Below are 55,099 nucleotides of genomic sequence, written 5' to 3' on the forward strand. Positions count from 1 at the left end.
GCTGCTGGTGATGTACAGCGCGCCGCTGAACCTGCCCGACGCCCCCATCAGCACCACCGCGACGGCCGCCGGGCACCCGGACGCGGCCGAGATCGTCGAGCGGTACGCCGCGCGCTCGGGGCGCGACGTGTCCGCGGTCTCCTGGTACACGGCGTTCGCGTGGTTCAAGCTCGCCGTGATCCTGGAGGGCATCCACTACCGCTACACCCTCGGCCAGACGGTCGGCGCGGGCTTCGACCGCATCGGCGACCTGGTTCCCGTCTTCATCGAGCACGGCCTGACCACCCTTCAGGAAGGCTGACCCGTCATGGACTTCGCATTCGACGCGCGCACCGAAGAGCTGCGCGGCAAACTGCTCGCCTTCATGGACGAGTACGTGTACCCGGCGGAGGCCGTCGCCGAGGAGCAGCGCGCACGGCTGGCCTCGCCGTGGGACACCCCCGCCGTCGTCGGCGAACTGAAGGCCGAGGCGCGGCGCCGGGGGCTGTGGAACCTCTTCCTGCCGGACTCCGAGTACGGTGCCGGGCTCACCAACCTGCAGTACGCGCCGCTCGCCGAGATCACCGGCCGCAGCCCCCATCTGGCGCCCACCGCGCTGAACTGCGCGGCCCCGGACACCGGCAACATGGAGGTGCTGACCCAGTTCGGCGACGAGGCGCAGAAGAAGCAGTGGCTGGAGCCGCTGCTCGCCGGTGAGATCCGTTCGGCGTTCGCGATGACCGAGCCCGAGGTGGCGTCCTCCGACGCCACGAACATCACGACGCTGATCGAGCGGGACGGTGGGGGCACCTCCCGCTCGAGCGGAGCCGAGGGTGGGGGAGACTACGTCATCACCGGGCGCAAGTGGTACATCTCCGGGGCGATGAACCCGGACTGCAAGATCTTCATCGTGATGGGCAAGACGGACCCCGAGGGCTCCGACATCCGGCGTCAGCAGTCCATGGTGCTCGTCCCGCGCGACACCCCGGGCGTCGAGATCCGGCGGGCCATGCAGGTGTACGGCTACGAGGACCACTCGCACGGCGGGCACGCGGAGGTCGTCTTCGACCACGCGCGCGTGCCGGTGTCGAACCTGGTCGGCGAGGAGGGCGGCGGCTTCGCCATCGCCCAGGCGCGGCTCGGTCCGGGGCGCATCCACCACTGCATGCGGCTGATCGGCATGGCCGAGCGGGCGATCGAGCTGATGTGCCGCAGGGCGGTGGCCCGCAGCGCCTTCGGCAAGCCGCTCGCCCAGCAGGGCGTGGTGCAGAACTGGATCGCCGACGCCCGGGTGTCCGTCGAGCAGCTGCGTCTGCTCGTCCTGAAGACGGCCTGGATGATGGACACCGTGGGCAACAAGGGGGCCCACACCGAGATCCAGGCCATCAAGATCGCCACCCCGCGCACGGTCGTGGACATCCTGGACAAGGCGGTGCAGCTGCACGGCGCCGGCGGGGTGAGCCAGGACTTCCCGCTGGCCGAGCTGTGGGCGAGCGCGCGGACGCTGAAGCTCGCGGACGGGCCGGACGAGGTCCACCAGCGGTCGCTGGCGCGACGGGAGATCAAGAAGTACGGGTGACCGGCCGGGAGCCCTGGGGGTGGGGCGGCGGGGGCGTGGGTCTTGCCCCCGCCGCCCTGCCCGTCCCGGCTCGGGGCTGCGCCCCGGACCCCGCTCAGCGAACGCCGGAGGGGCTGGATTCCCCTCAGGGGCGCAGTGCCCTCAGCAGCATGTCGGCCAGTTGGTCGGCGAGCTGCTGGGGGGTCAGGGGGCCGTCGGGGCGGTACCACGTCGACAGGTGGTGGATCGACCCGAAGTGGTAGTCGACGACCAGGTCGGCGGGGGTGGCCGTGGAGAAGACGCCCTCCTTCTGGCCCTCTTCGATGAGCGCGCGGAAACGCTCGTGGTAGCGGCGGCGCTCGGCGCGTACCTGCTTGTTCTTCTCCGGGCTCAGATGGTGCATGGAGCGGAAGAAGATCGACGCGTCGTCGAGGTTGTCGATGGTGGTCACCACGACGTCGGCCGCGGCGCCCCGCAGCCGCTCCTCGACGGGCGCGTCCGCGTCCGCGAAGGCGTCGAGCCGCTCCTGCTGGACGCGCAGCACGCGCGCGTAGACCTCGTGCAGGAGGTCGTCCTTGGAGCCGAAGTAGTGGTAGAGGGCGCCTTTGGTGACGCCCGCCGCCTCCACGATCTCCTGCACCGAGGTCCGGTCGTAGCCCCGCTCCGCGAAGAGCCGGGTGGCGGCGGCGAGCAGCCGCTGTGGAACAGGAGGGCCGTCCCCGTCCGTCGTCCTGGGCACTGCCGCCACCTGCCTTCCGTATCGCTGTACCTGTTGTGGTGCGTCGTCCGCTGCTACGCGTTGTCCGCCTGCGACGTGCTGTCCCGGCGGGAACGCAGTTCCCGTCGGAGGATCTTCCCACTCGCCGTCTTCGGCAGCTCCGGCAGGATCTCGACCCGGCGCGGGTATTTGTACGCGGCCAGCCGCTCCTTGCAGTACGCGGCGAGCGCGTCGGGGGCCGCGTCGCTGCCGGGGCGCAGGCTGATGTACGCCTTGACGGTCTCTCCGCGGTAGCCGTCGGGGATGCCGACGACGGCCGCCTCGCGGACCGCGGGATGGGTGTAGAGGACGTCCTCCACCTCGCGCGGCCACACCTTGAAGCCGGACGCGTTGATCATGTCCTTCTTGCGGTCCACCACGTAGAGCCAGCCGTCGGCGTCCATGAAGCCGATGTCGCCGGTGCGCAGCTCGCCGTCGGGGAAGGTCTCGGCGGTGGCCTCGGGGCGGCGCCAGTAGCCGGGGACGACCTGCGGGCCGCGGACGAGGATCTCGCCCTGCTCCCCGAAGGGCACTTCCCGGCCGAGGTCGTCGACGACGCGTACGACCGTGTCGGGGCCCGGCACGCCCACGGCCAGGGTGCCCGACACCGGGTCGACCGGGGCCTCGCGGCCGGGCGGCACGGAGGCGCAGGGCGCGCTGCACTCGGTCAGGCCGTAGCCGTTGTGGAGGTACGGGCCGAAGCCGGCCCGGAACTTCTCCACCAGGGCGGGCGGCAGCGGCGCCCCGCCGGAGGAGATCATCCGGAACGACGCGAAGTGGTCGCGGGTGACGGCCGGGTGCGCGGCGAGCGCCATGAACGCCGTCGAGGGGCCCACGGTGTAGAGGGGGCGGTGCTCCGCGAAGGCGTCGAGGACGACGCCCGCCTCGAAGCGGTACGCGAGGACGAGCGTCCCCGCGCTGTTGAGGCACCCGGCGAGCTGGGCCACCATCCCGGTGATGTGGAACAGGGGGGCCAGGGCGAAGTACACCGGCGCTTCGGGCAGGTCGAGTCCGGTGCGCTGACGTTCGGCGTTGTGCATCAGGTTGCCGTGGGTGTTGGTGGCGCCCTTGGGGGCGCCGCTCGTGCCCGAGGTGTAGCTGATGAGCGCGATGTCGGCCGGGGCCGCGTCGCGGCCCCCGGGCGCCGGGTGGCCCCGGCGGGCCACGGTCAGGAGGTCGTCGGCGTCCGCGGCGGCGGGGAGCCGCTCGAAGCCGAGCACGCGCGGGTCGTCGCGGGTTTGCAGGTCCAGCTCGCAGGCCGTGAGGACGAGGCGTACGGGTGAGTCGGCGGCCGTCTCGCGCAGATACGACTCCCAGGCGCGGTCGGCGCAGACGAGGGCGCTGACCTCGGCGTCCTGGAGGACGTGCCGGACCTCGCCCGACTTGTACATGGGGTTGACGGGTACGACGATCGCGCCCGCCTTCCACGCGCCGAGCAGCGCGAGCACGAAGTGCGGGGAGTTCTGCAGCAGGATCGCCACGCGGTCGCCGCGTTCGATGCCGCGGGCGGCCAGGTGCCCGGCGACGGAGTCGCTCAGCTCGTCGACCTCGCGGTAGGCGAGCCGCCCGTCGAAGTAGGCGAGGGCGGCCCGGTCCGGGGTGGCCGCCGCGGCTCTGCGCAGGGCGTGCACGAGGGAGTCGAGGGGGTCGACCGGGGCCCGCTGCGCCTCGTTGAGCTGGGCCAGCCAGGGCCTGGCCGCGTAGCGGGAGGCCGTCACTGGGACGCCTCCCATTTCTGCTGGAGGTGGTTCATGCCGGTCAGCCAGCGGTCGGGGTGCGCGGCCCGTGCCTCGTAGTACCCGGCGACCTCGGGGTGCGGGAGGATGAGGAACCGGTCCTCCGCCATGCCGTCGAACAGGGCGGACGCGACGTCGTCCGGCTCGATCGCCGTCGGCAGGAGCACCAGGTCGCCGGCGCTGCCGGCGGCCGTGAGCATGTCCGTGCGGACGCCCTGCGGGCAGATCGCGTGGACCTTCACTCCGCGGTGGCGGTAGGTCAGCGAGAGCCACTCGGCGAAGGCGTACGCCGCGTGCTTGGTGACGCTGTACGGCGCGGCGCCCACCATGGTGAGCAGTCCGGCGGCCGAGACCGTGGAGACGAAACGGCCGCTGCCGCGCTCCAGCCAGCCCGGGATCAGCTCGTGGGCCGCACGGACGTGGGCCATCACGTTGACGTCCCAGGCGAGCGCCCAGACCTTCTCGTCGGCCGCCTCGGTGCCGCCGGAGGCGAGGCCCGCGTTGGCGCAGTACACGTCGATGGTGCCGCCGAGTGCCTCGCGCGCCTCGGCGACGATCGTGGACGCGTCGCCCGGGACCGCGGTCCCGCCGATCTCGTCGGCCACGGCCCTCGCCTTGTCGGCGTCGAGGTCGTTGACCACGACCCGGGCGCCCTCGGCGGCGAAGCGACGGGCCAGCGCGGCCCCGATGCCGCCCCCCGCTCCGGTGACGACCACTCCCGCATCCTGCACGGCTTCCACCATCGGTCTCCTTCGGCGCGACGCGAATCGGCTCCTGCTGCGCGTCAGACTAACCAGTCGGTATGTAGTGGCGGAAGGGGTGGCCCCGACGAGGCCGGTCCGCTTCGTTCCGTGGCGCCGCGGTGACCGCTAGCGTGCGTGACCATGACAGTTCCGTCGATCACGGAGGTCACCGCATGAAGCTGTCCAGACGAGGCCTGCTCGCCGCCACCTCGGCCGCGGTCGCGGCGTCCGCGACGCCGGCCGCCGCCCACGGAAGCGGCCGGCGGCTGCGCACCGGCTTCGAGCGCCTGGCCGCGGACGGTTACGCGCTGCTCGACGGCCGGCGGGTCGGCGTCGTCACCAACCCGACCGGCATCACCCGCGACGTGCGCCACATCGTGGACGTGATGCACGCCGACGACCGGGTGGACCTGACGGCCGTCTTCGGTCCCGAGCACGGCTTCCGCGGCACCGCCCAGGCGGGCGGCTCCGAGGGCCGCTACGACGACCCGGCGACCGGACTCCCGGTCTACGACACGTACTTGAAGAGCGGCCGTCCGCTGGCCGACGTCTTCACCGCCTCCGGTGTCGACACCGTCGTCTTCGACATCCAGGACGTGGGCGCGCGTTTCTACACGTACATCTGGACGCTGTACGACTGCATGGAGGCCGCACAGCTCGCGGGCAAGCGCTTCGTGGTGCTCGACCGGCCGAACCCGGTGACCGGGCGCGCGGCTCTCGGGCCCGTCCTGCACAAGGAGTTCGCGACCTTCGTCGGACGGCAGCCCGTCGCGCAGGCGCACGGCATGACGGTGGCGGAGCTGGCCCGGCTGTTCAACGGCGAGTTCCTGACGACGCCGGTGCCGCTGGAGACCGTGCTCATGACCGGGTGGCGGCGGTCGCAGTTCTACGACGCGTCGGGGCTGCCCTGGGTGCCGCCGAGCCCGAACATGCCCACTCCCGACACCGCGCTCGTATACCCCGGCACCTGCCTCTTCGAGGGGACGAACCTGTCGGAGGGGCGGGGCACGACCCGGCCGTTCGAACTGCTCGGGGCGGAGGGGCTCGACGGGCGCTGGGCCGAGGCCGCCGAACGCCTGGAGCTGCCCGGGGTGCACTTCAGGGAGGCGTACTTCACGCCCACCTTCTCCAAGTTCCAGGGCAAGACGGTCGGCGGGGTGCAGATCCACGTCCACGACCGGGCCGCGTACGACCCCGTCCGCGCCGGCATCGCGCTCCTGGTGACCGCGAAGCAGGTCTGGAGCGGGTTCGCATGGCGCCCGGACAACTGGATCGACAAGCTGACGGGCTCCGCGCTGGTGCGCACGACGATCGACGCGGGAGCGACGGCCGACGAGGTCGTGGCGGCCTGGCAGGACGAACTGGCGGCGTTCCGGCGCGTGCGCGCGGAGTACCTCCTCTACCGGTAGCCGCCGGGGATGCCCCAGGGCTCCCCGGCGGGCCCGTGCGGCGGCGGGCCATGTCGGTTCGGCCCGCCGCCGTACGGAAGGGGTGCGTCGCCCGGGCTCACCGGTGCGACGTGAACTCCACCACCTGCTGGTAGGTCGGCCGGTTCTGCCAGCCGATGCCGCCGTGCTTGATGCCGCCGAGCGTCCGGTGCACGATCGAGTCGGCGCACCACTGGTCGCCCGCCGAGCACTGGTCGTCACCCGGGTAGACCTGGGACGCGGTCTTTCCCGCCGCCTCCTTCAGCGTGCTGATCAGGATGTCCCGGCAGGCGCCGAGGCTGCCGCCGCCGCAGTACTTCTTGGCCGGGCCGCCCCGCACCGGCTCGCCGAGGACCGCCCGGATGTCCTTGTGGACATAGCTCCACCAGCCGTACTGGAAGGCGCTTCCGGCGTGTGCCCCGGTCGGCCCGTGCGCGGCGGACGGCGACTCGTCGACGGGCAGGTTGTTCGTGAAGGCGGTGTACAGCTCGGCGCCGAGGCCCGGTTCGAACTCGGCCTTCACCAGCAGCGGCCACCAGGCGTCCATGATCCGGATCGCGTCGGCGTGCGCATAGGTCTTCGAGCCGGCCGCGGTCTCGGCCCGCCGTCCGCCGGCGCTCGCCCAGGCGGACAGCTTGCCGGCGGCCGCGGCGGCGGTGGCGTCCGTGACGGGCTCGCCGTTCACCACGTTCAGCAGCTTCGGCAGCACGTCCTCGGCCCGCAGGTCGGCGAGGGCCGCGTCGGCCATCGCCTTCACCAGCGCGGCCCTGGTGACACCGCCCGCGGTCACCAGTTTCCCGACCCGGTCCTCCAGGAGATTGCCGCGGTGCACGGACCCGTCGCCCCAGGACGCCGTCGAGTAGTCCTTGGCCTGCTTGTTGTTCCAGGAGATGTAGTAGTCCTGGTCGACGGAGTGGGGGTGGGCGGACGGCGGGGTGTAGTCGGCGGTGTTGTTCTCCGGTTTCCAGTTCCGCCACTCGTAGGCCGCCTGCGCCCGGACCGGGTAGTCGGGGTCGACACCGGTGGCGCGGACGGGGTTGTCACCGCTGTTGTGGTAGGCGGTGTGCTCGGAGTCGGCGTAGAACCAGTTGAAGGTGTAGTTGATGTGCTGGACCGCGCTCTGGAAGGTCGCCGCGTCCTTCACGTGATCGGGGTCGTTGAGCATCTGGAAGCCGATGATCGAGTCGGCCTCGTGCAGGAACGAGGAGCGCAGGGTGGTGTAGGCGACCTTCTTGCCGCCCACCGTCGCGCGGTACTCCACCGGTCCGTACTTGGTGCGGTAGACCTGCATGCGGTACGAGCCCGCCGGGGTCGAGTCGGCGACGGTCGGCTTCCACGCGTTGGTCCGCTCGACCTTCTCCATGGCCGTGCAGGTGCCGTGGTACAGGTAGTGGTGGTCGTCCTGGCAGAGCTCCACCGCGTACGTGTCGATGATGTCCTGGCCGGAGGTGGTGGCGCTCCACGCGTAGTCCCGGCCGCGCCCCAGTTCGACGTACATGCTGAGGCCCGCGAAGGAGGCGCCGCGGGCGCTGAGACCCGGTCCCTGGATCTCCTGGAGCATGAGCAGCTGGGGTGCGAAGTACCCGGTCTGCGGGCCGAAGACGGCGACGGGATGGCCGCTCGCGGTGTGCTTGCCGCTCACCACCAGGGCGTTGGACATGCCGCGCCTGGCCGAGCCGAGGGCGGCTGCGGCCGTGGCCGAGGCGGCGGTGGCACCGGACTTGGCCGCGCTCCCCGTGCGGTCGTAGACCAGGGGCTCCCGGGTCACCGAGCCCGCGTCGGGCAGGGCCCGGCCCTGCGGGTCCGCGGGCTTGGAGGCGTACGGGAAGCTCTCGCCGTTGTGGACGGTCAGCACCGCCTCGGGGTCGTTGCGCTCGCGGAAGGACTCCCAGACCTCGGTGCCCTCGGCCACGCCGTACCTGGACTGGGCGGCCAGCAGCGAGAGGGCGTTGCCGACCTCGCCGCCGCCTCCCGAGCCGAAGAGCGCGCCGATGACGGAGGCCAGCGCGACCAGGTCGGTGAGCTTGAAGTGGTCGATGGTGCCGGCGTTGGTGATGGAGTCCTTGTGGCCGGTGAGGACGTACTCCCCGGGGAAGTAGCGGCCCTTGTCGGAGGTGTCGATGTAGGCGTTGACACCGTCGAGGTAGGCCTTGGCGTCGGCGAGGGCCTGCTGCCCGCGGGGGCCGTTGTTCGCGGTGGCGTCGTCGATCTGGGCCTGTAGGTCGGCCTCGGTGTAGGGCGCGTTGCGCCAGAACTCCTGCTCCAGACCCTGGTTCGAGGGCGCTCCGCCCGCGAAGGAGGTCAGTTGGCCGCGTCCGACGTGCCGGAAGACGTCCATCAGCCACAGCCGGTCCTGGGCGGCGGCGTACCCGGCGCCGAACTCGGTGCCGTAGCGGGTGGTGCCCGTGATGTGCGGGACGCCGGTCTTCTTGTCCCGGACGATCGTCACGTCGCCGCGGCCGGCGGGCTTGACGGTCGAGGCGACCTGATCGGAGGGGACGCCGAAGGACGCGTCGTTGAAGAAGTCGTTGATCTTGGTGTCGGTGAGCGCGGAGTACCCCGAGGGGAGTTTGGCGTAGGGCGCGAGCTGGTCCTCGGCGTGGCCGGGCTGGGTGCCGAACGCCTGGTTGAGCAGGATCTCGGCGAGGGTGGCGTTGCCGTTCTCACCGGGCGGAAGGATGTCCGAACACCGGCCTCCGCAGTGGTCCTCGGCCGCGGTGACGGTCACCGGTTCGGCGGCCGCTTGGGTAATGGGGGACAAAAGACCGGCAATGAGGACGCATATGGATGCGCTCTTGAGGAACTTGGGGAATCTGCGAGGAGTTCTCAGTCTGTCGAGGGTGGTGCGTGGGGTGTGCCGTGGCATGGCAGCTCCTCCCGACGGGGTGGTGCCGGACGTTACCGCCGGTATCCCCGCGCCGGAAGGTGAACATGCGTCACTTTCTCGGGACGACGGCTCCGCGCGGAGCGGTCCGGGCCGAGTGGCCTTGTCCGCTGCGGACTTCGGCAGGCGGTTGACAACGGCGGGAGGCCCGTCGTGAAGGGATCGGTGGACGGATGGTGGCGGTCGTCGGACATCGGATGGAGCCGAATCGCGTGTCGATACGTCTATTCGGCGACGTCCGCAGGACGACGACGCCGAAGTGACCGAAGTTCAGGTGCAGATGTGACGGAGGTGCAGGGCGATGGCCGGTTTCCGGAGTCTGGCGAGACAAGTGCGCGACCCGCGGTGCGATCTGGCACTGCGGCGCTATTCACTGCGCAAGTGCCTTGAGAGGTTCGCCCCGTACGGGCATCGGGCGACCTGGGACCACTTGTGCTCCAGGGCCGGCTTCGGCCCCGAGGACCGATCCCCCGACCCGGCGCGGCTCGTGGCCGCGCTGGACGAACTGGAAGAGGCCCGCAAGGTCTGGCTCGCCTACGAGGTCGCGTTCGCGCAGCGCCGCAAGAAGGAGAAGCACGACGGACTGCGCAGGCCGGGCACCGTGGACGACTGGCACCGGCTGACCTGGGGCGGCTTCGGGGTGGCCTGGTGCGACGACCCGGAGGTCCACCCGCACGGACCGCTCGCGGAGGTGCTGCGGCGGCTGATCGCCGCGCTGGAGCGCGAGCCGGGCACGGTCTGCCCGGTGTGCGCGGAGGACCGCCTCGTCTGGAAGTACGACCTGGCCCACGAACCGTCGTCGGGGCCGGTGTGCACGGGCTGCGGCATCGTCGTGCCGCGGCCCGTTCTGACACCCGAGGCCCTGGCGGAGACGCGGCGCGGACGGCTGCTGCTCATGTCGGCGTGAGGGCGGCGGGGGTGTGGCGCGTGGGGACGCACCCCCGTGCGGGCGGCCTACGGCGTCCGCACGTCCGTGTGGATGGCGAGCTTGAACTCGGCGAGCGTGATCCGGGTGGCGATCCTCGCGTCCCCCGCTCCGCGCGCCGAGATCTTCAGACCGACCGGGGTCCCGGGATGCACGAACATCTGCCACAGATAGGTGCGGAACTGGCCGCCCCGGGTCAGCATCGTGTCGTTCGTGGCCGTCGAGTCGTATCCCGTGGACGAGTTCAGCGGGTCCCGCACGAAACGCGCCCGGTACTCCAGGGCGCGTGTGTCCGCCTCCCAGAACACCATGGCGGACAGCACGCCCCAGCCGTCGTGGCTCGGCCAGATCAGCCCGGAGCGGGCGTCGGGGAACGCGGAGGGCTCGGAGCCTCCGTGCGCCGGGTCGTGCATCCGCCACGGGTCGTAGGACTCCTCGGCCGCCCCGTAGGGGAAGCGGACGAGGTGATAGCCGTCCTCGTCGTACGTGATCCGCTGGGCCCCCGAGCGCGCGGCCTCCCATTTCAGCGAGCTGATGACGACACTCATCGTGTTCCTCCTCCGCTGCGCCGGGTTCCGCGCGGATCCGGCGGTTGTCAGTGGCGTCGGGCACCATCGGGGGCATGATGCAGGTCTGTCTGAACGGAGCCCGCGGGGCCGAGGCCGGCGCGGTCGTGCCGATGTCGCCGGGAGCGCTGGCCGACTCCGCCGCCGGGGCCGTGGCGGCCGGGGCGGTGGACATCCACGTCCATCCCAAGTCTCCCTGTGGACAGGACACATTGTCCGCGCAGGCGGTTGCGGCCGTGCTCGAAGCGATACGTTCACAGGTTCGCGTCCCGGTCGGCGTGACCACGGGCGCGTGGGCCGAGCCGGATCCCGCGGCCCGGGTGGCCCGGATCCGCGCCTGGACGGTGCTGCCCGACCACGCCTCGGTCAACTGGCACGAGCCGGGCGCCGAGGAGGTCGCCGCCGCGCTGCTCGACCGGGGAGTGGGCGTCGAGGCGGGCATCTGGTCCGGTACGGAGGGCGCCGCGCGGTTCGCGGCGTCGCCGCTGGCCGGGCGGGTGCTGCGCGTCCTGGCGGAGGTGACCGACCCCTCCCCCGCGACGGCCCCCGAGGCGGCTCGGGCCTTGCTCCGCGACCTCGGCGCCGCGCACGGCAGGCCCGTGCTGCTGCACGGCGAGGAGGGCGGCGCCTGGCCGGTGCTGCGCCTGGCCGGGCGGCTGGGGCTCGCGACCCGGATCGGTCTCGAGGACACATTGGTTCTGCCGGACGGCCGGCGAGCGGAGTCCAACGCCCGGTTGGTGACGGCGGCACTGCGGCTCCACGGCGGAAGCCACCGCCTCGACGCGGCACGGAGCCCGGGCCCAGGACGGTAGCAACCCCGAAATCGCTGGCTCCACCCCTTTTGCGTGCGGACAGTTGGGCGCGATGAGGCACGGCTGAGGAACCGAGGAGCCCACGATGTCGACGCTGCGCGTCACCGCCGAAGTGCTGACCGTCCACGAGCATCCGAACGCGGACGCGCTCGAACTGGCCCAGGTGGGTCTGTACCGGGCCGTCGTCGCCAAGGGCGCCTACCGCACCGGCGAGAGCGCCGTCTACATCCCGGAGCAGTCGGTGCTGCCGGCCGCCCTGATCGAGGAGCTGGGACTGACCGGGCGCCTGGCGGGCAGCGGTGCGGACCGGGTCAAGGCCGTACGGCTGCGCGGCGAGCTGTCCCAGGGCATCGTGTGCCGCCCGCGGGCCCTCGCGGACGTCGACCTGGCGAGGGCCGCCGCGGAGGGGACCGACTTCGCCGGGCGGCTCGGCATCGTCAAGTGGGTGCCGCCCGTCCCGCCCACGATGAACGGCGACATCGAGCCGGCGCCCGGCCTCCTGCCCTGGGTCGACATCGAGAACATCCGGCGCCACCCGGACATCTTCACTCCCGGCGAGCCGGTCGTCCTGACCGAGAAGCTGCACGGCTCGGCCTGTCTGCTCACGTACACGGCCGCCGAGGGCCGCGTCCAGGTCTCCTCCAAGGGCTTCGGCGCCAAGTCGCTGGCACTGAAGGAGGATCCGCGCAACGTGTACTGGCGCGCGGTCCGCGGCCACCGGGTAGCCGAGGCGGCGGCGCGGCTCGCCGAGCGGCTGGGCGCGGCCCGCGTCGGCATCTTCGGCGAGGTGTACGGCGCGGGCGTGCAGGACCTGTCGTACGGTGCCGACGGCCGCCGGGAGACCCTCGGTTACGCCGTCTTCGACGTGTCCGCGGAGATCGACGGGCAGGTCCGCTGGCTGGACGCGGCGGAGCTGCTCGACGGCGAACTGCCGCTGGTCCCGCGGCTGTACGCGGGTCCGTACGACGTCGAGCGCGTTCTGGAGGCCGCCTCGGGCCGGGAGACCGTGTCCGGACGCGCGCTGCATCTGCGCGAGGGTGTCGTGATCCGTCCGGCCACCGAGCGCCACAGCCCGGTGACGGGGGGCCGGGCCATCGCCAAGGCGGTCAGCCCGGCGTACCTGACGCGCAGGGGCGGCACGGAGTACGAGTAGGGGCGGGCGGGGGCTGTCGCTCAGCGGCAGCCCTCGGACTCCCGCGGGTTCTGCCGCCGGGCGGTCGCGGCCGGTTCGACCATGAGGCGGGAGCCGGCCCGGCGTTCGCCGAAGACGTCGTCGGGGTTGGAGAGCACGCAGTTCTCCAGCGACAGGCAGCCGCAGCCGATGCAGTCCGTCAGGTGGTCGCGGAGCCGGCCCAGCTGCGTGATGCGGTCGTCCAGCTCCGACCGCCAGGCCTCGGAGAGGCGGGCCCAGTCCTCCCGCGTCGGCGTGCGCTCCTCGGGCAGTTCGGCGAGCGCCTCGCGGATGGTGGCGAGCGGGATGCCGACGCGCTGCGCGGCCCGCACGAAGGCGACACGGCGCAGCGTGTCGCGGTGGTACCGGCGCTGGTTGCCCGGGGTGCGGCGGCTGCTGATCAGGCCCTTGGACTCGTAGAAGTGCAGGGCCGAGACGGCGGCGCCGCTGCGGGCCGACAGCTGGCCGACCGTGAGTTCGTGGATCTTGTCGGAAATCTGGGGCACCCCTGGAACCCTACCCACCCCGTCACCCGGCCGGTCCGTTGACATGAGCCCCGAGCCGGACCATGCTAAGCAGTCGCTTAGACATTGACGCGTGGGAGGCCAGGGACATGGCAGAGCCGAGGATCTTCACATCCGCCGACGAGCTGAAGGCGGCCGTGGGCGAGCAGTTGGGGCACAGCGACTGGCTGGAGATCGACCAGAAGCGGATCGACCTGTTCGCGGACGCCACGGGCGACCACCAGTGGATCCACGTGGACCCCGAGAAGGCCGCCGCGGGCCCGTTCGGCACGACCATCGCGCACGGCTATCTGACGCTGTCGCTGCTGCCCGCCCTGGTGCCGCAGGTGCTGCGGGTCGAGGGCATGAAAATGGGCGTCAACTACGGCTCCAACAAGGTGCGTTTCCCGGCGCCGGTACCGGTGGGCTCGCGCCTGCGCGCCACCGCGGTCCTGACGGAGGTCACCGACGCGGGCGGCGGCGTCCAGGTCACGGCGGCGGTGACGGTCGAGCGCGAGGGCGGCGACAAGCCGGTGTGCGTCGCGGAGTCGGTCTCCCGCTACTACTTCTGACCCGGGGCGGACCGGAGCCGACGCCGGCCGCGGGTCACTTCCTCGCCCCCACCATCCGCAGGACGAGGTCGGCGTAGAGCGCGCCGACCTCGTCGGGCGTCCGCGGCCCGTCGACGTTGAACCAGCGCGCCACGTCGATGCAGAGCGACAGCACCGCGAGCGACGTGCCGGCGACGTCCGGCACGTCGAAGGTGCCCGCCGCCACGCCGTCCTGGATGATGCCGCGGACCTGCGCGTCCACCTGGCGGCGCAGGGCGACGATCTCGGCGCGGGTGTCGGGGCCGAGGGCGTCGAGCTCGTACTGCACGACCCGTGCGGTCGTGTGCTGGGCGGCGTGCCAGCGGACGAAGGAGGAGACGGCGACCTCGAGGCGTTCGGCGGCGCCGCCCTCGCCGTCGGCCGCCGCCCGCAGAATCGCGAGCGCCTTCTCGTGCCCGATGCGGCTGATCCGGTGGAGCAGCTCTTCCTTGGTCTTGTAGTGGATGTAGAGCGCGGCCGGGCTCATGCCCGCGCGGCCCGCGATGTCCCGGGTCGTGGTCGCGTGGTAGCCGCGCTCGGCGAAGGCCTCCACGGCGGCCACGAGCAGCCGCCGGGCCGCGTCCGGGGTGACCTCTCCCCACGGCTGCATCTCGCCGCCGGCCGTCTCCTCCGCCGTACTCATCGCTCGCGCCCCTTCCAGTGACAGGACGAACACCATACCCCCGAAGCTGAGCGGGCGCTTAGAGTGCCCGCTCAGCGGCGCGCGAAAGTGGTCAGCGCTGCTCGAAGGGGTCGTGCTCGGCGAGCAGCTTGTCGAGCCTCGCCTGGTCGACGCGGCTGATGATCTGCCCGGCCTCCTGGCGGTCGCGGATCACCTTGGCCAGGGTGAAGGACGAGGTCACGAGGTAGAGGACGGCGATGCCGAGGAACCCGCGCACCCAGGCGTTGGCGTCCAGCCGGAAGATGCCGAGGGCGGTCGCCGCGATGGCGACCGAGAAAGAGGCCACTGCCTGGCCGTAGAAGGCCGCCGTGGACTGCTGCTTGACCGGTGTCTCACTCATGGGAACAGCTTCGGCGGATGCGGCCGGGGCCACATCCGCCGGGATACTCACGGAACACGCGAGGACGTACTCAGAAGGCGGAGACGCCGGTCAGCGCACGGCCGATGAGCAGCTTCTGGATCTGGCTGGTGCCCTCGTAGAGGGTCATCACGCGGGCGTCGCGCAGCAGTTTGCCCGCCGGGTACTCGTCGATGTAGCCGTAGCCGCCGAAGACCTGGAGGGCGTTGTTCGCGGCCCGCACCGCCGCCTCCGAGGCGAAGAGCTTGGCCTTCGAGGACTCGGGCGCGAACGGCAGCCCCCGGTCGATGAGGTCCGCGACCCGCCAGGTCAGCAGCCGCGCGGCGTCCACGTCCACCGCGATGTCGCTGATCAGCTCCTGGACGAGCTGGTGGTGGGCGATCGACTTGCCGAACTGCTCGCGCTCGGTCGCGTACTTCACCGCCACGTCCAGTGCCGCCTGCGCGATGCCGACGCAGCCCGCGGCGACGGACATGCGCCCCTTGGCCAGCGCGGACATGGCGACGGAGAAGCCCTTGCCCTCCGGCGCGAGCATCGCGGTGGCGGGGACGCGCACGTCCTGAAGGACCAGTTCCGCGGTGGCCTGGCCGCGCAGGCCGAGCTTGCCGTGGAGCGTGCGCCGGGTGAGGCCGGGGGCGTCGGCCGGGACGAGGAAGGCGGAGACCCCCTTGTGCCCCGGTGCGTCCGTGGAGCGGGCGAAGAGGAGCACGACGTCGGCCCAGGTGCCGTTCGTGATGAACATCTTCGTGCCGTTGAGGACGTAGTCGTCGCCGTCGCGCACGGCCCTCGTCGTCAGACTGCCCGCGTCGGAGCCGGTGCCGGGCTCGGTGAGGCCGAAGCAGCCGACGAGATCGCCGGAGGTGAGACCCGGCAGCCACCGCCGCTTCTGCTCCTCGTTCCCCCAGTGCGCGATGGTCTTGGCGACCAGCCCCAGGGAGACCGAGACGATGCCGCGGACCGAGGAGTCACCGCGGCCCAGCTCCTCCGTCACCAGGCAGTACGCGAGGTGGTCGCCGCCGGAGCCGCCGTACTCCTCGTCGACGGTGAGGCCGAGGAAGCCGACCTCGCCGAGCTTCTTGACGATGGACCGGTCCACTTCCTCGGCACGGTCCCAGGCGACGACGTTCGGGGCGATCTCGCGGTCCACGAAGTCCTTGGCGAGCCGCCGGACCGCGGTCTGCTCCTCGCTGAGCTCCAGGTTCATGACGCGTCACCCCACATGGAAGGCCGTACTCTCAGGCCGAGCTTGAATACCGAACATTTAAATTAGCACTGCTAGTTTCTGTTCGCAGCCCTACTATGTGCGCCATGGCCCGACCGCGCAAGCCCCTGCTGAGCACCGACCGCATCGTCGAGACGGCGCGGGGGCTCGTCGACACGGAGGGTCTCGCGGCCGTCTCGACGCGCCGCCTCGCCGCCGAGCTGGGAGTGAGCGGTCCCTCGCTCTACAACCACTTCCGCACCAAGGACCAGATCCTGGAGGCCGTGGCGGACTCGGTGAGCGCACTGGTCGACCTGTCGATGTTCGAGGACGGGCGGGACTGGCGGACCGCCCTGCACGACTGGGCCGTCTCCTACCGGGCCGCCCTGCGCGCCCACCCGAACATCGTCCCGGTCCTGGCGCGCGGCCCCGGCCGCAGACCCGCGGGCCTGCGCCTCGCCGACGCCGTCTTCGGCGCGATGGTCGACGCGGGCTGGCCACCCGCCCAGGCCACGTCCATCGGCGCGCTGATGCGGTACTTCATCATGGGTTCCGCGCTGGGCTCCTTCGCCGGGGGCTTCGTGGACGACGAGACGGCCTACGACCCGGCCGACTATCCGCACCTCGGGCAGGCGCACCTCCTGGCCGAGCAGCAGGAGAAGATCGACGAACGGGCCTTCGAGACGGGCCTCACCGCCCTGCTGGACGGGCTGGCACAGCAGTACCGGCAGGTGGGACGGGGCGTTTAGCTCTGGGCACGGCACCAGGCACCCTCCGGTACGGTTCGGCGCGCGCCGAACCGTCGATGCGGCAGGCTGGAGCGCATGACGAACCGACGCGGGTCCCGGGACAGCCGGGCACCGCGGCTGGCCCGGCTCGCCGGACTGGTCGCCGACGAGACCCGGGCCGCCTTCCTGCTGGCGCTGCTCGACGGGCGGGCGTGGACCGCCGGTGAACTGGCCCGGCACGCCGGGGTCGCCGCCTCCACGGCCAGCGAGCACCTGGGCAAGCTGGTCCGGGGCGGTCTGCTCGCCGAAGAACGCCAGGGGCGCCACCGCTACGTGCGGCTGGCGGACGCGCGGGTGGCGCAGCTCGTCGAGGATCTCGCCGCCCAGACGGCGCCCGGAGCCGCCGAACGGCCGCGCGGCCTGCGGGAGTCGAGCGCCGGGTCCGCGATGGCACGCGGGCGCACCTGCTACGACCACCTGGCGGGGCGGCTCGGCATCGCCGTCACGCAGAGCCTGACCGAGCGCGGCCTGCTGCGCCAGGACACCGGGTTCGCGCTGACGGACGACGGGCTGGACTGGTTCGCCGAGGCCGGGATCGGGCTCGTCCGCACGGGGCGGCGCCCGCTGGCCCGGGCGTGCCTCGACTGGACCGAGCGCCGCCCGCACCTCGCGGGCGTCGCGGGCGCGGCCCTGTGCCGCCACGCGCTGGAGGCGGGCTGGTGCGTGCGCATCGGCTCGGAACGGGCGGTGAAGGTCACGAACGTGGGCGAGCGCGTGCTGGCCGAGCTGCTGGGCATCGACGCGGCGGCGCTGCGCTGACCGGGGCTCCCGCGCCCGGGGCCGCGGGGGCGGGCCCCGCGGCGACCCGCTCTTCGCTGTCCGGCGACCACGACAGCCCCCTCCCCGCCACGGTGCCCAAAAACCGCGAGCCCTTCCCCGTGGCCCCCTCTAGCCTCAGGAGCATGATGAACACTTCCCCGTCCGCCCCCGGCCGCCGTGCGGAACTGCTCGCCGCGGGCGCGGCCACGGTCACCGTCATGCTGTGGGCGTCCGCCTTCGTCTCCATCCGCAGCGCGGGCGCCGCGTACGCGCCGGGCGGGCTGGCCCTCGGGCGGCTGCTCGCCGGCGCCCTCGCGCTGGGGGTGCTGTGGCTCGTCCGCAAGGAGGGGCTGCCGCCGCGGGCGGCCTGGCGCGGGATCGCGATATCCGGGGTGCTCTGGTTCGGTTTCTACATGGTGGCGCTCAACTGGGGCGAGCAGCAGGTGGACGCCGGCACGGCGGCACTCGTGGTGAACACCGGGCCGATCCTGATCGCGCTGCTCGGCTCGCGGCTGCTCGGCGACGCGATGCCGCCGCGGCTGCTCGCCGGCATGGCGGTCTCCTTCGCGGGCGCCGTGACGGTGGGGATGTCGATGTCGGGCGGCGGCGGTTCGTCGGTCCTCGGTGTCGTCCTGTGCCTGCTCGCGGCGGGGGCGTACGCGGCCGGAGTGGTCGCCCAGAAGCCCGCGCTGGGCAGCGCCAGCCCCCTCCAGGTGACGACCTTCGGGTGTCTCGTCGGGGCGGCCCTGTGTCTGCCGTTCGCCGGGCAGCTGGTGCGGGACGCGGCCGACGCACCCCTGTCGGCCACCCTCAACATGATCTACCTGGGCATCTTCCCGACGGCCCTGGCCTTCACGACCTGGGCCTACGCGCTGGCCCGTACGACGGCGAGCCGGATGGGCGCGACCACGTACGCCGTGCCCGCGCTGGTCGTACTGATGTCCTGGCTGTTCCTCGACGAGGTGCCGGGGCTGTTCACGCTCGGCGGTGGCCTGCTGTGCCTGGCGGGGGTGGCGGTCTCCCGGTCCCGGCCGCGCACACGGGCGACGGCGGCCGCGTGCACGGCGCCGGTCCCCGAGCCGGCCGCGACCGCGCAGCCGGCCGCGGGGAGGAAGACCGACGTCGAGACCGGGCCCGGAGCGAGTACGGGGACCGGGACCGGGACCGACAGGGCCTGAGCGCCGGTCCGGGCGCTGTACCGGCACCGGCACCGGAACGGCACCGGTACCAGTGCCGGTAACCGGTGCTCGCCGCCCCGGGCCCCCTAGAAGATCACCAACGCCCGGCCGCCCTTGCCCGCGACCATGTTGTCGAAGGCCGCCGGGATGCCGTCCAGGGCGATCCGCTCGGTGACCAGCACGCCGAGGTCGAGGCGTCCGGCGCGGACGAGTTCGGCCAGCACCGGCACGTCCCGCGCGGGGTCCGAGTTGCCGTACACGCACCCCGAGAGGGTCCTTCCCCAGTGGAAGATCTCCAGGGCGTTGAAGGTGACCTGCTGGTCCTTGCCGCCGATGCCGACGACCGTGGTGCGGCCGCCGCGGCGCGTGGAGTCCCAGGCGGTACGGATGGTGACGGCGCGGCCCACGCACTCCACGGCCACGTCGACACCCTGTTTCCCGGTGAGGCCGCGGATCTCCCGGGCGGTGTTCTCGGAGGCGACGACGTAGTCCGTGGCGCCGGCCTCCCGGGCCAGGGCCTCCTTCTCCGGCGAGACGTCCACGGCGACGATCTTCGACGCGCCCGCCAGACGGGCCGACTGCAGCGCGGAGAGACCGACCCCGCCGACGCCGAAGACGGCCACCGTCTCGCCCTCCCGGACCCGGGCGGAGTGGTGGACGGCGCCGTAGCCGGTGAGCACGGCGCAGCCGAGCAGGGCCGCGTCGGTGAGCGGTACTCCCTCGGGGAGGGGCAGGACGCACGCGGCGGCCACGACGGTCTCCTCGGCGAACGCGGCGACGTTCAGGCCGGGGTGCAGGTCCGTGCCGTCCGCCCGGTGTGCGTACACGTCCCCGGCGCCGGCCAGCGCGTGGGCGCACAGCCAGACCTCGCCGAGCGAGCAGGCGTGGCACTTCCCGCAGGAGGGTGCCCAGTTGAGGACGACCGCGTCACCCGGTGAGACGTGGGTGACGCCCTCGCCGACGGAGAGGACGGTGCCGGCGCCCTCGTGACCGAGGACGGCCGGGACCGGCACCCGCATGGTGCCGTCGGACAGGGACAGGTCGGAGTGGCAGACCCCGGCGGCGGCGAGCCGGATCCGTACCTGGCCGGGGCCGGGTTCGGGCAGCTCGATCTCGGTGATCTCCAGCGGGGCACCCACGGCGGGCAGGACAGCGGCGCGGACCATGATGAGGAAGGCTCCCGGATCTCGTCTAGAACTGCAGGGACTTGGTCTGGAGGTACTCGGACAGTCCGTGCGTGCCGAGCTCGCGGCCCACGCCGGACTGCTTGTAACCGCCGAAGGGTGCCAGGGGGTTGAAGCGTCCGCCGTTGATGTCGACCTGGCCGGTGTCGAGCCGCCGCGCGAACGCGACGGCCTCCGACTCCTCGCCGGCCCACACCGCGCCCGCGAGTCCGTACACCGTGCCGTTGGCGATCCGCAGGGCGTCCGCCTCGTCCTCGTAGCGCAGGATGGTGAGGACCGGCCCGAAGATCTCCTCCTGGGCGACGGTCATGTCGGGAGTGACGTCGGCGAAGACGGTGGGGCTGACGAAGTAGCCCTGCTCGCGCGGGGATTCGGGACCGCCCGCGACGAGCCGCGCGCCCTCCGCGACGCCCTTCTCGATGTATCCCCGTACGCGTTCCTGCTGCTTGGCGTTGACGACGGGGCCGATGCGGTCGCCGTACTTCGCGGCGGCGGCAGCGGCCAGCCCGACCGCCTCCTCGTACTGCGAGGTGTGCACCAGCATGCGGGTCCAGGCGCTGCACGTCTGTCCGGAGTTGGACATCACGTTGGCGACGCCGACGTTGACGGCCTTGGCGAGGTCGGCGCTCGGCAGGATGACGTTGGCGGACTTGCCGCCGAGTTCCAGGGCGACCCGCTTGACCGCCGCGCCCGCGGTCGCGCCGATCCGCCGGCCGACGGCAGTGGAGCCGGTGAAGGAGACGAGATCCACGCCCGGGTGCTCGGCGAGGGCCTGGCCTGCGACCGGGCCGAGGCCGGTGACGAGGTTGAAGACGCCGGCCGGGACGCCCGCCTCGGCCACGGCCTCGGCGAACAGCTGGGCGGTGAGCGGCGTGTCCTCGGCGGGCTTCAGCACCACCGTGCAGCCCGCGGCGAGCGCGGGGGCCACCTTCGCGACGATCTGGTGCAGCGGGTAGTTCCAGGGGGTGATCGCGCCGACGACGCCGACCGGCTCCTGGTAGACGGTCGAGTTGCCGACCTTCTCCTCGAAGGCGTACGTGGCGGCCAGCTCGGCGTACGAGCCCGCGACCAGGATCGGCACGCTCGCGTGCACCGCCTGCGAGAACGGCAGGGGCGAGCCGAGTTCGGCGGTCACGGTCTCGGCGATCTCGTCCTTCCGGGCGACGAGCACGTCGCGCAGGGCGGCCAGGCGGGCCGCCCGCTCGGCCGGCGGCGTGGCCGCCCATCCCGGGAAGGCGGCACGCGCGGCCCGTACGGCGGCGTCGACGTCCTCGACCGTTCCTGCCGGGACCCGGCCGACGACCTGCTCGTCGGCCGGGTTCACGACCTCGATCGTGTCGCCGCCGGCGGCGGGGCGCCAGGCACCGTCGATGTACATGCCGTCATGTGCCTTCATCGTGTTCCTCCCGGGAGGGGCCGCGTCGTCCGCACCCTAAACTAGCGATGATAGTTTTCCGGCGCCAGAGGGGTCCGGCCTCCGGCTCCTTCTCGGCACCCGCGGGCTCCCGGCTCCCGGTGCCCCGGCTCACTCCTCCAGATCCGGCAGCCGCGCCGGGGCCGGGCAGATGCGCTCGCCGTGCTGGTCGAAGACGAACAGGTGGGCGAGGTCGACGAGGAGCGGCACCTGCATACCGTGGCGGAGCTCGATGTCGGGGGTCGTGCGGACGACGAGGTCGCCGGGCAGCCGCCCGGCCGGGGGTGCCGTCTCGACAGGCTCCGGTTCCGCGTCCCCGGGGTGCTCCAGCACCACCACCGGTCCCGCCCGCAGCGAACCGGCACGCTCGCGCAGCCGGTCCAGGACGGTGCCGTCCCGGCGGCGGCGCCGCACCGCACGGGAGGGCCGCGGCGCCTCCAGCTCCGGTACGACGGCCGGCCGCGAGCCGGTGTTGAAATGGACGAGGACCTCGTGGCCCTGGAACTCGACGTGCTCGACGAGTCCGGTGATCGCCACCTCACCCGGGCGCGCCTCGGCGGGCCTGGCGATCCGCACGGCCTCGGAACGCAGCCCGACGATGACCTCACGTCCCTGCTGCACCCGGAGCAACTGGTGGTCCAGGGAGAGCGGTTCGGGCAGCCGCAGATACTGCCGGCCGAGGCTGATCGACATGGCGCCGTCGAGCGGCGCCCGGACCAGCCCGCGCAGCAGGTTGATCCGGGGCGTGCCGATGAAGGCGGCGACGAAGACGTTGGCGGGCAGGGCGTAGACCGTGCGCGGTGTGCCCAGCTGCTGGAGGACTCCACCGCGCAGGACGGCGACCCGGTCGCCCAGCGACATCGCCTCGGTCTGGTCGTGGGTGACGTAGACCGTGGTGACGCCCAGGTCCCTGGTGAGTTTGGCGATCTCGGCCCGCAGGTGGTTGCGCAGCTTGGCGTCGAGGTTGGACAGCGGTTCGTCCATCAGGAAGGCGGAGGGATGGCGGGCGATGGCCCTGCCCATGGCGACCCGCTGGCGTTCGCCGCCGGAGAGCTGGCTGGGGAACCGGTCGAGCAGGTCCTCGATGCCGAGCATCCGGGCGGTGGCGTCGACCCGCGGGCGGGGGTCGGTACCGGGGGTCTCGATGCGCAGCGGGAAGCCGATGTTGTCGCGGCCGGTCATGCTCGGATAGAGGGCGAAGTTCTGGAAGACCATCGCCATGTCCCGCCCGGAGGGCGGCAGATCGTTGGCGTACTCGCCGTCCAGCCGGATCTCGCCCTCGGTGGCCTCCTCGAGCCCGGCGATCATGCGCAGGACCGTCGACTTGCCGCAGCCGGAGGGGCCGAGCAGGACGAGGAATTCACCGGGGCGGATGTCGAGCGACAGCCGTTCCACCACGCGGACGCCGCGGGTGTACGACTTGCTGACCTGGTGCAGGGAGATGGCGCGTGTCATGGCTGGTGCCCCCGGGGGCTCACAGGGCGCTGGTGCTCCGCGACGGAACGTCCCGCGCGGGTCGTACGGGACGTATGAGTCACGGAAGTTAACGGACCGCACACGCCCAGGGGAAGACGCGCGCCGGATCTGACGGACCGTTCGGCATACGAGAAAGCGGACCCTCCGGTTCTCTGCGATCGCGGGGTCGGTGCCCGGGCCTCCGGCTCGCAGTCCGCCCCGCGCCACCCGCGCGCGCCTCCGCGCTCGCGCGCCGGACGCCCCCCGCCCCCGGCCCCGCGGCGGACCAGGCGGCACCCGACCCCCGCCCCGCGGCGGACCGGCCGGCTCCGGCCGCCGGGCGAGGGGTCAGCGGGTCGCCGTGAGGTGGGCGAAGACCACGACGTTGCTCGCGTACCCGGTCTTCGCGCTGTACGTGCCCCCGCAGGTGATCAGGCGCAGCTCCGGACGCCTGCTCGGGCCGTACACCTTACGGTCGGGAAAGCGCGACTTCTCGTACGTCCGCACCTCGTCCACCGTGAAGACGGCGGTCCGCCCGTCCGCCCGGCGGGCCTCGACGACCTTGCCGGGCCGGAGCGCGGCCAGTCCGGCGAAGACGGCGGCGCCGGTCCTGGTGTCGCGGTGGCCGACGACGACGGACGTCCCCGGTTCGCCCGGTGAGGGTCCGCCCGCGTACCAGCCCACCAGCTTGGGGTTGTCCACCGGCGGGGTGGTGAGCTGCCCCCGCCGGTCGAGCCGCAGGTCCATGACCGGCGCGTGCAGGCGGAGATACCTGATGTCGAGCGCGGTCGGCCGGGACCGGGGCAGCGGCCGGGGCGGGGGCGCCGGCCTCGGGGTGAGGGTGCGCCGGGGGGTGGGAGCGGGAGTGGGGGGCCGGGTGCGGGTGGGGGCAGGCCGGGGTGCGGGGGGCCGCCGGGTCTGCCGGGCCGACTGATCGGGACGAGGCCGGGGCGCGCCGCGCGCGTCCGGGACGGCCGGGGCGGGGCGGGGCGACGCCTCGGCGCCTCCGTGCCCCGCCGCGCCGACGGCAGCCGGCTCAGCGGGCTCGTCGTCCTGAGCGCACTGGATGCCGGCCGTCACCAGGACGACGGTGAGGACCGCCGTCCTGGCGAGACGGTACGCGCGCGTCCGGTACCAGGGCCTGCGGCGCCTACGCCGCACCATCGGGGCGACGGCGCAGCAGGCGGAAGTACACGACTCCCCCGGCCACGACCAACCCCACGGCCGCGGCACCGGCGAACGGCGAGATCGCGCCGCTCTCGGCGAGACCGCCGCCGCCCGCGTGGACACCGCCCTGCGGGGCTCTCGACGGGGCCGCGGACGCGTCGGCCGGGCAGTCCACGTGGAAGACCTTCTCCTTGGGGGTGCCGGTGCCACCCGTCACCGTGAGCTTGTACTGCCCGTCGGGCAGCGCCAGCGGGTCGCTGTGGCCGCCGCCCGACGCGAGCGCGACGGTGCCGTTCAGGGTGGCGCCGCTCGGCGACGGGGGCTGCGACTGGATGACGTAGGTGAGACTCGGGGCCACGTCGAAGTTGGTGGCGTCGAGGTAGAACTCACACACCTTCGGCTCGTCGCGGGGGTCACTGAAGGGCGTGCCCACCTTGTGGATCTTGACGTCGCCGGCGGCACCGGGGACAGCCGGGACGGGGGCGGCGACGGCGGCCTGCGCTCCGGCCAGGGCGGAGCCCGCGAGGGTCAGTGCCGCGAGAGCGGCGGCACGGCGTGGAAGGGTCGAGGTGGGCATGCGATTCCTCCGAGTCGGACGAGACGATTTTCATACAAATCGCTCTTTCACCTGACTCTCTTTCACATCCGCACCGGCCGACACGGGAGCAGCGCCGGACGGCGCGTCAGATGTCCCTCGCCCGGCCCAGTCCCGCCCCGCGCCTTCGGGGTGTGCCACCTCGCTCCGGGACCGGTGCCGGTCCCCCGGGCGCCCGCAGGGCGAGCCCCGACGACAGCAGCAGCGCGCCGAGCATCACGAACGGCGCGGCCACCCCGGTGGCTCCCGCGACCAGACCCGCCGCGGCGGGCGCGGCGACCTGCCCGAGCCGGTTGCCGGTCAGCCGCAGCGCGAGCGCCGTGGACCGCGCGCCGTCCGGGGCCGCCCGGACCACGGTCGTCATGGACAGGGGCTGCCCGACTCCGAGACAGAACCCGAGCACTGCAGTTCACCCTGTCGAATTCGAACTATCGCAGCCACCCGCGCCGACCAGGGCCCTGCACCGATATCTGCGCTGGCGCAACACCAATGCCCCCGCCACCCCGACGTCCTCGCAGCCCAGCGCAGAAAACGCGCCCGCATCCGCAGCGACAAGGGTGTCCGTCCGCTGGGGCGGACGCCCCTCGCACCCGCAGCCTGACACCGCCTGGCGGCCAATGACTCAGAAGCCTCGGAAAACGCCGTCGTCGCCGACGGCGCCGGCGAACTCCTCGAAGTCCATGTTCGCCCCCGAGAGGTTGTTCTCGATGCCCCACAGCTCGGCTGCCACAACGCGGACACACCGCCCACGCTCACCCCGCAGGTCCACCACGAGGAGCGGCAGTTCAGTCGAGGCGACCGCTACAGAGTCCGCCAGAGCCAGAAGTGGATGCCGGTATTCCGCAGGGATCAGGTCGAGAGCCTGGCCGGGCGTCAAGCCCTCGTACCTCCGGTCATCAACGAGTGCGACGGGGCGGCGCCCGGCGCGGTTCACGCCGAGTGGACCTCCAGGGCGGCGCGCACGGCGGACTCCAGCGCTCCCTCGATCCACGCCGGTTTCACAGAGGTGTGGTCGCCCGCGAAGTGCAGCGGCCCCTCGGCGGCGGGGATGGAGGTGAGCAGCTCCGTGTGCTGGCCGGGCAGCAGCACGGACGCCTCGCCGTAGGCGTACGGGTCGCGCATCCAGCTCTGGGTGCGGCCGGCGCCGGTGTAGAAGACCTCGATCCGCTGGCCGTAGACCTCCTGCAGCCCGCACAGGGCGTGCGGGTAGCGGGCCTCGTCGTCGAGGGAGTCCCAGCGCAGGGCGTCGTCCGCCCAGCTGTAGGAGGCCAGGACCACCCCGCCGGCGCTGCCCGGAACCGGGTGGGACGGCTGGTACATGAACCGGTTGGCGTTGTCCGACACCGAGCCGCCGCCGATGACGTCGGCCGCGGCCGGCTGGTCCCGGGTGACGGCGCGGTGGGCGGCGTAGTGGGTGCGCTGTCCGGGGGTGATGTGGCCGGGCGGGACGGACGGGTGGGCGCCGAGCAGTTTGCCGTCGCCCGGGGTCCGTCCGGCGCGGTAGGCGTCGTACAGCCCGGGGTCGATGCGGCGCAACTCCCGCTTCCAGTCGGCCTCGTCGAACTCCCACCAGCGGCGGCTGAACTCCAGCAGCACCTTGGTCGCGCTGTCGTAGTGCAGTTCGGAGACCGCCCGGCGCTTGGTGTACGACATCGGCGGGCTGACCCGCACGTGCCGCAGGCCGGAGAAGGGCACGGTCACCACGGCCGCGTCCGCCGTGAACTGCTCACGCACGACCGGGCTGCCCCGCCCCTCGGAGACGGTGTCCACCCACACGTGGGGGCCCCGGGCGCGCACGTGCCGGGTGTCGCTGCCGGCCCGGTCGGGGTCGTAGTACTCGATCCGGGTCACCCGCCGGTCGAACCGCACGGTGTCGCGGACCTTGGCCAGCAGGGCGTCCGGCAGGACGGCGGTGCCGCCCTGAAGCTCCCAGAACGCGGTGTCGGGGCTGATCAGGGAGGACCCGATGAAGCTGTGCACGAAGGACAGGGGCAGCCGTGAGGTGAGGTTCTCCACCGTGCCGATCAGGTCGACCGTCCGCTCGTCCAGGCCGGCGTGTTCGGTCAGGAAGCGGAACATCGACCAGTCGCCGAAGCGCTGGATCACCCTGGCCCAGCCCTGGATGCGTTCGGGCAGCGGTTTGTCGGTGCGCCTGCCGTCGGGTCCGAGCGTGCTGAACTCGTCGCGCACCGGGTCGAGGACCGAGCGCAGGATGACCGCGGCCGGGGTGTCCCAGTGGGCGCGCGGGACGCCGAAGGAGCGGTTGATGCGCCGGGGGGCGCGGGCGTAGTCGGCGCGGCGCATGCGGACGCCGTTGACGTGGATCCAGGTGTGCGCGGCGGGCCGTCCCTGGCCGTCCACGTCGACGTAGTAGAACGGCCGCTTCTTCAGCGCCAGTTGTCCGATCAGGTCCATCACCAGCGGGTGGCTGCCGGGCAGCCGCATCGCGCCGGCCTCGGCGTACTGGCGGGGGTCGGCGAAGGGCTGCGCCGCCTTCTCGTGGCCGCCGCGGCGGAACGTCTTGATGCGTCCGCCCACCCGGTTGCCGTTGGCCTCCAGGACGGTCACGTGGTGCCCGGCGCGCCGCAGCAGCCACGCCGTGACGAGGCCGGAGGGGCCCGCCCCGATGACGAGGACCTTTTTGGCCCCGGTCCGGGTGCGGGGCAGGCCGTCCTTCAGCACGCGCCGGTAGCCGGGGACGAGGGGCCGGCCGTCGGCGTCGACGACGAGCAGGGCCCGGGCGACGGCGAGGCAGCGGTCGAAGTCCGCGCCGCGCGCCGCGGACGGCGCCGCCGGGGCGGGGTTGCGCGGGGGCGACTGCGCGGGCAGGGCCGCCGCGATGCCCGTGCTGCCCGCGCCGAGGAGGCCGGCCACGGCGGTGGTGCCCGCGGCTGTCGTGAGCGTACGTCTGGTCAGGCCGCCATGATCGGCGTCAGCCTGGTGATGCTCGGTCATGCCGCAACTTCTACGGGCTCGGCGTTCCGGTCTGCTCGGCATTGCGCCGAATTGCCACGGACGAGGGAAAGACCCCGTTCAAACCGGTGCGGACCGGGCGCGCGGAGGCACGCGGGGGCGGGCGTCTGCCCCCGATTACGGCGAAGGGGTGAATCGTGCCCCCGTGCCGCCCGGCGCACAAGGCCGGGTCAGGACACTGCCCCCTACAGACCTGCGCGCGGAGGGGAACACAGTGGAACAGCGGACCGAGGCGGGTGCCCGAGCACGGTACTGGTTCGACACGACCCTGGCGCGCGGCACCTCGGCCCTGGTGGGCTGGCTGGTGCTGGTCTGCCTGGCCGTCGTCGTCCCTGCTAGCGCGGCGCTGGTGTGGACGAGCGGGCACGCCCCCGCCACCCTCCCCGGGAAGGTGGCGGCCATCTGGCGCCTGACCGGGGAGACGATGCGGCTGGGCGGCACCACCGGCAGTCCGGCCCGGGTGGCGCTGTCGGTGCTGCTGGCCCTGGTCGCCCTGGTCTACGTCTCGACCCTTGTCGGTCTCATCACGACCGGGCTCACCGAGCGGCTCATCGCCCTGCGGCGCGGCCGCTCCAAGTTACTGGAGCGCGGCCACGTGGTGGTGCTGGGCTGGTCGGAGCAGGTCTTCACGGTGGTGGGCGAACTGGTCGCGGCGGGCGCCAACCAGCGGCGGTCGGCCGTGGCGATCCTGGCCGACCGGGACAAGACGGCCATGGAGGAGTCCCTGCAGAGCAAGGTCGGCCCGACCGGCCGGACCCGGCTGATCTGCCGCAGCGGTCCGTCGGCCGACCCGGCCGTGCTGGCGCTGACCAGTCCGGCCACCGCCGACTCGGTGATCGTGCTGCCGCCCGACGCGTCCCGCAGCGACGCAGACGTCGTGAAGGCACTGCTGGCCCTGCGGGCGACGGGGTGCGGGGGCGACGTCACCGTCCCCGTCGTGGCGGCGGTCCGCGACAGCGGCTACCTGCTCGCGGCCCGCCTGGCCGCCGGGTCGCGGGGCGTCGTCCTGGAGAGCGACACCGTCACCGCCCGGCTCATCGCGCAGGCGGCGCGCCGCCCGGGACTGTCCCTGGTCCACCGCGACCTGCTCGACTTCGCCGGGGACGAGTTCTACCCGGCAGCCCACCCCTCCCTGGCCGGCCGGGAGTTCGGCGAGGCGCTGCTCTCCTACGGCAACGCCAGCGCGGTCGGGCTGATCCGCGGCGGGGTGCCCTGGCTGAACCCGCCCGCGCGGACGGTGCTCGAACCCGACGACCAGCTCCTCGTCATCGCCGCCGACGACGACACCGCCGAGCTCGCCGACTGCGCGCCGCTGGTCGACGAGCGGTCCGTGGCGGGCCCCCGGCCGCCGGACACCCGGCCGGAGCGGCTACTGGTGCTGGGCTGGAACCGCCGCGCGCCCCTCGTGCTGCGGGAGTGGGGCCGCAACGCACCCCCGGGTTCCGTGGCCGACGTGGTGGCGGACGAGGAAGAGGCCACGGTGTGGGCCGCCTGCGACGGCGGTGACGGCGGTGACGGCGGCGACGGCGGCGACTGGACCTGCGTGGCCCTCAGGGGCGACACCACCCGCCCGGAGACCCTGGCCGACCTGGACCTCGGCTCCTACGACAGCGTCATCGTGCTCGGCCAGGAGCCGCGGGCCGGCGAGCCCCCCGAGGAGCCGGACACCCGCACGCTCGTGACCCTGCTCGTCCTGCGCCACCTCGAACAGCGCACCGGCCGGGAACTGCCGGTGGTCACCGAGCTCACCGACGACGGCAACCGGCCCCTCGCCCCGCTCGGCCCCGGAGCCGACGTGATCATCAGCGGCAAGCTGATCGGGCTGCTCATGGCGCAGATTTCCCAAAACCACCACCTGGCGGCCGTCTTCGACGAACTGTTCTCGGCCGGCGGCACACAGCTCCACCTGCGGTCGGCCGCCGACTACGTCGTGGCCGGCCACGAGACGTCCTTCGCCACGGTCGTCGCGGCAGCACGCGACCGGGGCGAGTGCGCCATCGGCTACCGCAGCCGCGCCGAGGCCCACCGGACCCCCGGCTACGGGTTGCGCCTCAATCCGCCCAAGGCGGATCGCCGGCGCTGGTCCGAGGGCGACGAGGTGGTCGTGGTCGCCGGGGAGGGCCGCCGAGGTGCCGTCCGGAGCGGCGGACTCCCGCTTCCTCGCCGTACTCCCCGAGGATGATCACGTCGAAGGAGACCAGCCAGGGCATCGACGCCGGCAAGAAGATCAAAGGACGCATCATCGCGCGTCGGAACCGCACCGAGCTGGTGCTGCCCAGGCGCACGATCTGCTGCAGCTTCTGCCCTTCCTGGTCGCTCAGTCTGCGCACACGGACAGGCTCGGCCACCGCGCCTCCGGCCGTCGGATCGGACGTCACTCCACACTCAACCGCCACGACCACCGACCCGGCGAACCTATGCGGTCAGAGCACTGGCGAGCGGGGCGCGCGCGGCGGGGGAGTCCCGGCCGTTGAGGGTGAGACGCACCTCCGGACATCACCGCCTCATACCCCGGCACGCTGAGGCACCTGGGGCTCGACAGCGTAGGCCGGTCAATGCGGATGGAGCTGGCGGGGGCCGGCTGCAGCTGCTGATGCCCGCCCATCCCGAGGAGGCGGCCCCGTTGACCTTCTCGTTCTCGCTGGAAACGCTGAAGTCGGCGGCCGCCCTGCGAGTGCTGCGCCTGCACCGGCGCGTGGCGGCCGGCAGGGCCTTCGATGTGCGTACGGGCACGGGTGCCGCCGGGGTGGTGAGATGGCGGGCCCGCTTCCGCAGGACTCGACCGCACCTCTGCGTTCTCCAGCTCCCGGCCCAGGAACTCCGGCCCGGTGACCGTCACCTTCTCCACCGCTCCGCGCGGCAGCACCACCTTCTCGTCCAGCCCGTACCCCAGGCTGCGCCGCACCGCCTCGGACTGCTCCGGCGCCAGGGGCCCGATCCCGGTCAGCGTGAACACGACGGGCGAAACCTCATGGGCCCGCGGGTGCTTGCCCCGCAGCGTGCGCACCACCGTGTCGCCCTGCCGCGCGGAATCGATGGTCCAGTGATCGTCCAGTCCGTCGGCCTGACCACCAAGCGCCCGCACCGGGCACTCACATCGTCCACACCGCCCATAAGCAGCACCCGTTCCTGCCCGTACAACCGGCACACAGCCACCCTGACCAGACCTCCACGAAGCGTTCCTCAAACTCGCCTGCTACCTCATCTTCCTGACTTGCCCACCGGCCAACTGCTCCGTCGGCAGGGCTGCCGCAGGCAAGGCATGTGATCCGCGGCGACAGGCGAGGACGCCCCGCAGCCTTCTGCTCCCGCACACGCGCGGCTAGAGCGTGTCTCTTTGGCATTCGGTGACGGGATGGCGTCGATCAGGAGCCGATCAGGATGCGGGCATGTCTCATCCGCCCGCTGAGGTCCGCTCGCTGCACGCCTCCCTTACAAGGCTGCTTGCACCGCCGCTAGGATCGACCGGCCGCAGAAGGACGACAAGTGGAGGGCGGGATGCCTGGTCAGGTGACCGCAGTGAGCCGTAACGAGGGGTACTCGTTCAGCAAGCCCAATCGCGATTCCATCAGGCTGCTCACGGGGCTCGGAGTGGAAGGAGACGTTCACGCAGGTGAGACGATCCGCCACCAGTTCCGCATGACCTACGAGCCGAACGTGCCCAACCTTCGCCAGGTCCACCTGATGCACGAGGAACTCTTTGACGAACTCGCGCTCAAAGGTTTCAGGGTCTCTGCCGGCCAGCTCGGCGAGAACATCACCACGCGCGGGATCGACCTGTTGGGCCTGCCCTCCGGCGCCCTGCTCCATCTCGGGGAGCAGGCGGTGCTTGAGGTGACCGGTCTGCGCAACCCGTGCTCGAAGATCAACGACTTTCGCAAGGGGCTGCTCGGTGAGGTCTTCGCCATGGACCCCTTGTCCGGAGAGTTCACGTTCAAGAGTGGTGTCATGGCTGTGGTCCGCTGTGGAGGGACCGTCCGTCCCGAGGATTCCATCCAGGTCGAGCCCCCGCCACCCCCTCACCACCCGCTGGAACGGGTCTAGGTTCTGGTTCCGTGGTCATTGGCGTACCCAGATGAGGATGGCGGCGAGGTGAAGTGGGGCCTGACCTTCTGCAGGGTGAGCGGACCGCCGCACAGATGGTTGATGTCCTTGATGTAGTACGGGGCTCCGATAGCGCAGATGTCCTTTTGGACTCGCAGGTCGCCGGGCCCGTAGGCAGCTTGTAGGTGACCGGCAGGCACGCGGCGGACTGGGGCACCGGGGTCTCCTTCTCCGGCTGTGCTCGCGGATCGTCTGCCGCGGGGGAGGTGGTCACCGCGCCGGATCGTTGACTCGGGGAGGTCGTGGCGGAGGCCGTCGTGCCCGCCTCTGTCTTCGTCCTGGACCGCTGCTCGTGCCGGTTCTGATCGACGATCAGATACGTGCCGGCGGCGGCCACGGCGAACCCGGTGACGGCAGCCGCGGCAAGAAGCCAGGTGCGATGGCGGGCGATCCGGCGCCGGGCCAGCGTCCAGGCCGGGTCGTCCTCGGCTGTCGGCATGCCCTCCCAACCAGCCGCCACCAGGTCACCCGCCAGGGTCGGCGCCTCAGCCCCCGCTGCATGCCCTGGGTGCCCTGGGTGCCCTGGGCGGCAAGCAGCCCCGTGCACTGGTTGGCCAGCGCGGCGGCCGTGAGCCGCTCTTCGGGGGTTTTGGCCAGTGCGGATGTCACCAGGGACAAGAGGTCGTCCGGGATCCCGGTGAGATCGGGGTCGGCGGACATCACCCGGGCCGTGACCGCATCCGGTGGACCGCTGCCGAACGGGAGGCGTCCGGTGGCGGCGTAGGCCATCAGAGCCCCCCAGGCGAAGACGTTCCCGGCCGGCCCGGCGACGCCGGTGCGATAGCCCTCTGGGCTGATCCACCCCGCGGTGCCGGTCATCACGCCGGTCCGGGTGACCGACGTGCCGTCCCGGGCATGGGCGATACCAAAGTCCAGCACTCGGGGCCCGTCGGGGGCCAGAATGATGTTCCCCGGCTTCACATCCCGGTGCACCACCCCGGCCGCGTGGACCGCCGCCAGCGCGACCGCGGTCCCGACCGCCAGCGCGTACAGCCGGGCCCCGGGCAGCGGTCCGTGCGCGGCGACGTGCTCGCAGAGCGTAAGGCCGGGCACGTAGGGGGTGGCCAGCCAGGGAATGTCCGCACCGGAGTCGGCGGCCAGCAGCGGCACCAGACAGGGTCCCGTGACCCGCCGGGACAGCTCGACCTCCCGCTTGAACCGGGCACGACCCCCCCCTCGCCAGCCTGCGCCGTCTGGACGACCTTGACCGCCACCCGCCGTTCGTTGTCATCCAGAGCCGCATGGACCGTTCCCATACCGCCCGAACCCAGTCGGCCGATGACCCGGTACGGGCCGATCCGGCTAAAATCACCAGGCCGCGATGGATGAGCACGCGCTGACAACGACGCCCCCCAACAGGCAAGAACACTCCAGCCGCCTCAGCCAGATCCGCAAATCTCACGCAAGACACGCGGAGGATGCGGAGCGCCGATTCCGATGACGAGATGTCCGTGAGTTCCTAGACGAATCCGCGCGGCGATCTCCCGTGCGAGCCGGTCTGTTTTACGGCGAAAGGGGTGCCCCTCGATCGTTTGCTGGTTCATGAAGCGCATCGCTGCTCGAAGCGCAGGCGGTCAGGCTTTCCATGTCGACGGACGGCGATCGGCCGCGGATGGCCGTGCCGGCCGGTCGGTGGAGGACGCGGCAGGTCCCGGGCGCGCGTACCCCGATATCGTCCGCGCGTCCCACGTACCGTCAAGCCACCCGCTGATCTTCGCCGTCGCCCCCGCAGGCACGACGTCCGTGCCACGGCCGGAGTCGGCCTTCCTCGATGTCACCGTCGGAACAGGAGCACGTCCATGCGTCTCTACGCCCAGACCCAAGCGCGCCGGGGTCGTCAGCTGATCGCGGATCTGATCGCTCTGCTCCTGATCGCGATCACGGTGAAGTTCGCCCTGGTCGTCCGTGACGCGATCCTGACGCTGGCCGAGCCCGGGCGGAAGGCCGAGAGCGCGGGCGACAGTCTTGCCTCCGGTCTCGACGACGCCGGCGATGCGGCCTCGAAGGTCCCGTTCGTCGGTGACTCGTTGAAGAAGCCGCTCAAGTCCGCGGCTGAGGCCGGCACGAGTCTCTCCGATGCGGGACAGTCGTTGCAGGACACCGTGAGCCATGTCGCCACGCTCACGACGATCGCCCTGATCGTTCTCCCGACCGCCGTGATCCTGGTGTTGTGGCTCGTTCCACGGCTGTGGTGGATCCGGCGTAGCGCGACCACTCGTCGCCTTCTCGATGCCCCCGGTGGCGCCGACCTCCTCGCGCTGCGTGCGCTTACCGGGCCGCAGCGGCCGCTGGCCGCGCTTCCCACGCCGCCGGATGGCCTGGCCGACGCCTGGCGTCGCGGGGACCCAGACGTCATTGCCGACCTGTCGACGCTGACGCTCCGACGCGCGGGGCTTCGACCCTGACCGGGGGGTGCCCCCTGGTCCTTGCCGGCCTGGTCGCCGTGGTGCTGTTCGTGCTGCAACCTCGGCTTTGTTCCGCCAGTTCCACAAGATCGCCTCCCGGAACGGTGGATACCGTGCCGGAGTCGAGGACCGCGGTGCCACCGTCGGCAACTCGGGCGGCTCCAGTCAGCTGAACTGGGCCGCCGCCCCGCACTACGCCGAAACCTCCAACACCTTCGTCCTGCTCAGGGGTGACAAGAACGCTTCGTGCCTGACCGTGCTGCCAAAACGCGGCGTTCAGGCGCCAGCGAGCGTGGAGCGGCATCCGCACTCTGCTGGACCGGAGCATCCGCAGGCTCTGAATCAGGTCCAAAGGGCGACAGCGGCCCGCAAAGCGCCAGAACACACTGCCTGCCCAGCCAGACGCCCCAGCAGCCGAAGTGGAGCACGAACGGGAACCAGATGCACCGTTCGATCACCACGAGCATGCTCCGCAGCCGTCGGCACCGCCCACCAGGCCGGCCGGGAGAGGGAGCAGCTCCGGTTAGAGCCCTCTATGGACGCCACTCCCCCGCACCCCTGCGAACTCCAGAGAATCACTAGCCCTTTGGATCAAACACCCTCGCAACTCGTGTCGGGTGGTGCGCGGGCGCACCTCTCGGTCCGGCTTCGCTGTTGCGAGGGGAATCGGGCTGGTCCAGACGGTGGTGCGCGGGTGACTGGGGGTAGCGCACAGTCGCGAGCGAGCTCGTCCGCCCGCCTCTGCTCCACGATGCGGTCGGCCTCTAGTTGGTTGAGCCGTGTCCCGATCACCGGAGCACGATCAGACCCGCAGGTCCAAACAGGACGAGCACCCGCAACTGCCAGCCGTGCGCGAGCTGGGCCAGTGCGGCCAGTGCGATAGTCCCGGTTGGTAGCAGGGTCCGGGCGGCTGGATCGGTGCCGACGCTGTCGCGGTGGATGGCCAGCCGTTCTTGAAGGGCTTGTTCGAACGCGGCTTGGTCGTCGTTCAGCAGGACACGCAGCAGGTGCTGGTCCAGCGTCAGCGTCCCGGCGGTGTCGAGTTGTCCAGCCGCGCGCGTCGGCTCGGCGGGGTCCGGCTTCCGAGCGGTACCGGGCCTCCGTGCCGTCCGAGGCCGGGCGCCTTCACACCGGACAGGTAGGCGCACAACGTGTCCATCTCGGCGCGGTCGGCCGGTTCGGACACGGACTTGCGCCGTGAATACGGAGGGCCGTCCCGGATGGCCGGCGCATTCCTCGACCAGCAGGACGTCGGTGCCTGGATCGGTTCCTGAGCTGAGTTCTGCGCCGCAGGTTGCGTCAGAAGTGGAATACGCCGAGATCGCGCACCGTGTCGGCCAGAGCGCGGATGAGGTCGTTCTCGGCTTCAGTCTTCCAGACCAGAGCGAAGTGCATGGTGGCCATGTCGGGGAGGGGAAGCCATTGAATGTGCGACATGCCCCAGTGCCTGGTGACATGGCTGGGGAAGATGTTGATGATCTCACCCATGCCGACGTAGCTGATCAGCTCATCGGAGCTGTCCGAGACTGCGGATGTGAGGCGCTCGATCGGCCGGCCTCGTGGGGTGTAGAAGGGCAGGTAGCTGTCCTCCCAGTAGTCCGGCATGACGTGGGCAGTGCCGTGTGGGAACTCGGCGAGCAGTTCCAGTTGCACGGTGTCCCGCCCCGCGAGCCGGTGGTCAGCGGCCACGGCAAGGAGCCGGGAGTCGGTGCACATGGTCGGCCCGACGGTGAAGTCTGGCTCATCCACTGGCAACCAGACGACCATGACGTCCATGGCACCGCCGCGGAGCTGGCCGAACAGATCATTGAAGGGTGCTGGGCGGATCTGGAGTCCCCAGTGCGGGTACCGCGAGCGGAATGCCTTCCAGTAGGGGTGTAGATCGGCGACGTTGAAGGGCATGATGCTGACGCGGAGCTGTGCGGTGACGCCGCGGGCCGCCAGCCGGGCGCGCTCCAAGGATGCGTGCAGGCCCGCGTAGACCGGTTGCAGATCGTCGCGGAACTGTCGGCCGACCTCGGTCAGGAACACCGTGCGGCTGGTGCGGGCGAACAGTTCGGCGCCGATGCGCCGTTCTTGCTTCTTGATTGCCTGACTGACGCGCGCCTGGGAGACGTGTAGCCGCTGTGCCGTCCGGCCGAAGTGCAGCTCCTCCGCCAGCACCAGGAATATCTCGATGTCCCGTAGTTCCACCGGCCCCTCAGCCCCCCTTGTCGATAACCCAGCGGTTATCGAACCGCGCGGAAGTCTACATTGATCATGGTTGCTATCCGCAGGATGGTTGGTGGCATGCAATCATGCGTGAAGGACCCGGCGCTTTTCCTGCCGGAGGCGCTCATAAGCATCGGTAGCTTCTTCGAGTCGGTCAACCAGGGCGCTCTCTCCGACCAACTGCCCGAGATCGTGGCTCTGCGCGCCGGCCGGATCAATGGCTGCCGTGACCGCATGGACACCCACGTACGGAATCTGCGCGAGGCGGGCGAGAGCCAAGAGGCGGCGGTGGCCATCTGGCGGGAAGCGCCCTTTTTCACCGATGCCGAGCAGGCGGCGTTGGAACTGGCCGAGACTCTCACGCGGTTGGCCGCCCTCGCCTCGGACGCCGTACCCGAAGCCGTACCGGACGAGTTGTGGGAGCAGCTGTCCGCGCACTTCGACGAGCAGCAGTTGTCCGCGCTGATCCTGTCGATCGGCGTGACCAGTATGTTCGACTGCCACACCATCCCAGCTCGGGAGCCGGCCGGCGGGTCCCAGGCCCGATGCCAGCCATGAGCGATGCCCTCGACCTGACCGTGATGTACGCGATGCACGATGCCCTGCGCCGGGAGCTGGTTCATCTAGACCGGATGACCACCGGCGCGGACCGTGACCCCGGGCAGTTACCGGGCACGGCCGGATGGGCGCTGTTCAAGAAGGCTCTCCACGCCCATCACACGGCCGAGGACGAGGCCCTGTGGCCGGTACTGCGCGGACGCGTTGGTCACCCGAAGCATCTGGCCCTTCTGGAGGCAATGGAAGCCGAACACGCCGCCATCGTCCCGCTGATCAAAGCCATCGACGCGGCTCTCGCCGCTCCCGAGGTCGACTGTCTGGCGCTGGGCATCCTGACCGACGCACTGACCACCGGTCTGGCAGGGCACCTCAAGCACGAGGAGGACACGGCCCTGCCACTGGTCCGGCAGGCGTTGACGGCTGAGCAGGGGGGCCGCCTCCGTCAGGTCCAGGCCCACCTGATTTGCCCAGACGCACCGCTGCTGCTGCCGTGGCTGCTGGACGGTGCCGATGAGCGGACGGTGGTGAAGCTGCTCGCTCCCCTGCCCGCGTCAGTTCGTGCCGCCCACACCACCGACTGGGCCCCGGCTTACACCACTGTGGACCGCTGGAGTCCTGGCACCGCCCCGACGCACTGACATCGAATGCCGCCCCCACAGAGCGTCGCGTCGATCGATGCCGCAGGCGTCTGACGTCACCCGTGAGTGGTTCACCCCTGCAGTCGCGCGCACGGAATGCGTGCGCACCGTCCGTATCCGGAACCCGGACCTGCGTTCCCCCGAAAGGAACTTTGGAGTCTTGGCCTTGTCCGAACAGATCCACCTCACCCCCCTCCGCAACATTTCAGGCGCCGACGCCGCCGCCTGGTACCGGATCGTCGCCGCCTCGATGGCCCACGACATGCCCGAAGTCCCTTCTCCCAGCCCTGAGCAGATCTACGCCCAGCTCACCAAGCCCACGTTGGACAGCCGCCGGCTGACCTGGCTGGCCACCAGGGCGGAGGGCAGCCCGGTCGGCATCGCGGGCCTGCGGCTGTTCAACTCCCCAGGGAGGGATCACCTTGCCGAACTGGAACTCCACGTCGACCCCGCATACCGGCGCCTGGGTACCGGCTCCCTCCTGCTGTCGGCGGTCGTGGCTGCCTGCCGTGCCGAAGAGCGACGCAACCTGATCGTCAAGGTGGCGGCCGACGCCCCGGGCGAAGCCTTCTGCGAAAGGCGGGACTTCCGCCTGGCACTGGCACTGGACCATCTACTCTTGGAACTGGACCAGTTGGATGAAGCCGCCGTCCTCAAGGTCACCGAGGCCGAGCACCCCGGCTACCGGCTGACGGGCTGGACCGGCACGGTGCCCGACAACCTCGCCGCCGCCTTCGCCACCGCCAAGAACGCGATGAACGACATGCCAGTTGGAGACCTGGACTACGGCACCGAGAACTGGGACGCCGACCGTGTACGGGCCATGGCGCAGGTGCTCGCCGACCGCGGTGACATCCTGCTGACCCTCGCCGCCGTGCACGACGACGGCGCCGTGGCCGGATACACCGAGATCGTGCTCGCGCAGGGTGCGGCGTCCCGGGCGCAGCAGTACGACACCGCTGTCGTGCCCGCGCACCGCGGCCACGGCCTCGGGCTGTGGCTCAAGACCGCCATGGTGCGCCGACTACGGGCTGAGCATTTCGGTGTCGTTGAGATCGAGACCGACAACGCCGAGCCAGGTGCTGGAGACGGCCACCGCTCAGCGTTCGCAGTGGCTGCACGGGTACCGGGACAGCTTCGGCTTCCTCTCCCTGGTCCTGCGGCAGACACCCCTCATGACGACCGGAAAGTGAGTACCCGCAAGTGAACACACAGATGCAACCGACGTTCGTACTGGTCCACGGAGCCTTCGCGAACTCCTTCTCCTTCTCGCCCCTCCAGTCGGAGCTCGGCCTCCTCGGGCACCGCTCGGTCGCCGTCGACCTGCCCGGCCACGGCTTCCAGGCAACCTTCACCCGCGCCTACCAGTCCCCTCAGGAACCCGAGGGGCTCGCCACAGCGCCCGGCTCGATCAAGGGCGTCACGCTCGCCGACAACGCCGCACACCTCATAGCGATCCTCGAACGAGCCAAGCAGAACGGCCCCGTGATTCTCGTCGCCCACAGCCGCGGCGGTGTCACGGTCACGGCCGCAGCCAACGCCCGCCCGGATCTGATCGACCGCATCGTCTACGTCTCGGCCTGGTGCCCGGTCAACCTCGAAGTCAACGACTACTACGCCGAGCCGGAGATGGCCACGGTTGACCCCGCCGCCTTCGCCCCGGCGCTGGCCGGAAACCCGGCCGAACTCGGCCTGCTCCGCATCAACTTCCGCACCGGGGACCCGGATGCGCTCGCGGCGCTCAAGGGAGCTTTCTTCGCCGACGGCACCGACGAGCAGTTCCTCACCTTCCTGAACACCTTCCAGCCCGACGAAAACCTGGACGCCGGCGGCTCCGCCGACCGGGCGCAGGCCGCGACCTGGGGCCGCATCCCCAAGACCTACATCCGCCTGGCCCACGACACGAGCCTGCCTCTCGCCCTGCAGGACCGGTTGATCCGCGAGGGCAACGAGCTGACGCCGGACAACCCGTATGACGTGCGCACACTGGAGGGAAGCCACCTGAAGTGGCTCGTCGCCCCTGCACCGGCTGCCCGCATCCTGGCCGACCTTGCAACGCTCCCGGGCTCGTCCGCTCCTGCGTGATCGGACCGGCGTACGCGGATCGGTGGTGGCGACCAGGGATTTGGGTTTGCAAGTCTAAACGCGTTCCCGCGTCCCGGTCGGGCGCACCCGGCATCAGATGATGCCGAAGAGGATCCCGGCCGCGAGTACCACCAGGGAGGTGAGGGCGGCCCACTTGACGACGAAGCGGGTGTGGTCGCCGAACTCGACCTTGGCCATGCCGACGAGGACGTACACGGCGGGCACCAGCGGGCTGGACATGTGGAGCGGCTGGCCGACGATCGAGGCGCGGGCGATCTCCAGGGACGAGACGCCGTGGGCCTGGCCCGCTTCGGCGAGGACCGGGAGGATGCCGAAGTAGAAGCCGTCGTTGGACATGAAGTACGTGAGCGGGATGCTGAGGATGCCGGTCACGAAGGCCATGTGCGGGCCCATCGCGTCGGGGATGTTGCCGACGAGCCAGTCGGCCATGTGGTCGACCATGCCGGTGCCCTGGAGGACGCCGGTGAAGACGGCGGCGGCGAAGACCATGCCGGCGACGTTGAGGACGTTCTCGGCCTGGGCGCCGAGGCGCGCCTTCTGCTCGGGCATCTTCGGGTAGTTGACGGTGAGGGCGAGCGCGGCACCGAGCAGGAACAGCACCGGGATCGGCAGCCACTCCATGATCATGGCGGTGAGCAGGACGACCGTGAGCAGGGCGTTGAACCAGTAGAGCCGGGGGCGCAGGGTGGGCCGGTTCGGGTCGAGGACCTGAAGTCCCTTGTCGTCGTCCGCGTCGTCCGCGTCGTCCGCGTCGTTCGCGTCGTTCGTGTCGGCTCCGTCGCCGGGCCGGCCGGTGTCCGGTCCGGCCCCGGCACCGCCGGACGTCCCCGCCGGACGGGCCGCGTCGCCGGAGCCGCCCGCCGCGACCAGCACCGTCTCCGACTCGTGCTCCCTCTCCTGCTCCAGCTCCTGCTCGTTCTCCGGCTCCCTCTCCTCGACGAGCACCTCGTCCAGGCTGAGCACCCCGAGCCGGGTGCGCTCGCGGCGGCCGAGGACGTACGCCAGGACGAAGACACCGAGCAGGCCGACGGCGAGGGCCGGAATCATCGGCACGAAGATGTCGCTCGCGTCGACCTTCAGGGCGGTCGCGGCGCGGGCGGTCGGTCCGCCCCAGGGCAGGGTGTTCATCACGCCGTTGGCCATCGCGGCGACGCCCGTCATCACGACGAGGCTCATCTTCAGGCGCTTGTACAGCGGGTACATCGCCGACACCGTGATCATGAAGGTGGTCGAGCCGTCACCGTCGAGCGAGACGATGGCGGCGAGCACGGCCGTGCCGACCACGATCCGCAGCGGATCCGCCTTGCAGAAGCGCAGGATGCCCCGCACGATCGGGTCGAACAGCCCGACGTCGATCATCACTCCGAAGTAGACGATCGCGAACATCAGCATCGCCGCCGTGGGGGCGAGGCTCGTGACGCCGTCGATGACGTAGTCACCGAGCTTGGCGCCCTTTCCGACGAAGACGCAGAAGAGCGCCGGGATCAGCACGAGCGCCGCGATCGGCGACATCTTCTTCAGCATGATCAGGACCAGGAAGGTCGCGATCATGGCGAAGCCGAGGATGGTCAGCATGGATGGATACCTAACGTTCGCCCTTGAACTCCCACCAGGGCCGGCGGTGCGAGTGACGTTAGGGCGGTCCCGCAGGCGTTAACAAGATGTTGACGTGCGAGCAATAAGCGCAGAACTCCAGGTCACAGCTTTGCTCACGTGGTGGGCGTCAGCTCGACCGCGACGCCGTTGAGGACGGCGGTCCCCGAGAGCGGGTCGAGCAGGGTGCCGTCGAGCAGCTGGTTCACGTTGACTCCGGGGTCCTTGGCGGCGTGGCTCGTCCGGGTGCCCGGCCGGTCGTGCCCCCAGCCGTGCGGCAGGCTCACCACACCGCGCCGCACTCCGTCGGTGATCTCGGCGGGGACGGTGACCTCTCCCCCGGCGCCCCTGACGCGCACGAGCGCACTGTCCTCGATCTTGAGGCGGGCGGCGTCCTCGGGGTGGATGTGCAGGGTGCAGCGGTTCGAACCGCCGGTCAGGGCGGGGACGTTGTGCATCCAGCTGTTGTTGGAGCGCAGATGGCGCCGGCCGACGAGCACCAGGCCCGCCGGGCGCTCGCGCAGCGCGTCCCGCAGCCGCGGCAGATCGCCGGCGACCGGTCCCGGCAGCAGTTCGATCCGGCCGCTGCGGGTCTTCAGCGGCTGCGGCAGACGCGGCCGCAGCGGACCGAGGTCGATGCCGTGCGGGTGGGCGAGCAGCCTCGCCAGGCTCAGTCCGTCGGGCCGGGCGCCGAAGCCGTCGCCGTACGGGCCGAGGCGCAGCATCATGTCCAGTCGCCGCTCGGGACCGTTGTCGCCGGTCAGCTGTGCGGCGAGCTCGCCCGGGTCACGGCCGTGCACGGGCGAGTGCGGGTCGGCGACGGCCTTGCCCAGGGTGCTCTCGACGACCATCGCGTCCACGGCCGAGGGATCGGCGCCGTGCATGCCGGTCGCGGCGAGCACGAGCCGCGCGAGGATCTCGGTCTCCGCCATGCGGCCCGGCTCCAGCGGGACGGCGGCTCGGGTGTAGCGGACCTGGTTGTGCACGGCGAAGGCGTTGAAGGCGAAGTCGTGGTGCGCGCTCTGCGAGGGCGGGGGCGGCGGCAGGACGACGTGCGCGTGGCGGGAGGTCTCGTTCAGGTACGGGTCGACGCTGACCATGAAGTCCAGCGCGCCGAGGGCCTTGTCGAGACGGTCGCCGTCCGGCGCGGAGAGTACGGGGTTGGCGGCGACGGCGATGACGGCGCGGACCGGGCTGCCCTCGTCCGTGGCGGTGTCGATCTCCTCGGCCAGCGCGGACAGCGGCAGCTCCCCCTTGGCCTCGGGGTGCCGGCTCACCCGGCTGTGCCAGCGGCCGAGCGCGAAGCCGCGGCCGGGTCCGGCGGGCCGGGGTGCGCGGTCGGTGGCGGCCTGGGGGAAGAGGGCACCGCCCGGCCGGTCGAGGTTGCCCGTGAGGATGTTCAGGACGTCGACCAGCCAGCTCGCCAGCGTGCCGTGCGCGACGGTGCAGCTGCCGATGCGGCCGTAGACGGCGGCGGTCGGCGCGGCGGCCAGCTCCCGGGCGAGCGCCCGGATCGTGTCCGCCGGCACGTCGCAGGCCTCGCTCGCGGCCTCGGGCGTGAAGTCCCGCAGCGCGGCGGCGAGTTCCTCGGTTCCCTCGACGTGCGGGGTGAGGTCGCCCAGGTCGGCGAGCTTCTCCTCGAAGAGGACGTGGGCCATGGCGGCGAGGAGCAGGGCGTCGGTGCCGGGCCGGATCGCCACGTGCCGGTCGGCGAGCTTGGCCGTGCGCGTGCGGCGGGGGTCGACGACGGTCAGCGTGCCGCCGCGTGCCCGCAGCGCCCTGAGCCTGCCGGGGAAGTCGGGGGCGGTGCACAGACTCCCGTTGGACTCCAGGGGGTTGGCGCCGATGAGCAGCAGATGGGCGGTGCGGTCGAGGTCCGGTACGGGGATGGCCAGGGCGTCGCCGTACAGGAGCCCGCTCGACACGTGCTTGGGCATCTGGTCGACGGTGGAGGCGGTGAAGAGGCTGTGGGTGCCCAGCGCCGAGAGCAGGACGGGCGGGTAGAGGGCCCCGGCCATGGTGTGCACGTTCGGGTTGCCGAGGACGACGCCGACGGCGTGCGGGCCGTGCCGCTCGACGACGGGCCGCAGCCCCGCGGCCACGGCGTCGAAGGCCTCCTCCCAGGTGGCCTCCCGCAGTTCGCCGTCCTCGCGCACGAGGGGGGTGCGCAGCCGGTCGGGGTCGGCGTCGACGGCGCCGAAGGCAGCGCCCTTGGGACAGATGAACCCCTTGCTGAAGACGTCCTCGCGGTCACCGCGGGCGCCGGTCACCCGGGTGCCCTCGACGGTGAGCGTCAGCCCGCAGGTCGCCTCGCAGAGCGGGCAGATGCGCAGGGCGGTACGGGAGTCTGAGGTGGGGCCGGTGGTGCGGGACACGGGGTCCTCCCGGGTTGCGGCGGCAGCGGTGACGCACGGGCCACCGAGCATACCGACCGGTATGCATCTCCGGGAGGGTCCGGCGGGAGTCAGGTCCGAAAACCACCGGGGTGGTCCGTCGCCCACCGGGGTGGTCCGTCCGCCCACCGGACCGGTCCGTCGCCCACCGGACCGGTTCTTCTCCGCCGGGCCGGTCCGTCACAGCCGCCGGGCCGGTCGGTCAGCGTCGGCGGAACGACCGGCACCGTCGGCGGGGCGGCCGTCACCTTCGGCGGGACGGTCCGTCAGCGTCGGCGGGCCGGTCCCTCACCGTCGACGACGCGGCTGTCAGTCGAGGACGCGCGACAGGTAGGCGCGCAGCAGGACCCGGATCTCCTCGATGACGCGTTCGTCGCCGGACGGATCGAGGCGGAAGGCGAGGTGGACGAGGGTGTCCGCGGTCTCCACGGCGACCAGGAAGGCGCGGCGCAGGTCCTCGTCGGGCTCGCGGACGAGATGGCCGGAGAGCAGTTCCGTGAGCCGGTCGGCGACCCGTGTGTTGGGCTCCGCGCATCCGGAGCCGACCGGGATCTGGTTGCCGAAGTCGACCAGCGTGAAGCCGGGGGCGGTCCGCTTCATGGTGAGGTACTCGTCGAGCACGGCGTCCATGGCGGCACGCCAGCCTCCCTCGCTCCCGCCCGCGCCGGTCCGGGCGGCGCCCCCGTCCCCGGCCTCCCCCAGACGCCCCCTCACGCGCTCGACGTAGCGGTCGAGATTGCGCTGGGCGAGGGCGTCGGCCATGGCCCGCTTGTTGCCGAAGAAGCGGTAGACCGAACCGATGGGGACACCCGCTCGCTGGGCCACCGCCCGGGTGCTCAGGACGTCGTAGCCGACTTCGTCGAGGAGGTCGGCGCAGGCGTCGAGGATCCTGGTCAGTCGCTCGGCACTGCGCCGCTGCACGGGCGCGCGGCGCAGCGGGGTCGCTCGGGGCACGCTGTCCATGATGCCTCTCCGCCGGGGTCCGGTGAACCTCGCCCGTCCGTACGCGAACCGGTGCCCCCGCCACTCATCGCGGGCGCCCCGCACGCCGCTGACCGGCCGCTCATCGCGGGCGCCGCGCGCCGGTGTGCCCGCCCTTCGTCGCGGGCACCCCCGCGCCCGTGCCGCCGTCCGCCGCCGCCGTCGGACGCGACCGCGGCACGGACGCGCCGCCGTCCGCCGTCGGCGCCGGTGCCGGTCCGGACGCCGTGATGTCCGCCGTGCACTCGACGGGCACGCCGTCGACGGCCCACACGGTGCGGTCGTCCGCGTAGAGGCGGGCGGTGAGGTGGTGGGTGCCCCGTGGGACGAGGTCACCGGAGAGGCGGTAGGCGGGGGTGCGGAGCCGGGTGAGGATCCGCCCGTCCAGGAGGAGCACGGCGCTGCCGCGGCCGACCGCGGCGACCGCGCGCGTACCGGCGGGCGAGAAGCGGAACCTCCGGACGGTCAGCCGTACGTCCCAGCTGTCGTCGGTGTTCGGCTGCACCTCGATCCCGACACCGGGTGCGCCCTTCTCGTCGATCTCACGGTAGTGCCGTCCCTCCTCGTCCGTGTCGTCCAGCACCTTGCCCACGGGCGAGGCGGGCACTTCGCCCCCGCGCCCGTGCGCGTCACCGGTGCCGCAGCCCGCCGATCCGCCGAGCAACGCGCAGATCGCGAGCGCGGCGAGCAGTCCGCGCGTCCACGACATGCCGGGAGATTAGAACAGGAACGCGGGCGGCCGGATCCCCCTCAGGTCGGGTTCTCGAGTCGTTCGCAGGTCGTGGGTCGTACGTGCCCGGGTGCCCCGGCGGGCCGGGAACGCCGTCCGGGCCCGGCCGATTCCTTACCCCGGACGCCGCTGCCCCTTGCGCGGGGAAAAGTCGAATCCTACGGTGATGCATAGGAATAAGGACGAGGGAGCGATCATGAGCGATGCGGGCACCGCCCACGCGAGCGGGTTCGAACGGGAGCGAGCACGGAAGACGGCCGGGGAACCGGCGTATCTCTCCGGATTCGGCAACGAACACAGCTCGGAGGCGGTCCCGGGCGCACTGCCGCAGGGCCGCAACTCACCGCAGCGCGCACCGTTCGGCCTGTACGCGGAGCAGTTGAGCGGCACGGCCTTCACCGAGCCGCGCGCCCACAACCGGCGCTCGTGGCTGTACCGGATCCGGCCCTCGGCCGCGCACCCCGCCTTCACCCGCACCGGCAACGGCGCGATCCGCACGGCACCCTTCACGGAGACCGTCCCCGACCCCAACCGGCTGCGCTGGAACCCGCTGCCGGAGCCCGCCGAGGGCACCGACTTCCTCGCGAGCCTGTGGACCCTGGGCGGCAACGGCGACGCGGCGCAGCGCACCGGCATGGCCGTGCACCTCTATCATGCCAACTCCTCGATGGAGCGCGTGTTCAGTGACGCCGACGGCGAGCTGCTGATCGTCCCGGAGCACGGCGGGCTGCTGCTGCGCACCGAGTTCGGGCTGCTGCGCGTGGAGCCCGGCCACATCGCGCTGATCCCGCGTGGTGTCCGCTTCCGCGCGGAGCTGCCGGACGGCTCGGCGCGGGGCTATGTGTGCGAGAACTACGGGGCGCCCTTCCAGCTGCCCGACCTCGGCCCGATCGGCGCCAACGGACTCGCCAACGCACGGGACTTCCTCGCTCCGGTCGCGGCGTACGAGGACGTGGAGGGGCCGGTGGAGGTGGTGAACAAGTTCTGCGGCAACCTCTGGGAGGCGACGTACGACCACTCACCGCTGGACGTGGTCGCCTGGCACGGCAACCACGTGCCGTACGTCTACGACCTGCGCCGTTTCAATGTGATGGGCACCATCAGCTACGACCACCCGGACCCGTCCGTCTTCACGGTGCTGACCTCGCCGACCGACACGGCGGGCCTGGCCAACGTCGACTTCGTGGTCTTCGCGCCGCGCTGGCTGGTGGGCGAGGACACGTTCCGGCCGCCGTACTTCCACCGGAACGTGATGAGCGAGTACATGGGGCTCGTGGAGGGCGCCTACGACGCGAAGGCGGAGGGGTTCGTGCCGGGCGGCGGATCGCTGCACAACATGATGTCGGCGCACGGTCCGGACCGGGAGACCTTCGACCGGGCCAGTGCCGCCGAGCTGCGCCCGCAGAAGGTCGACGACGGCCTCGCCTTCATGTTCGAGACGCGCTGGCCGGTGACCGCGACGGCCCAGGCGGCCCGGGCGGAGCACCTGCAACGCGGCTACGACGACGTGTGGCAGGGCCTCCAGCGGCACTTCCGTCCCGCCGGCTGACCTTCCCCGCCCGTTGCACTGAACGCCCGCGACCGGTACGGATACCCTCGTGACCTCCTTCGCTCCGGACTCGATCGTCCTGAACCGCAAGCTGCCGCTCTGGTATCAGGTGTCGCAGTCCCTGCGCGCCTCGATACTCGGGCGGTCCGCCCAGGACCCGCTGCGGCTGCCCACCGAGGAACAGCTGGCCGGGCACTACGGGGTGAGTGTGCTCACCATGCGGCAGGCGCTCAAGGAGCTGGAGGCCGAGGGGCTGATCACCCGGCACCGCAGGCGGGGCACGTTCATCGAGCCGAGCGCGCAGCGGGGCGCTCCCGTGCGGCTGCTCGGCTCGGTGGACGCGATCGTGGCCCAGCAGTCGGGCATGCGGACGGAGCTGCTGGACTACGGCACGACGCCCGTGTCGGCAGAACTGGCCGAGCATTTCCCGGACCTGGCCGAGGTGACGGCGTACCACCGCCTGCGCAGCGACGAGAAGACCGGCGAGCCGACCAACCACGCCCGCAACTACGTCCGTCCCGAACTGGCGGCGCTCATCGACCCGGAGGATCTGGCCCGCTGGCCGATGACCAAGGTGCTGCGCGATGTGGTGGGCGCGCGCATCAGCCGCATCACCGACACCGTCGAGGCCCGGCTCGCGGACCCGGAGACGGCGCGGCTGCTGCGGGTGCCGCTGCTGAGCCCGATCCTGCACTACACCGGCATCGTCCACGGGGAGGACGGGCGCGCCCTGGACGTGGCCCGCATCCACTACCGGGGCGACCGTTTCTCCTTCACGGTCACCCTCGACGCCCACTGACCACCCGGCCCGTCCGTGCGCGGCCGGCGCCCGGCGCCCACGCCGTACGATGCGGTGCGTGACGCACGACGACGCTCCGCTGCTCGCGGACCTCATGCCGTGGTCGGTCGCACCCGTGCGGCCGGGCCGGGGGTGGCCGACGGCGCCCGACCCCGCGTCCCTGAAAGCCAGGTGGAACGCCCTGCTGAAGGCCGAAGGGCCGGACCGGGAGGCGCTGTTCGGGCCCACGCGCTCGCGCACCCCGCACTCGGCGGTCGCCCAGTTGCCGGGGCAGTCCAGCGGGACGGGACGGCTGGCGCGCGAGTCGGGTCCCTGCCCGGAGCCGGTGCGGGTGCTCAGCGGTCCCTTCGACGAGCAGTGGCTGATACCGGACCACCGGCTGATCGACGCGGCCCGCCCCGAGCTGTGGCGGGTGGCCGACGAGCGGCAGATGTTCGCGGTCGAGCAGCCCGTCGTGCCCGGGGCGTCGGGCCCGGCTCTGCTGGTCTCCTCCGTGCTGCCGGTGAGCGCCGGCCGCGGCGGCCGGGTACGCCCCCTGTACCGCCGCCCCGGTGGTCGCGAACCGAACCTGGCACCCGGCCTGCTGGAGCACCTGGCCGCCCGCCTCGGCCGCTCCCCCGGGCCCGTCGACGTCCTCGCCTGGACGGTGGCGGCGTCCCGGCCCGGCCGGGACGGCTGCACGGTGCCCCTCACCGGCGATGCCGATGTGTTCGCGCGCGGTGTGGAGCTGGGGCGCCGGATGCTGTGGCTGATGCGGCGCGACGGTGAGCGCCCGAGGCTCCCCGGCGGCCGCCGGCCCTACGTCCGTGCTCCGCTCCCGGCGCTCCCCCTCGCCCGGGTCCGCGCGAGTGCCGGGACTCCCGTCCTCGACCTGCGCTACGACCGCGACGAGGAGGTTCTGCACGTCGACGAGGGCCGTATCTCACCCGTGCCGCCGGAGGCCTGGGACTTCGAGGCGGGCGGCGGGCGCGTGCTGGAGCGGTGGTTCACGGAGCGGACGCGGCCGCCGGAGCCGGGCACCCTGGAGGCGATCCGGCCCGCCGCCTGGCCGCAGGCGTGGACGTCCGAGCTGCTGGAGCTGGTCACGGTCCTGGCGCTGCTCGCGGAACTACGGCCGCAGCTTGCCGAGTTGACGGTGGAGTCGCCGGTCACCCGGACCGAGCTGCGCGGGGCGGGCGTGTTCCCCGTGCCGGAGACGGCACGCAGGCCCGCGACGGTCCTGGACCACCGCGAGGAGGGCCCCGACGGGCAGTTCGCCCTGGTCTAGGGCACCTCACCCGACGGGGTCCCGCCGCTCGCCGCTCGCCGGTACCCGGCCGCGGACGGTGACCCGGGCGCCCGCGGCGGGTGACCCGGGGCCGCGCAGGTGACTCGGGCCGCGGGGGCCGCCGGACGCCGGTGCGCGCCGCCGGACCGGCCGCCGAGCACCGGCCCGGCGGCGTACGCGCATGACAAAGGCGTCAGGTACGGGACATGATCCAGCGCATGCAGCCACTTCCCCTGCCTCTGGAAGGCATCACCGTCGTCGCCGTGGAGCAGGCCGTCTCCGCCCCCTTCGCCACCCGCCAGCTGGCCGATCTCGGCGCCCGGGTCGTCAAGGTCGAGCGGATCGACGGCGGGGACTTCGCCCGCGGCTACGACACCGCGGCGGCCGGTCTCGCCTCGCACTTCGTGTGGTGCAACCGGGGAAAGGAGTCCATCGCGCTCGACCTGAAGGACCCGCGGGGGCTCGCGGTGGTACGGCGGCTGGTCGAGGGCGCTGACGTCTTCGTGCAGAACCTCGCCCAGGGCGCGGCGGCCCGGCTCGGCCTGGACGCGGCCACGCTGTGCGCGGCCCACCCCCGGTTGATCGCCGTGGACATCTCGGGCTACGGGGCGTCGGGGCCGTACGCGGACAAGCGGGCCTACGACATGCTCGTGCAGTGCGAGGCCGGCCTCGTGTCGGTCACCGGGACCCCCGGGCAGCCGGTGAAGGCGGGGATTCCCGCCGCCGACATCGCAGCGGCCATGTACGCCTTCTCCGGGGTGCTGGCGGCACTGGTCCGGCGCGGCACGACGGGACGCGGGGGCCCGGTCGAGGTGTCGATGCTGGAGGCGCTGGCCGAGTGGATGGGCCACCCGCTGCACCACGCGATGCACGGCGGCACTCCCCCGGCGCGCACCGGCCTCGCGCACGCCGTCATCGCCCCGTACGACGCCTATCCGACGGCGGACGGGAGCCGGGTCCTGCTGTCGGTGCAGAACGACCGGGAGTGGCGCCGGCTCGCCGAACAGGTGCTGGGGCGTCAGGAGTTGGGCACCGACCCGGCGTACGCGACGAACGCGGCACGGGTCACGAACCGGGAGCGCACGGACGCGCTCGTCGGCGGGGCGCTGGCCGTGCTGACGGCGGACGAGGCGGTCGCCCGGCTGGAGGAGGCGGGCATCGCGTGCGCACGCCTGCGGGACGTACGGGAGGTGGCGGAGCATCCGCAGCTGGCGGCCAGGGACCGGTGGCGGGAAGTGGATTCACCGGTGGGGCCGTTGCGGGCGCTGCTGCCGCCGGTCGGCCTGCCGGGCGGGGGCGAGGCACCGATGGGAGCCGTACCCGCGCTCGGGCAGCACACCGAGACGCTGCTGCGTGCCGTGGGGATGACGGACGATGAGATCGCAGCGCTGCGCCGGGACGGTGTGACCGCCTGAGCGCGGGTCGGGGACTTGCCTGACCCGCGCCGCTCAGCGGCCGCCGAACAGCGTACGACTGAGCCGCCTCAGCGGGGCGAAGAGCGAGACCCGCCTCACTCGCGCACCCATGCCGCTGCGGTCGTGCGCGGTGTCACGCGCGGTCAGCTCACGCATCAGCAACGTGGCCTCGGCCGCCTCGCGCTGCGGGATGGCAGGGCCACCCAGCACCGCGAGATGGCGGTCGAGGCGCGAGCTGGTCGCGCTGCTCCCGCACGTGATCGCAGGGACTCGAGCCCTGCTGCGCACTGTTATCTGTTCCATGTCACTCCCCACCCATACGAGGGCACCCGGCCCGGGCAGGCTAACCCTATCGCTCCCTCGTGGCACTCGTGTATCGCGGGCACAGGATTCACCTACCCCGTAAGGGCGTTGACGATCACTCTCCGAATCCAGCAGATTCCAGGGCGAGTTGGACAACCGGGGCGGTCGTGGGCCGCCGTGAACCACCGCTCGGTTCGACGGTCACCGCGAGTGAGGACGCCGTGGGGTCGAGACCGCCGGCGACCAGGGGCGTGTCGCTGCGCAGCAGCCCGAGGGAGCGTGGCTGCACGCCAGGGCGCATGAGCCACAGTTGATGCACGCGCCCTTCGGAGGGCGCACCGAGACCGCTCACGGTGACGACCGCGCGCCGCTGCGAGGCCGACGCGACCACACCGATACCGCGTCCCCGGCCGTCCCGGTCACCGGTCGCCCGGGCGTCGGGTGCCGCGAGAACGTGCGCGATCTCACGTGCCCGGGCGCGCTCCTGGTCCAGTTCGTCCTCGGTCCGCGTCGCCTGGACCGCGAAGAGCGACGCGACGACGAGGGCCGCGGCGGCCGTGGCGGTGGCGAGCGGGGCCAGCAGCGGGCGGAAGCGGGGAGTGCGCGCGCGGGCGGGGCGACGGGCCGCGCGGGCGCGAGGCGGTGCGGTGCCCGCGTACGCGCCAGGCGGCTCCTGCGGAGTCGTCCGTACGGCGGCGAGGACCCGGTCCCGCAGGGCGGGCGGCGCCGGGGCCGCCGTGGACCAGGCGAGCCGGACGGCGTCCTCGGTCAGCGCCCGCACCTCCTCGGCGCAGCGGTCGCAGCGGTGCAGATGACCTTCGAACCTCCGGCGCTCGTCGGGTTCGAGCGCGTCCAGCGCGTACGGCGCGGCGAGCGAGTGCAGGTCACGGCGGAGCAGCCGGTCGAGGAGGCTCATGCGGCGCCTCCCGGGCGGGCCACGGCGTCGCCCGCGGATGTCAGGGTGCTCATGCGGCACCTCCCAGGCAGTCGCGCAGCCGGGAAAGCCCGTCGCGCATACGGGTCTTGACGGTCCCGAGCGGCAGGGAGAGCCGTTCGGCGACCTCACGGTAGGTGTAGCCGTCGTAGTAGGCGAGGGTGACGGACTGGCGTTGCAGGGCGGTGAGCCGGTCCAGGCAGCGGCGCACCCACTCGCGTTCGAGTCCCGCCTCGACCTCCTCGGCCACCTGGTCGAAGGCGGGCCGGTGCAGCCGCCGTCCCTCGCGCTGTTCACGCTCGGTGGCGGCGCGGGCGCTGCGCACCCGGTCGACCGCGCGCCGGTGCGCGAGCGTGAGGATCCACGACAGGGCGCTGCCCCGGCGCGGGTCGAACCGCCCGGCCGAGCGCCAGAGTTCGAGCAGCACCTCCTGGGCCACCTCCTCCGACTGGGCCGGGTCCCGCACCACCCGGCGCACCAGACCGAACACCGGCCCGGACACCAGTCCGTACAGCTCCTCGAATGCCCTCTGATCACCCCCGGCCACGAGCACCAGAAGTTCGTCCGTCTCCACCCGTCCCCCTCTCCGGCCGCGTACCGGCCGTCAGTTCACGGACCCGTGCGCGGCGAGCGCGCTTTCGGATGGGTTACGGATCGGCGCACCGAAAACGCGGGTCCGCCGCCGGCGAAACGAACGCAACGCGTACGGGCCTCGCTGAAACGACCGGCGTCAGCCCACGTAAGAACGTTTGGGATTCGACCAATCCACCCCGGCGACCGCTCCGAATGGCGTGCGTCAGGCAAGTTGGACTTGAGGACGGACGGCATGACACCTATCTCCAGGATCGGCGTGGGACGCAGGACTTGCACGGCCCTCGTCTGTGGCGCGCTGGCCGCCGGGGGGCTCACAGCCGCCGGTGCGACCGTGCTGGAACCGGGGGCGGCCGCCGCCTCCAGCCACCGGGAGGCTCCGCTGATCTCGGGGCAGCCCCAGTACGACAACACGGACGTGTACGCGTTCGTGAGCCCGGACAGGCCCGACACGACGACGATCGTGGCGAACTGGATCCCCTTCGAGGAGCCGGCCGGCGGCCCGAACTTCTTCACGTTCGCCGAGGACGCCCAGTACGACCTCCACATCGACAGCGACGGTGACGCACAGGGCGATCTGGTCTACCGCTACACCTTCAGGACGCATCGCAAGAACGGCGACACGTTCCTCTACAACACGGGGCCGGTCACCAGCCTCGACGATCCCGACCTGAACATCACGCAGACGTACGACATCGACCTGCTGCGGCTGCGGCACCAGCAGCTGGTCTCCCGGACGAAGGTCGCCGACGACATACCGGTGGCGCCGTCGAACGTCGGCAAGGCGTCGATGCCGGACTACCGCAAGCTGCGCGACCAGGCGGTGCACAAGCTCGCGAGCGGGGCCACCACCTTCGCCGGCCAGGCCGACGACCCGTTCTTCCTCGACCTGCGCGTCTTCGACCTGCTCTACGGCGGCGACCTGTCCGAGGTCGGCCGGGACACGCTCAAGGGCTACAACGTCAACTCGATCGCCCTCCAGGTGCCCACCGAGATGATCCAGGAGTCGGCCGACCAGCCGATCGTCGGGATCTGGTCCACCACGCAGCGCAAGGACGCCCGCGGCGGCTACACCCAGGTCTCGCGCCTCGGCATGCCGCTGGTCAACGAGGTCGTCAACCCGCAGAAGGACAAGGACAAGTTCAACGCGTCCGATCCGTACAACGACGGCGACTTCCTGAAGAACGTGACGAACCCGGAGCTGCCGAAGCTCATCGAGGGGATCTACAAGATCAAGGCCCCGGCGGAGCCCAGGAACGACCTGGTCGACGTGTTCCTGAAGGGGGTCGAGGGTCTCAACCAGCCGCCGCACGTGCGCGCCGCGGAGGAGCTGCGGCTCAACACCTCGATCAAACCGGCCGCGCATCCCAAGCGGCTGGGTGTCCTCGACGGCGACAACGCGGGCTTCCCGAACGGGCGCCGGCTCGGCGACGACGTGATCGACGCCGCACTCCAGGTCGTCGAGGGTGAACTGGTCGGCTCCAAGAACGACCTGGGTGACGCGGTCGACAAGAACGACAAGAAGTTCGGCCACTCCTTCCCGTACCTGGCCCAGCCGACCTCGGGTTCGCGCGGGGCGACCGCCAAGGGCAGCGGGAACAGCGTGCGCAACCAGCTGGACGGCGGGCTGGTTCCCGCCGGCGCGGACGGCGGTACGGACACCGTGCTGATCGCCGGTTCCGCGGCGGCCGGGGCGGCCGGGTTCCTGCTCCTCGGCACCGGCGTGCTGTGGTGGCGCCGGCGCATGCACAACCGGGCCTACTGACCCGGCACACCGCCGGGCCCACGGGCCCGGCCCACTGACCGGCGCGGCCCGCACGCACTCGTCCCCCCACGGTGCGGGCCGCGTCGCCCCAACCCCGACCACGACCGTTGCGGCCACGGATTCCTAGGAGAGGGCATGTCCCCGGGTACGAACGAGAGCGCGCCGCCGGGCGCCGGCACCGGCTCCGCCGGCCTCCCCGCGAGCGGCGGCACCGGCGACGACCCGTCGGCCGCGGCCCCCGGCACCGGCGCCCGGGGGAGCCACCCCCACGACTCGGCGAGTGCCGGAGGGGGCTTGGCGGAGGGTGTCTCAAAAGCCGCGTTGGCCGGTGGCGACGGGGGCCCGGCGGACGCCGGAGCGGGCGTGTCCGTGGAGGTGCCGGACGATCGGGTGGCGGCTCCGCGGAGATCCGCCGCGGGACGGCGGTGGCGGGCGGCGCAGCTCGCCGGCAGCGTCGTCGCGCTGGCCGTGGCGCTCACCGCCGGAGGCGTGGTCCTCGGCGCCCGCGACGGCGGCCCGGCGCCCGTCGCCGCCGCACCCGGCACCGGCACCTCGCCGCAACTGCTCGCGAGCGCGGGACTGGACGCGACCGTCCGCTCGTTGCAGGCCCATCTCCGAACCCAGCCACGGGACTTCGGGTCCTGGGCGACGCTGGGACTCGCGTACGTGGAGCAAGCCCGCACCAAGGGCGACCCCGGGCGCTACCCGCAGGCGGAACGGGCACTGAACCGCTCCCTGCGGCTGCGCCCCGACAACGACCCGGCGCTCGCGGGCCGCGCCGCCCTCGCCGCGGCCCGGCACCGGTTCCCCGAGGCGCTGAAGTACGCCGACCGGGCGCTGGCCCGGAATCCGTACAGCGAGCGCGCGCTGTCCTCCCGGATCGACGCGCTGGTCGAGCTCGGCCGCTACGACGAGGCGTCGAAGGCCGCGGACCTGGCCGACTCCCGGCGCCCAGGGGTGCCGGTGTTCACGCGCTACGCGTACGTGCACGAGCTGCGCGGCGACGTGAAGACCGCCCGCCGAGTCCTGGAACAGGCCCTGGCCACGTCGACGTCACGCGGTGACGTGGCGTACGTGGCCACGGCGCTGGGCCAACTCCACTGGAACCAGGGCCGGTACGGGACGGCGCTGACCTGTTACGCCCGGGCGCTGGCCGCCGACGACGCGTATCTCCCGGCGCTGGAGGGCCGGGCCCGCGCCCAGGCGGCCCGGGGCGACAGCGCCGAGGCCATCCGCGGCATGGAGGACGTCGTGTCCCGCTCGCCGCTGCCCCAGTCCCTGGTCGTGCTCGGTGAGCTGTACGAGGCGCGGGGCGAGAGGGGCGACGCCCGCAGGGCCCGCGACCAGTACGC

General features: G+C 72.1%; 49 protein-coding genes and 3 pseudogenes (2 of these 52 running past the window's edge). 24 read left to right on the top strand and 28 right to left on the bottom strand.

All coding sequences use genetic code 11. From position 1 onward, the window contains the following. Positions 1-301, top strand: the final stretch of a protein-coding gene (locus ACFYP4_RS27935; RefSeq protein WP_388789034.1) for a phosphotransferase family protein. The gene continues 722 nt to the left of window position 1, outside the view; 301 of the gene's 1,023 nt are visible here — the last part of the coding sequence; the start codon falls outside the window, past its left edge; its stop codon occupies positions 299-301. 6 nt (positions 302-307) lie between these two features. Further along, positions 308-1,558 (top strand): acyl-CoA dehydrogenase family protein, encoded by a 1,251-nt coding sequence (locus ACFYP4_RS27940; RefSeq protein ID WP_358852458.1) that lies wholly within the window; start codon positions 308-310, stop codon positions 1,556-1,558. A 124-nt stretch (positions 1,559-1,682) separates the two neighbouring features. Here ACFYP4_RS27940 and ACFYP4_RS27945 read toward each other — a convergent pair whose 3' ends face one another. The 3 genes from ACFYP4_RS27945 to ACFYP4_RS27955 are packed head-to-tail and all read right to left on the bottom strand — an operon-like array spanning position 1,683 to position 4,773. Further along, the gene (locus ACFYP4_RS27945; RefSeq protein WP_358852457.1) at positions 1,683-2,276 is read right to left on the bottom strand and encodes a TetR/AcrR family transcriptional regulator; all 594 of its coding nucleotides are present in this window, start codon (positions 2,274-2,276) and stop codon (positions 1,683-1,685) included. A 53-nt stretch (positions 2,277-2,329) separates the two neighbouring features. Then, positions 2,330-4,012: an AMP-binding protein gene (locus ACFYP4_RS27950; protein WP_358852456.1), complete on the bottom strand. Its 1,683-nt coding sequence runs from the start codon at positions 4,010-4,012 to the stop codon at positions 2,330-2,332. Beyond that, on the bottom strand, positions 4,009-4,773 hold the full coding sequence (locus ACFYP4_RS27955; protein ID WP_358852455.1) for an SDR family oxidoreductase: 765 nt from the start codon (positions 4,771-4,773) through the stop codon (positions 4,009-4,011). Before ACFYP4_RS27955 ends, ACFYP4_RS27950 begins: the two co-directional genes overlap by 4 nt. A gap of 173 nt (positions 4,774-4,946) precedes the next feature. On the opposite strand from ACFYP4_RS27955, the gene ACFYP4_RS27960 reads away from it, so the two are divergent. After that, positions 4,947-6,182 (top strand): exo-beta-N-acetylmuramidase NamZ domain-containing protein, encoded by a 1,236-nt coding sequence (locus ACFYP4_RS27960; RefSeq protein ID WP_388789039.1) that lies wholly within the window; start codon positions 4,947-4,949, stop codon positions 6,180-6,182. A 97-nt stretch (positions 6,183-6,279) separates the two neighbouring features. On the opposite strand, the gene ACFYP4_RS27965 is transcribed toward ACFYP4_RS27960, so the two are convergent. Continuing rightward, positions 6,280-9,066 (bottom strand): penicillin acylase family protein, encoded by a 2,787-nt coding sequence (locus ACFYP4_RS27965; RefSeq protein ID WP_388789042.1) that lies wholly within the window; start codon positions 9,064-9,066, stop codon positions 6,280-6,282. Between the two features lie 319 nt (positions 9,067-9,385). Between ACFYP4_RS27965 and ACFYP4_RS27970 the strand changes: the two genes are divergently transcribed. Beyond that, positions 9,386-9,991: a hypothetical protein gene (locus tag ACFYP4_RS27970; protein ID WP_358852452.1), complete on the top strand. Its 606-nt coding sequence runs from the start codon at positions 9,386-9,388 to the stop codon at positions 9,989-9,991. A 47-nt stretch (positions 9,992-10,038) separates the two neighbouring features. Here ACFYP4_RS27970 and ACFYP4_RS27975 read toward each other — a convergent pair whose 3' ends face one another. Continuing rightward, on the bottom strand, positions 10,039-10,557 hold the full coding sequence (locus tag ACFYP4_RS27975; protein ID WP_358852451.1) for a hypothetical protein: 519 nt from the start codon (positions 10,555-10,557) through the stop codon (positions 10,039-10,041). Between the two features lie 74 nt (positions 10,558-10,631). On the opposite strand from ACFYP4_RS27975, the gene ACFYP4_RS27980 reads away from it, so the two are divergent. Together ACFYP4_RS27980 and ACFYP4_RS27985 are read left to right on the top strand one after the other, a co-directional pair. Continuing rightward, complete coding sequence (locus tag ACFYP4_RS27980) at positions 10,632-11,387, top strand: 3-keto-5-aminohexanoate cleavage protein (RefSeq protein WP_358852450.1); 756 nt, start codon at positions 10,632-10,634, stop codon at positions 11,385-11,387. An 85-nt stretch (positions 11,388-11,472) separates the two neighbouring features. Continuing rightward, positions 11,473-12,540 carry an RNA ligase (ATP) gene (locus tag ACFYP4_RS27985; RefSeq protein WP_358852449.1) on the top strand — a complete coding sequence of 356 codons (1,068 nt, stop codon included), beginning with the start codon at positions 11,473-11,475 and terminating at the stop codon, positions 12,538-12,540. 20 nt (positions 12,541-12,560) lie between these two features. Here the strand turns inward: ACFYP4_RS27985 and soxR are convergent, their stop codons facing one another. Next, positions 12,561-13,064: a redox-sensitive transcriptional activator SoxR gene (gene soxR / locus ACFYP4_RS27990; protein ID WP_358852448.1), complete on the bottom strand. Its 504-nt coding sequence runs from the start codon at positions 13,062-13,064 to the stop codon at positions 12,561-12,563. A 107-nt stretch (positions 13,065-13,171) separates the two neighbouring features. Here soxR and ACFYP4_RS27995 point away from each other — a divergent pair, with 107 nt between their 5' ends. Then, on the top strand, positions 13,172-13,633 hold the full coding sequence (locus ACFYP4_RS27995) for a MaoC family dehydratase (RefSeq protein WP_358852447.1): 462 nt from the start codon (positions 13,172-13,174) through the stop codon (positions 13,631-13,633). 34 nt (positions 13,634-13,667) lie between these two features. Here the strand turns inward: ACFYP4_RS27995 and ACFYP4_RS28000 are convergent, their stop codons facing one another. The 3 genes from ACFYP4_RS28000 to ACFYP4_RS28010 form a co-directional block, all read right to left on the bottom strand. Then, positions 13,668-14,294 (bottom strand): TetR/AcrR family transcriptional regulator, encoded by a 627-nt coding sequence (locus tag ACFYP4_RS28000; protein WP_388789047.1) that lies wholly within the window; start codon positions 14,292-14,294, stop codon positions 13,668-13,670. A gap of 91 nt (positions 14,295-14,385) precedes the next feature. Next, on the bottom strand, positions 14,386-14,673 hold the full coding sequence (locus ACFYP4_RS28005) for a YiaA/YiaB family inner membrane protein (RefSeq protein WP_358852445.1): 288 nt from the start codon (positions 14,671-14,673) through the stop codon (positions 14,386-14,388). Positions 14,674-14,743: 70 nt separating this feature from the next. Next, positions 14,744-15,895 carry an acyl-CoA dehydrogenase family protein gene (locus tag ACFYP4_RS28010; RefSeq protein ID WP_358852444.1) on the bottom strand — a complete coding sequence of 384 codons (1,152 nt, stop codon included), beginning with the start codon at positions 15,893-15,895 and terminating at the stop codon, positions 14,744-14,746. Between the two features lie 104 nt (positions 15,896-15,999). Between ACFYP4_RS28010 and ACFYP4_RS28015 the strand changes: the two genes are divergently transcribed. The 3 genes from ACFYP4_RS28015 (at position 16,000) to ACFYP4_RS28025 (ending at position 18,617) form a co-directional block, all read left to right on the top strand. Further along, the gene (locus ACFYP4_RS28015; RefSeq protein WP_358852443.1) at positions 16,000-16,641 is read left to right on the top strand and encodes a TetR/AcrR family transcriptional regulator; all 642 of its coding nucleotides are present in this window, start codon (positions 16,000-16,002) and stop codon (positions 16,639-16,641) included. A 75-nt stretch (positions 16,642-16,716) separates the two neighbouring features. Beyond that, positions 16,717-17,439, top strand: a complete 723-nt coding sequence (locus ACFYP4_RS28020) for an ArsR/SmtB family transcription factor (protein ID WP_388789052.1) — start codon at positions 16,717-16,719, stop codon at positions 17,437-17,439. A 143-nt stretch (positions 17,440-17,582) separates the two neighbouring features. Then, a complete protein-coding gene (locus ACFYP4_RS28025; protein WP_388789055.1) occupies positions 17,583-18,617 on the top strand; it encodes a DMT family transporter in 1,035 nt (344 codons plus the stop codon). Positions 18,618-18,703: 86 nt separating this feature from the next. Here ACFYP4_RS28025 and ACFYP4_RS28030 read toward each other — a convergent pair whose 3' ends face one another. The 6 genes and pseudogenes from ACFYP4_RS28030 to ACFYP4_RS28055 form a co-directional block, all read right to left on the bottom strand. Then, the gene (locus ACFYP4_RS28030; protein WP_358852440.1) at positions 18,704-19,783 is read right to left on the bottom strand and encodes a Zn-dependent alcohol dehydrogenase; all 1,080 of its coding nucleotides are present in this window, start codon (positions 19,781-19,783) and stop codon (positions 18,704-18,706) included. 25 nt (positions 19,784-19,808) lie between these two features. After that, the gene (locus tag ACFYP4_RS28035; RefSeq protein ID WP_358852439.1) at positions 19,809-21,197 is read right to left on the bottom strand and encodes an aldehyde dehydrogenase family protein; all 1,389 of its coding nucleotides are present in this window, start codon (positions 21,195-21,197) and stop codon (positions 19,809-19,811) included. A gap of 129 nt (positions 21,198-21,326) precedes the next feature. Next, complete coding sequence (locus tag ACFYP4_RS28040) at positions 21,327-22,670, bottom strand: ABC transporter ATP-binding protein (protein ID WP_358852438.1); 1,344 nt, start codon at positions 22,668-22,670, stop codon at positions 21,327-21,329. Positions 22,671-23,018: 348 nt separating this feature from the next. Next, on the bottom strand, positions 23,019-23,834 hold the full coding sequence (locus tag ACFYP4_RS28045) for a class F sortase (RefSeq protein WP_388789059.1): 816 nt from the start codon (positions 23,832-23,834) through the stop codon (positions 23,019-23,021). Further along, on the bottom strand, positions 23,821-24,414 hold the full coding sequence (locus ACFYP4_RS28050; RefSeq protein WP_358852436.1) for a hypothetical protein: 594 nt from the start codon (positions 24,412-24,414) through the stop codon (positions 23,821-23,823). The genes ACFYP4_RS28045 and ACFYP4_RS28050 overlap by 14 nt, the downstream gene beginning before the upstream one ends. Before the next feature lie 106 nt (positions 24,415-24,520). Next, a pseudogene (locus ACFYP4_RS28055) lies at positions 24,521-24,838 on the bottom strand (MFS transporter); the annotation flags it as partial. Between ACFYP4_RS28055 and ACFYP4_RS28060 the strand changes: the two are divergent. Beyond that, positions 24,838-25,033: pseudogene (locus tag ACFYP4_RS28060) on the top strand (IS630 family transposase); the annotation flags it as partial. The pseudogenes ACFYP4_RS28055 and ACFYP4_RS28060 overlap by 1 nt on opposite strands. A gap of 21 nt (positions 25,034-25,054) precedes the next feature. On the opposite strand, the gene ACFYP4_RS28065 reads toward ACFYP4_RS28060, so the two are convergent. Together ACFYP4_RS28065 and ACFYP4_RS28070 are read right to left on the bottom strand one after the other, a co-directional pair. Next, entirely contained in the window at positions 25,055-25,423 is a 369-nt protein-coding gene (locus tag ACFYP4_RS28065; RefSeq protein ID WP_388789062.1) for a DUF6924 domain-containing protein, read from the bottom strand. Continuing rightward, positions 25,363-27,387, bottom strand: a complete 2,025-nt coding sequence (locus ACFYP4_RS28070; RefSeq protein WP_388789065.1) for a flavin monoamine oxidase family protein — start codon at positions 27,385-27,387, stop codon at positions 25,363-25,365. The genes ACFYP4_RS28065 and ACFYP4_RS28070 overlap by 61 nt, the downstream gene beginning before the upstream one ends. 232 nt (positions 27,388-27,619) lie before the next feature. Between ACFYP4_RS28070 and ACFYP4_RS28075 the strand changes: the two genes are divergently transcribed. After that, positions 27,620-29,587 carry an NAD-binding lipoprotein gene (locus ACFYP4_RS28075; RefSeq protein WP_388789068.1) on the top strand — a complete coding sequence of 656 codons (1,968 nt, stop codon included), beginning with the start codon at positions 27,620-27,622 and terminating at the stop codon, positions 29,585-29,587. Positions 29,588-29,642: 55 nt separating this feature from the next. Here ACFYP4_RS28075 and ACFYP4_RS28080 read toward each other — a convergent pair. Next, a pseudogene (locus ACFYP4_RS28080) lies at positions 29,643-29,753 on the bottom strand (IS630 family transposase); the annotation flags it as partial. Positions 29,754-30,903: 1,150 nt separating this feature from the next. Between ACFYP4_RS28080 and ACFYP4_RS28085 the strand changes: the two are divergent. Then, positions 30,904-31,449, top strand: a complete 546-nt coding sequence (locus ACFYP4_RS28085) for an MOSC domain-containing protein (protein WP_358852479.1) — start codon at positions 30,904-30,906, stop codon at positions 31,447-31,449. Between the two features lie 372 nt (positions 31,450-31,821). Here the strand turns inward: ACFYP4_RS28085 and ACFYP4_RS28090 are convergent, their stop codons facing one another. Continuing rightward, positions 31,822-32,619, bottom strand: a complete 798-nt coding sequence (locus ACFYP4_RS28090; RefSeq protein ID WP_358852432.1) for a protein kinase — start codon at positions 32,617-32,619, stop codon at positions 31,822-31,824. A gap of 689 nt (positions 32,620-33,308) precedes the next feature. Between ACFYP4_RS28090 and ACFYP4_RS28095 the strand changes: the two genes are divergently transcribed. Further along, entirely contained in the window at positions 33,309-33,914 is a 606-nt protein-coding gene (locus ACFYP4_RS28095) for a hypothetical protein (protein WP_358852431.1), read from the top strand. Positions 33,915-34,702: 788 nt separating this feature from the next. Here ACFYP4_RS28095 and ACFYP4_RS28100 read toward each other — a convergent pair. Both ACFYP4_RS28100 and ACFYP4_RS28105 read right to left on the bottom strand, forming a co-directional pair. Further along, positions 34,703-35,062 carry an Imm49 family immunity protein gene (locus ACFYP4_RS28100; protein ID WP_358852430.1) on the bottom strand — a complete coding sequence of 120 codons (360 nt, stop codon included), beginning with the start codon at positions 35,060-35,062 and terminating at the stop codon, positions 34,703-34,705. A 151-nt stretch (positions 35,063-35,213) separates the two neighbouring features. Continuing rightward, entirely contained in the window at positions 35,214-36,107 is an 894-nt protein-coding gene (locus ACFYP4_RS28105) for a LysR family transcriptional regulator (protein ID WP_358852429.1), read from the bottom strand. Between the two features lie 108 nt (positions 36,108-36,215). Between ACFYP4_RS28105 and ACFYP4_RS28110 the strand changes: the two genes are divergently transcribed. The 4 genes from ACFYP4_RS28110 (at position 36,216) to ACFYP4_RS28125 (ending at position 39,406) form a co-directional block, all read left to right on the top strand. Continuing rightward, entirely contained in the window at positions 36,216-36,683 is a 468-nt protein-coding gene (locus ACFYP4_RS28110; protein WP_358852428.1) for a carboxymuconolactone decarboxylase family protein, read from the top strand. Further along, the gene (locus tag ACFYP4_RS28115) at positions 36,680-37,321 is read left to right on the top strand and encodes a hemerythrin domain-containing protein (RefSeq protein WP_358852427.1); all 642 of its coding nucleotides are present in this window, start codon (positions 36,680-36,682) and stop codon (positions 37,319-37,321) included. Before ACFYP4_RS28110 ends, ACFYP4_RS28115 begins: the two co-directional genes overlap by 4 nt. Positions 37,322-37,481: 160 nt before the next feature. Further along, positions 37,482-38,528, top strand: a complete 1,047-nt coding sequence (locus tag ACFYP4_RS28120) for a GNAT family N-acetyltransferase (protein ID WP_388789074.1) — start codon at positions 37,482-37,484, stop codon at positions 38,526-38,528. Positions 38,529-38,536: 8 nt separating this feature from the next. After that, positions 38,537-39,406 (top strand): alpha/beta fold hydrolase, encoded by an 870-nt coding sequence (locus tag ACFYP4_RS28125; protein ID WP_388789208.1) that lies wholly within the window; start codon positions 38,537-38,539, stop codon positions 39,404-39,406. Positions 39,407-39,499: 93 nt separating this feature from the next. Here the strand turns inward: ACFYP4_RS28125 and ACFYP4_RS28130 are convergent, their stop codons facing one another. The 4 genes from ACFYP4_RS28130 to ACFYP4_RS28145 all read right to left on the bottom strand — a co-directional run bounded on the left by ACFYP4_RS28130 (position 39,500) and on the right by ACFYP4_RS28145 (position 45,103). Continuing rightward, a complete protein-coding gene (locus ACFYP4_RS28130) occupies positions 39,500-41,002 on the bottom strand; it encodes a CitMHS family transporter (protein ID WP_388789077.1) in 1,503 nt (500 codons plus the stop codon). A 134-nt stretch (positions 41,003-41,136) separates the two neighbouring features. Further along, positions 41,137-43,446: a molybdopterin-dependent oxidoreductase gene (locus ACFYP4_RS28135; RefSeq protein ID WP_388789079.1), complete on the bottom strand. Its 2,310-nt coding sequence runs from the start codon at positions 43,444-43,446 to the stop codon at positions 41,137-41,139. A gap of 276 nt (positions 43,447-43,722) precedes the next feature. After that, entirely contained in the window at positions 43,723-44,376 is a 654-nt protein-coding gene (locus tag ACFYP4_RS28140; protein ID WP_388789082.1) for a TetR family transcriptional regulator, read from the bottom strand. 100 nt (positions 44,377-44,476) lie between these two features. Continuing rightward, complete coding sequence (locus ACFYP4_RS28145; protein WP_388789085.1) at positions 44,477-45,103, bottom strand: nuclear transport factor 2 family protein; 627 nt, start codon at positions 45,101-45,103, stop codon at positions 44,477-44,479. Between the two features lie 217 nt (positions 45,104-45,320). Between ACFYP4_RS28145 and hmgA the strand changes: the two genes are divergently transcribed. From hmgA to ACFYP4_RS28165, 4 genes are all read left to right on the top strand, one after another. Further along, positions 45,321-46,673 carry a homogentisate 1,2-dioxygenase gene (hmgA, locus tag ACFYP4_RS28150; RefSeq protein ID WP_388789087.1) on the top strand — a complete coding sequence of 451 codons (1,353 nt, stop codon included), beginning with the start codon at positions 45,321-45,323 and terminating at the stop codon, positions 46,671-46,673. 49 nt (positions 46,674-46,722) lie between these two features. Continuing rightward, positions 46,723-47,472 carry a GntR family transcriptional regulator gene (locus ACFYP4_RS28155; RefSeq protein ID WP_358852419.1) on the top strand — a complete coding sequence of 250 codons (750 nt, stop codon included), beginning with the start codon at positions 46,723-46,725 and terminating at the stop codon, positions 47,470-47,472. A gap of 49 nt (positions 47,473-47,521) precedes the next feature. Further along, positions 47,522-48,739 carry a type ISP restriction/modification enzyme gene (locus ACFYP4_RS28160; RefSeq protein WP_358852418.1) on the top strand — a complete coding sequence of 406 codons (1,218 nt, stop codon included), beginning with the start codon at positions 47,522-47,524 and terminating at the stop codon, positions 48,737-48,739. A 206-nt stretch (positions 48,740-48,945) separates the two neighbouring features. Then, a complete protein-coding gene (locus ACFYP4_RS28165; protein ID WP_388789090.1) occupies positions 48,946-50,154 on the top strand; it encodes a CaiB/BaiF CoA transferase family protein in 1,209 nt (402 codons plus the stop codon). Positions 50,155-50,187: 33 nt separating this feature from the next. Here ACFYP4_RS28165 and ACFYP4_RS28170 read toward each other — a convergent pair whose 3' ends face one another. The 3 genes from ACFYP4_RS28170 to ACFYP4_RS28180 all read right to left on the bottom strand — a co-directional run bounded on the left by ACFYP4_RS28170 (position 50,188) and on the right by ACFYP4_RS28180 (position 51,965). Continuing rightward, positions 50,188-50,457: a hypothetical protein gene (locus ACFYP4_RS28170; RefSeq protein WP_358852416.1), complete on the bottom strand. Its 270-nt coding sequence runs from the start codon at positions 50,455-50,457 to the stop codon at positions 50,188-50,190. 115 nt (positions 50,458-50,572) lie between these two features. Further along, a complete protein-coding gene (locus ACFYP4_RS28175; protein ID WP_358852415.1) occupies positions 50,573-51,373 on the bottom strand; it encodes an anti-sigma factor in 801 nt (266 codons plus the stop codon). A gap of 49 nt (positions 51,374-51,422) precedes the next feature. Further along, complete coding sequence (locus ACFYP4_RS28180) at positions 51,423-51,965, bottom strand: sigma-70 family RNA polymerase sigma factor (protein ID WP_358852414.1); 543 nt, start codon at positions 51,963-51,965, stop codon at positions 51,423-51,425. 252 nt (positions 51,966-52,217) lie between these two features. On the opposite strand from ACFYP4_RS28180, the gene ACFYP4_RS28185 reads away from it, so the two are divergent. Together ACFYP4_RS28185 and ACFYP4_RS28190 are read left to right on the top strand one after the other, a co-directional pair. Beyond that, the gene (locus ACFYP4_RS28185; protein ID WP_358852413.1) at positions 52,218-53,747 is read left to right on the top strand and encodes a DUF4331 domain-containing protein; all 1,530 of its coding nucleotides are present in this window, start codon (positions 52,218-52,220) and stop codon (positions 53,745-53,747) included. 135 nt (positions 53,748-53,882) lie between these two features. Continuing rightward, on the top strand, positions 53,883-55,099 hold the 5' portion of the coding sequence (locus ACFYP4_RS28190; RefSeq protein ID WP_358852412.1) for a tetratricopeptide repeat protein. The gene runs 394 nt beyond the window's last position; only the first 1,217 of its 1,611 coding nucleotides appear in the window; the start codon lies at positions 53,883-53,885; its stop codon lies beyond the right edge, outside the window.

Origin of the sequence: Streptomyces sp. NPDC005551, from assembly GCF_042871785.1 — a bacterium.
Classification (GTDB): Bacteria; Actinomycetota; Actinomycetes; order Streptomycetales; family Streptomycetaceae; genus Streptomyces.

What these genes read in the sequence shown, in the direction of transcription:
- ACFYP4_RS28015 (WP_358852443.1), top strand. Translation starts at nt 16,000, where the DNA reads ATGGCCCGACCGCGCAAGCCCCTGCTGAGCACCGACCGCATCGTCGAG.
- ACFYP4_RS27940 (WP_358852458.1), top strand. Translation starts at nt 308, where the DNA reads ATGGACTTCGCATTCGACGCGCGCACCGAAGAGCTGCGCGGCAAACTG.
- ACFYP4_RS28095 (WP_358852431.1), top strand. Translation starts at nt 33,309, where the DNA reads ATGCGTCTCTACGCCCAGACCCAAGCGCGCCGGGGTCGTCAGCTGATC.
- ACFYP4_RS27960 (WP_388789039.1), top strand. Translation starts at nt 4,947, where the DNA reads ATGAAGCTGTCCAGACGAGGCCTGCTCGCCGCCACCTCGGCCGCGGTC.
- ACFYP4_RS28070 (WP_388789065.1), bottom strand. Translation starts at nt 27,387, where the DNA reads ATGACCGAGCATCACCAGGCTGACGCCGATCATGGCGGCCTGACCAGA.
- hmgA (WP_388789087.1), top strand. Translation starts at nt 45,321, where the DNA reads ATGAGCGATGCGGGCACCGCCCACGCGAGCGGGTTCGAACGGGAGCGA.
- ACFYP4_RS28160 (WP_358852418.1), top strand. Translation starts at nt 47,522, where the DNA reads ATGCGGTGCGTGACGCACGACGACGCTCCGCTGCTCGCGGACCTCATG.
- ACFYP4_RS28025 (WP_388789055.1), top strand. Translation starts at nt 17,583, where the DNA reads ATGATGAACACTTCCCCGTCCGCCCCCGGCCGCCGTGCGGAACTGCTC.
- ACFYP4_RS28040 (WP_358852438.1), bottom strand. Translation starts at nt 22,670, where the DNA reads ATGACACGCGCCATCTCCCTGCACCAGGTCAGCAAGTCGTACACCCGC.
- ACFYP4_RS28010 (WP_358852444.1), bottom strand. Translation starts at nt 15,895, where the DNA reads ATGAACCTGGAGCTCAGCGAGGAGCAGACCGCGGTCCGGCGGCTCGCC.
- ACFYP4_RS28050 (WP_358852436.1), bottom strand. Translation starts at nt 24,414, where the DNA reads ATGCCCACCTCGACCCTTCCACGCCGTGCCGCCGCTCTCGCGGCACTG.
- ACFYP4_RS28140 (WP_388789082.1), bottom strand. Translation starts at nt 44,376, where the DNA reads ATGGACAGCGTGCCCCGAGCGACCCCGCTGCGCCGCGCGCCCGTGCAG.
- ACFYP4_RS27975 (WP_358852451.1), bottom strand. Translation starts at nt 10,557, where the DNA reads ATGAGTGTCGTCATCAGCTCGCTGAAATGGGAGGCCGCGCGCTCGGGG.
- ACFYP4_RS28130 (WP_388789077.1), bottom strand. Translation starts at nt 41,002, where the DNA reads ATGCTGACCATCCTCGGCTTCGCCATGATCGCGACCTTCCTGGTCCTG.
- ACFYP4_RS28000 (WP_388789047.1), bottom strand. Translation starts at nt 14,294, where the DNA reads ATGAGTACGGCGGAGGAGACGGCCGGCGGCGAGATGCAGCCGTGGGGA.
- ACFYP4_RS28185 (WP_358852413.1), top strand. Translation starts at nt 52,218, where the DNA reads ATGACACCTATCTCCAGGATCGGCGTGGGACGCAGGACTTGCACGGCC.
- ACFYP4_RS28045 (WP_388789059.1), bottom strand. Translation starts at nt 23,834, where the DNA reads ATGGTGCGGCGTAGGCGCCGCAGGCCCTGGTACCGGACGCGCGCGTAC.
- ACFYP4_RS27985 (WP_358852449.1), top strand. Translation starts at nt 11,473, where the DNA reads ATGTCGACGCTGCGCGTCACCGCCGAAGTGCTGACCGTCCACGAGCAT.
- ACFYP4_RS27995 (WP_358852447.1), top strand. Translation starts at nt 13,172, where the DNA reads ATGGCAGAGCCGAGGATCTTCACATCCGCCGACGAGCTGAAGGCGGCC.
- ACFYP4_RS28020 (WP_388789052.1), top strand. Translation starts at nt 16,717, where the DNA reads ATGACGAACCGACGCGGGTCCCGGGACAGCCGGGCACCGCGGCTGGCC.
- ACFYP4_RS28135 (WP_388789079.1), bottom strand. Translation starts at nt 43,446, where the DNA reads ATGCTCGGTGGCCCGTGCGTCACCGCTGCCGCCGCAACCCGGGAGGAC.
- ACFYP4_RS28175 (WP_358852415.1), bottom strand. Translation starts at nt 51,373, where the DNA reads ATGAGCCTCCTCGACCGGCTGCTCCGCCGTGACCTGCACTCGCTCGCC.
- ACFYP4_RS28170 (WP_358852416.1), bottom strand. Translation starts at nt 50,457, where the DNA reads ATGGAACAGATAACAGTGCGCAGCAGGGCTCGAGTCCCTGCGATCACG.
- ACFYP4_RS28035 (WP_358852439.1), bottom strand. Translation starts at nt 21,197, where the DNA reads ATGAAGGCACATGACGGCATGTACATCGACGGTGCCTGGCGCCCCGCC.
- ACFYP4_RS28125 (WP_388789208.1), top strand. Translation starts at nt 38,537, where the DNA reads ATGCAACCGACGTTCGTACTGGTCCACGGAGCCTTCGCGAACTCCTTC.
- ACFYP4_RS28165 (WP_388789090.1), top strand. Translation starts at nt 48,946, where the DNA reads ATGATCCAGCGCATGCAGCCACTTCCCCTGCCTCTGGAAGGCATCACC.
- ACFYP4_RS27955 (WP_358852455.1), bottom strand. Translation starts at nt 4,773, where the DNA reads ATGGTGGAAGCCGTGCAGGATGCGGGAGTGGTCGTCACCGGAGCGGGG.
- ACFYP4_RS28115 (WP_358852427.1), top strand. Translation starts at nt 36,680, where the DNA reads ATGAGCGATGCCCTCGACCTGACCGTGATGTACGCGATGCACGATGCC.
- ACFYP4_RS28085 (WP_358852479.1), top strand. Translation starts at nt 30,904, where the DNA reads ATGCCTGGTCAGGTGACCGCAGTGAGCCGTAACGAGGGGTACTCGTTC.
- ACFYP4_RS28005 (WP_358852445.1), bottom strand. Translation starts at nt 14,673, where the DNA reads ATGAGTGAGACACCGGTCAAGCAGCAGTCCACGGCGGCCTTCTACGGC.
- ACFYP4_RS28030 (WP_358852440.1), bottom strand. Translation starts at nt 19,783, where the DNA reads ATGGTCCGCGCCGCTGTCCTGCCCGCCGTGGGTGCCCCGCTGGAGATC.
- ACFYP4_RS27980 (WP_358852450.1), top strand. Translation starts at nt 10,632, where the DNA reads ATGATGCAGGTCTGTCTGAACGGAGCCCGCGGGGCCGAGGCCGGCGCG.
- ACFYP4_RS28145 (WP_388789085.1), bottom strand. Translation starts at nt 45,103, where the DNA reads ATGTCGTGGACGCGCGGACTGCTCGCCGCGCTCGCGATCTGCGCGTTG.
- ACFYP4_RS27970 (WP_358852452.1), top strand. Translation starts at nt 9,386, where the DNA reads ATGGCCGGTTTCCGGAGTCTGGCGAGACAAGTGCGCGACCCGCGGTGC.
- ACFYP4_RS27965 (WP_388789042.1), bottom strand. Translation starts at nt 9,066, where the DNA reads ATGCCACGGCACACCCCACGCACCACCCTCGACAGACTGAGAACTCCT.